The organism is Cupriavidus sp. H39 (assembly GCF_050271075.1).
Lineage (GTDB): Bacteria > Pseudomonadota > Gammaproteobacteria > Burkholderiales > Burkholderiaceae > Cupriavidus > Cupriavidus necator_B.
This window is the reverse complement of the sequence record NZ_CP189845.1, coordinates 1-57,671: the sequence shown is the minus strand read 5'-3', so window position 1 is coordinate 57,671 and position 57,671 is coordinate 1. Positions and strand designations below refer to the sequence as shown.

40 protein-coding genes and 3 pseudogenes (1 of these 43 running past the window's edge) are annotated in these 57,671 nt (G+C 62.8%); 22 read left to right on the top strand and 21 right to left on the bottom strand.

Annotated elements, in window-relative coordinates:
• Together ACOCMH_RS00215 and ACOCMH_RS00210 are read right to left on the bottom strand one after the other, a co-directional pair.
• On the bottom strand, positions 1–620 hold the 5' portion of the coding sequence (locus ACOCMH_RS00215) for an NAD(P)H-dependent flavin oxidoreductase (RefSeq protein ID WP_427306011.1). The gene continues 355 nt to the left of window position 1, outside the view; the window shows 620 of its 975 coding nt (coding positions 1–620); the start codon lies at positions 618–620; its stop codon lies off the left edge, out of view.
• Positions 621–707: 87 nt separating this feature from the next.
• Complete coding sequence (locus ACOCMH_RS00210) at positions 708–1,415, bottom strand: Bug family tripartite tricarboxylate transporter substrate binding protein (RefSeq protein WP_427306010.1); 708 nt, start codon at positions 1,413–1,415, stop codon at positions 708–710.
• Here ACOCMH_RS00210 and ACOCMH_RS00205 point away from each other — a divergent pair.
• From ACOCMH_RS00205 to ACOCMH_RS00195, 3 genes are all read left to right on the top strand, one after another.
• Positions 1,393–2,313: a LysR family transcriptional regulator gene (locus tag ACOCMH_RS00205; protein ID WP_427306009.1), complete on the top strand. Its 921-nt coding sequence runs from the start codon at positions 1,393–1,395 to the stop codon at positions 2,311–2,313. The genes ACOCMH_RS00210 and ACOCMH_RS00205 overlap by 23 nt on opposite strands.
• Positions 2,314–3,510: 1,197 nt before the next feature.
• On the top strand, positions 3,511–3,999 hold the full coding sequence (locus ACOCMH_RS00200; protein ID WP_427306007.1) for a MarR family winged helix-turn-helix transcriptional regulator: 489 nt from the start codon (positions 3,511–3,513) through the stop codon (positions 3,997–3,999).
• Positions 3,996–5,579, top strand: coding sequence for an MFS transporter (locus ACOCMH_RS00195; protein WP_427306006.1), 1,584 nt, complete (start codon positions 3,996–3,998; stop codon positions 5,577–5,579). The genes ACOCMH_RS00200 and ACOCMH_RS00195 overlap by 4 nt, the downstream gene beginning before the upstream one ends.
• A gap of 450 nt (positions 5,580–6,029) precedes the next feature.
• Here ACOCMH_RS00195 and ACOCMH_RS00190 read toward each other — a convergent pair whose 3' ends face one another.
• The 8 genes from ACOCMH_RS00190 to ACOCMH_RS00155 form a co-directional block, all read right to left on the bottom strand.
• Entirely contained in the window at positions 6,030–6,494 is a 465-nt protein-coding gene (locus tag ACOCMH_RS00190; RefSeq protein WP_427306005.1) for a PaaI family thioesterase, read from the bottom strand.
• Between the two features lie 83 nt (positions 6,495–6,577).
• The gene (locus tag ACOCMH_RS00185) at positions 6,578–7,573 is read right to left on the bottom strand and encodes a Bug family tripartite tricarboxylate transporter substrate binding protein (protein ID WP_427306004.1); all 996 of its coding nucleotides are present in this window, start codon (positions 7,571–7,573) and stop codon (positions 6,578–6,580) included.
• A gap of 158 nt (positions 7,574–7,731) precedes the next feature.
• Entirely contained in the window at positions 7,732–8,496 is a 765-nt protein-coding gene (locus ACOCMH_RS00180) for an SDR family NAD(P)-dependent oxidoreductase (protein ID WP_427306059.1), read from the bottom strand.
• Between the two features lie 150 nt (positions 8,497–8,646).
• Positions 8,647–9,813, bottom strand: coding sequence for an acyl-CoA dehydrogenase family protein (locus tag ACOCMH_RS00175; RefSeq protein ID WP_427306003.1), 1,167 nt, complete (start codon positions 9,811–9,813; stop codon positions 8,647–8,649).
• A gap of 167 nt (positions 9,814–9,980) precedes the next feature.
• On the bottom strand, positions 9,981–11,081 hold the full coding sequence (locus tag ACOCMH_RS00170; protein WP_427306002.1) for a CaiB/BaiF CoA transferase family protein: 1,101 nt from the start codon (positions 11,079–11,081) through the stop codon (positions 9,981–9,983).
• 100 nt (positions 11,082–11,181) lie between these two features.
• Positions 11,182–12,312 carry an acyl-CoA dehydrogenase family protein gene (locus ACOCMH_RS00165; protein WP_427306001.1) on the bottom strand — a complete coding sequence of 377 codons (1,131 nt, stop codon included), beginning with the start codon at positions 12,310–12,312 and terminating at the stop codon, positions 11,182–11,184.
• Between the two features lie 51 nt (positions 12,313–12,363).
• On the bottom strand, positions 12,364–13,941 hold the full coding sequence (locus ACOCMH_RS00160) for an AMP-binding protein (protein WP_427305999.1): 1,578 nt from the start codon (positions 13,939–13,941) through the stop codon (positions 12,364–12,366).
• A gap of 69 nt (positions 13,942–14,010) precedes the next feature.
• Positions 14,011–14,841 (bottom strand): IclR family transcriptional regulator, encoded by an 831-nt coding sequence (locus ACOCMH_RS00155; protein ID WP_427305998.1) that lies wholly within the window; start codon positions 14,839–14,841, stop codon positions 14,011–14,013.
• 87 nt (positions 14,842–14,928) lie between these two features.
• Here ACOCMH_RS00155 and ACOCMH_RS00150 point away from each other — a divergent pair, with 87 nt between their 5' ends.
• The 5 genes from ACOCMH_RS00150 (at position 14,929) to ACOCMH_RS00130 (ending at position 21,068) form a co-directional block, all read left to right on the top strand.
• A complete protein-coding gene (locus ACOCMH_RS00150) occupies positions 14,929–16,140 on the top strand; it encodes an acetyl-CoA C-acetyltransferase (RefSeq protein ID WP_427305997.1) in 1,212 nt (403 codons plus the stop codon).
• Between the two features lie 65 nt (positions 16,141–16,205).
• A complete protein-coding gene (locus ACOCMH_RS00145; protein WP_427305996.1) occupies positions 16,206–18,350 on the top strand; it encodes a 3-hydroxyacyl-CoA dehydrogenase NAD-binding domain-containing protein in 2,145 nt (714 codons plus the stop codon).
• 28 nt (positions 18,351–18,378) lie between these two features.
• On the top strand, positions 18,379–19,356 hold the full coding sequence (locus ACOCMH_RS00140; RefSeq protein WP_427305995.1) for a Bug family tripartite tricarboxylate transporter substrate binding protein: 978 nt from the start codon (positions 18,379–18,381) through the stop codon (positions 19,354–19,356).
• A 537-nt stretch (positions 19,357–19,893) separates the two neighbouring features.
• On the top strand, positions 19,894–20,430 hold the full coding sequence (locus ACOCMH_RS00135) for a hypothetical protein (RefSeq protein ID WP_427305994.1): 537 nt from the start codon (positions 19,894–19,896) through the stop codon (positions 20,428–20,430).
• Positions 20,430–21,068: a UPF0149 family protein gene (locus tag ACOCMH_RS00130; protein ID WP_427305993.1), complete on the top strand. Its 639-nt coding sequence runs from the start codon at positions 20,430–20,432 to the stop codon at positions 21,066–21,068. Before ACOCMH_RS00135 ends, ACOCMH_RS00130 begins: the two co-directional genes overlap by 1 nt.
• 462 nt (positions 21,069–21,530) lie before the next feature.
• Here ACOCMH_RS00130 and ACOCMH_RS00125 read toward each other — a convergent pair whose 3' ends face one another.
• The 4 genes from ACOCMH_RS00125 to ACOCMH_RS00110 form a co-directional block, all read right to left on the bottom strand.
• Positions 21,531–22,265 carry a response regulator transcription factor gene (locus ACOCMH_RS00125; RefSeq protein WP_427305992.1) on the bottom strand — a complete coding sequence of 245 codons (735 nt, stop codon included), beginning with the start codon at positions 22,263–22,265 and terminating at the stop codon, positions 21,531–21,533.
• Between the two features lie 546 nt (positions 22,266–22,811).
• Positions 22,812–23,606: a Crp/Fnr family transcriptional regulator gene (locus ACOCMH_RS00120; protein WP_427305991.1), complete on the bottom strand. Its 795-nt coding sequence runs from the start codon at positions 23,604–23,606 to the stop codon at positions 22,812–22,814.
• Between the two features lie 73 nt (positions 23,607–23,679).
• Positions 23,680–24,672 carry a Bug family tripartite tricarboxylate transporter substrate binding protein gene (locus tag ACOCMH_RS00115; RefSeq protein ID WP_427305990.1) on the bottom strand — a complete coding sequence of 331 codons (993 nt, stop codon included), beginning with the start codon at positions 24,670–24,672 and terminating at the stop codon, positions 23,680–23,682.
• 27 nt (positions 24,673–24,699) lie between these two features.
• The gene (locus ACOCMH_RS00110; protein WP_427305989.1) at positions 24,700–25,461 is read right to left on the bottom strand and encodes an alpha/beta fold hydrolase; all 762 of its coding nucleotides are present in this window, start codon (positions 25,459–25,461) and stop codon (positions 24,700–24,702) included.
• Positions 25,462–25,728: 267 nt separating this feature from the next.
• Here ACOCMH_RS00110 and acnA point away from each other — a divergent pair, with 267 nt between their 5' ends.
• The 4 genes and pseudogenes from acnA (at position 25,729) to ACOCMH_RS00090 (ending at position 32,395) form a co-directional block, all read left to right on the top strand.
• Positions 25,729–28,416: an aconitate hydratase AcnA gene (gene acnA, locus ACOCMH_RS00105; RefSeq protein WP_427305988.1), complete on the top strand. Its 2,688-nt coding sequence runs from the start codon at positions 25,729–25,731 to the stop codon at positions 28,414–28,416.
• A 304-nt stretch (positions 28,417–28,720) separates the two neighbouring features.
• Entirely contained in the window at positions 28,721–29,779 is a 1,059-nt protein-coding gene (locus ACOCMH_RS00100) for a porin (RefSeq protein WP_427305987.1), read from the top strand.
• Positions 29,780–30,000: 221 nt separating this feature from the next.
• Positions 30,001–30,274: pseudogene (locus tag ACOCMH_RS00095) on the top strand (transposase); the annotation flags it as partial.
• Positions 30,275–30,436: 162 nt separating this feature from the next.
• On the top strand, positions 30,437–32,395 hold the full coding sequence (locus ACOCMH_RS00090; RefSeq protein WP_427305986.1) for a phosphatase PAP2 family protein: 1,959 nt from the start codon (positions 30,437–30,439) through the stop codon (positions 32,393–32,395).
• 776 nt (positions 32,396–33,171) lie between these two features.
• Here the strand turns inward: ACOCMH_RS00090 and ACOCMH_RS00085 are convergent.
• The 3 genes and pseudogenes from ACOCMH_RS00085 to ACOCMH_RS00075 all read right to left on the bottom strand — a co-directional run.
• A complete protein-coding gene (locus tag ACOCMH_RS00085; RefSeq protein WP_427305985.1) occupies positions 33,172–33,459 on the bottom strand; it encodes a GNAT family N-acetyltransferase in 288 nt (95 codons plus the stop codon).
• A 1,178-nt stretch (positions 33,460–34,637) separates the two neighbouring features.
• Complete coding sequence (locus tag ACOCMH_RS00080) at positions 34,638–35,504, bottom strand: LysR substrate-binding domain-containing protein (protein ID WP_427305984.1); 867 nt, start codon at positions 35,502–35,504, stop codon at positions 34,638–34,640.
• An 802-nt stretch (positions 35,505–36,306) separates the two neighbouring features.
• Positions 36,307–36,466 (bottom strand): annotated as a pseudogene (locus tag ACOCMH_RS00075) (CoA transferase); the annotation flags it as partial.
• A 229-nt stretch (positions 36,467–36,695) separates the two neighbouring features.
• Between ACOCMH_RS00075 and ACOCMH_RS00070 the strand changes: the two are divergent.
• A complete protein-coding gene (locus ACOCMH_RS00070) occupies positions 36,696–37,679 on the top strand; it encodes a Bug family tripartite tricarboxylate transporter substrate binding protein (RefSeq protein WP_427305983.1) in 984 nt (327 codons plus the stop codon).
• Positions 37,680–37,726: 47 nt separating this feature from the next.
• Here ACOCMH_RS00070 and ACOCMH_RS00065 read toward each other — a convergent pair whose 3' ends face one another.
• The 3 genes from ACOCMH_RS00065 to ACOCMH_RS00055 form a co-directional block, all read right to left on the bottom strand.
• Positions 37,727–38,245, bottom strand: a complete 519-nt coding sequence (locus tag ACOCMH_RS00065; RefSeq protein ID WP_427306058.1) for a tripartite tricarboxylate transporter substrate-binding protein — start codon at positions 38,243–38,245, stop codon at positions 37,727–37,729.
• A 603-nt stretch (positions 38,246–38,848) separates the two neighbouring features.
• A complete protein-coding gene (locus ACOCMH_RS00060; RefSeq protein ID WP_427305982.1) occupies positions 38,849–39,673 on the bottom strand; it encodes an HpcH/HpaI aldolase/citrate lyase family protein in 825 nt (274 codons plus the stop codon).
• A gap of 12 nt (positions 39,674–39,685) precedes the next feature.
• Positions 39,686–40,858: a CaiB/BaiF CoA transferase family protein gene (locus ACOCMH_RS00055; protein WP_427305981.1), complete on the bottom strand. Its 1,173-nt coding sequence runs from the start codon at positions 40,856–40,858 to the stop codon at positions 39,686–39,688.
• Positions 40,859–40,982: 124 nt separating this feature from the next.
• On the opposite strand from ACOCMH_RS00055, the gene ACOCMH_RS00050 reads away from it, so the two are divergent.
• From ACOCMH_RS00050 to ACOCMH_RS00010, 9 genes are all read left to right on the top strand, one after another.
• On the top strand, positions 40,983–41,939 hold the full coding sequence (locus ACOCMH_RS00050) for a LysR substrate-binding domain-containing protein (protein WP_427305980.1): 957 nt from the start codon (positions 40,983–40,985) through the stop codon (positions 41,937–41,939).
• Between the two features lie 258 nt (positions 41,940–42,197).
• Positions 42,198–47,177 carry an Ig-like domain-containing protein gene (locus tag ACOCMH_RS00045; protein WP_427305979.1) on the top strand — a complete coding sequence of 1,660 codons (4,980 nt, stop codon included), beginning with the start codon at positions 42,198–42,200 and terminating at the stop codon, positions 47,175–47,177.
• A 241-nt stretch (positions 47,178–47,418) separates the two neighbouring features.
• Positions 47,419–48,768 (top strand): TolC family protein, encoded by a 1,350-nt coding sequence (locus ACOCMH_RS00040; protein WP_427306057.1) that lies wholly within the window; start codon positions 47,419–47,421, stop codon positions 48,766–48,768.
• On the top strand, positions 48,752–50,983 hold the full coding sequence (locus tag ACOCMH_RS00035) for a type I secretion system permease/ATPase (protein ID WP_427305978.1): 2,232 nt from the start codon (positions 48,752–48,754) through the stop codon (positions 50,981–50,983). Before ACOCMH_RS00040 ends, ACOCMH_RS00035 begins: the two co-directional genes overlap by 17 nt.
• Before the next feature lie 14 nt (positions 50,984–50,997).
• On the top strand, positions 50,998–52,182 hold the full coding sequence (locus ACOCMH_RS00030; RefSeq protein WP_427306056.1) for an HlyD family efflux transporter periplasmic adaptor subunit: 1,185 nt from the start codon (positions 50,998–51,000) through the stop codon (positions 52,180–52,182).
• 379 nt (positions 52,183–52,561) lie between these two features.
• Positions 52,562–55,495 (top strand): HD domain-containing phosphohydrolase, encoded by a 2,934-nt coding sequence (locus tag ACOCMH_RS00025; RefSeq protein ID WP_427305977.1) that lies wholly within the window; start codon positions 52,562–52,564, stop codon positions 55,493–55,495.
• Positions 55,496–55,746: 251 nt separating this feature from the next.
• Entirely contained in the window at positions 55,747–55,890 is a 144-nt protein-coding gene (locus ACOCMH_RS00020) for a hypothetical protein (RefSeq protein ID WP_427305976.1), read from the top strand.
• 47 nt (positions 55,891–55,937) lie between these two features.
• Entirely contained in the window at positions 55,938–56,312 is a 375-nt protein-coding gene (locus tag ACOCMH_RS00015; protein ID WP_427305975.1) for a transposase, read from the top strand.
• Between the two features lie 245 nt (positions 56,313–56,557).
• Positions 56,558–56,815, top strand: a complete 258-nt coding sequence (locus ACOCMH_RS00010; RefSeq protein WP_427305974.1) for a hypothetical protein — start codon at positions 56,558–56,560, stop codon at positions 56,813–56,815.
• Between the two features lie 758 nt (positions 56,816–57,573).
• On the opposite strand, the pseudogene ACOCMH_RS00005 reads toward ACOCMH_RS00010, so the two are convergent.
• Positions 57,574–57,671 (bottom strand): annotated as a pseudogene (locus tag ACOCMH_RS00005) (DDE-type integrase/transposase/recombinase); the annotation flags it as partial.

Below are 57,671 nucleotides of genomic sequence, written 5' to 3'. Positions count from 1 at the left end.
GATTCCTTCGTGGCCAAAAAGCGCGTTCCCATGTTAATGCCCTCGGCACCTAGCGCCAGCGCCGCGGCCATGCCCGCACCGGTAGCGATACCGCCCGAGGCGACGACTGGTATGTCGAGGACCTTGACCGCAGCGGGTATCAGTACCAGCCCCGGAACATCGTCTTCGCCAGGATGACCCGCGCACTCGAACCCGTCGATCGAGACCGCATCCACCCCAATCTTCTGGGCCGAAAGCGCATGTCGTACTGATGTGCATTTGTGAATGACCTTGACGCCGGCCTGGTGCAGCCGACTCAGGTATTCCTTGGGGTTGTTGCCCGCGGTTTCCACGATCCCGATGCCACATTCGATGATGACGTCGATGAATTCGTCATACGGCGGTTTGTTCTGTGCTGGCAGGAACGTCAGGTTCACCGCGAACGGCGCGCACGTAAGTGTCTGGGTTTTGTGAATTTCCTTGCGCAGTTCTTCGGGCGAGGGCTGTGTCAGCGCAGTGAGCACCCCGAGTCCGCCGGCGTCGGATACGGCTGCGACCAGCGGGCTTCGGGCCACCCACTGCATTCCACCCTGAATGATGGGATAGCGGATGCCGAGCAGATCTGTGATGCGTGTCTTCATGATGCGGTCGATTTTTGTCGCTTTACGAAAGCGTGACTTGCCTGCGCCCGCAACTGGACGGGCGATCTGTTTCGATGCCGCGAAGGGCTATTCGGCCGAGAGGTTGTTGTCCTTGATCACCTTGCCCCAACGCGTAAAGTCGGACAGCAGTAACTCCTGCGTCTTGACCGAGGTGAGAAAGGCTGGAAGAACGCCGATTCTCTCGAAGCGTTCGTTTATTTCGTCGCTGGCCAAAATCTGTTGCGATTCTTTACTGACCCGGTCGATGATGTTCTGAGGCGTGTTTTTCGGGGCCACCAGGCCGCCCCAAGAGGATGCCTCGTAGCCACCAAATCCCTGCTCGGCCATGGTGGGAACATCGGGCAGCACCTTTGCACGCTTGGCCGTGCCCACGGCCACCGCCTTCAGGCGGCCGCCCTTGATCTGCGGCAAAGCGGTGACCATGTCTGCATATATCACCGGCACCACGCCACCCAGTGTGTCATTCATCGCAGGCGCGCTGCCCTTGTAGGCCACGTGCTGCATGTTGGTGAAGCCCTTGGACTTCATCAGTTCCATGCTCAGATGACCTGAACTACCAGTTCCCGAGCTGGTGTACATCAAAGGCTGCGCGCTTGCCTTGGATTTGGCAAACAGCGATTTCAGATCGGTCACGTCCGGCAACGAAGATTTGTTGATCGCGATCACGTTGGGCAGGTCGTATATCTTGGTGATCGCCGCAAAACTGGTCGCGGGATTGAACGTAGCCGTCTTGAAGAAATGCGGCGCCAGAATGGATCTACAAGCGCTCACCATCTTTGTGGAAATCGTTGATAGAGGAAATCTCAGCCAGGCGGCTCGCGCCCTGAGCATGTCGCGCGCCAATGTCAGCTATCACATCGCCCAGCTGGAAAAAGCACTGGATGCCGAATTGTTGCGTCGCACACCCCAGGGTGTGGAGCTCACCAACATGGGCCAGCAGGTCTATGAGCATGCCAGGAACATCGTGCATGAATCGGCGCTGATGCGCGATGCCGTGAGCGCGAGCGAAAGCGACGATAGGCTGGCAGGCAAAATTGGCTTGAGCGCGCCTACCGGCTTCGGGGAGTTGGTCATGGGGCCCTGGCTCATTGAGTTCAAGAAGAAGCACCCTGGCATCATTCTGGACGTGCGTCTGGAGAACTTCATCGACAACCTCGTTAAGGACGGGGTGGACGTTGCAATCCGCGTCACTCCGGAGCCTCCGCCCATGGTGGTGGCTAGGGATTTGGGGCCGGTCCGTTACACATTGTGTGCTTGCTCGCAATGGGCTTCCCAGCATCGTTTGCCGCAGACTCTGGCAGAGCTCAGGCGCACCCCTATCATCACTTCAGGTGGGATAAATGGTCGTGTGCGCATGACGGCGGCTAAAAACGACCACGAGGAGGAGATTGACTTTGTTCCAACCCTCATGTCGCGCAGCTATCCCTTTGTGCTGGATTGCATCCTGAGCGGCCTCGGCGTGGGCTTAGTGCCCGAATACGTGGCCCGGTCGCGTGCCCAGGCAGGTGAGATGGTACAGGTGCTTCCCGAATATCAGTTCAGCATCAATCGGAACCACATCTACCTGATGTACATGCCCAACCGTTATCAGTCGCGTGCCACTATCGTCTTCATCGATTTCTTGATGGACAAGATGGGACTGCTACGGATGGTAAGGAGATCTGGCGTTTGATTCCGCAATAGTCCGCGTTCATCTGAGGGGGACAGTCCCGCTGAATTAGTCAAACAAGACGAAATAGCGAGGGTTTTGGTTCTAACCTACCCGGCGGACCTTCCCGAGTCCGCTGCCGAGGCTGGCGATCTGCCGCCCGCGCATACTCGCTTGATTTCCTGAATGACATCATCCCTGGCGTTCCGGGGTTTCGAGCGTGAGGCGACTCGATCCGGGAGCGGTTCGATAGTTTCGACGGTGGCATTCCGACATGGCGGCTGGAGGCGCGAGTATCCTTCCGCGTCGATATGGCCGACCAGCCTTTCCCAACGAGTTCGAAGAGCTGCTGCGCAAGCGCCCCTGCCAGGGTCTGTTTTCTACGACGCCATCGACGGACGCGTCGAAGCGAGACGTCGGCTAAGCGTGTCGCCGCGCAGATACGCGAGATTTCGAAGCGACCTACGGCAAGCCCGACGTTGCCACGGAGATCGGCCTCGACTCTTGCGAAGGCGTGGCAGACACGCCCTTGACGCTGGTCGGCCGCGGAGCCCTGTGCTGTTGACGCAGCCGGTACGCTTCCGCACGGACTTGATCGCGCGCCGACACACTCGGCACGAGCCGGTCCGGCCTGTCCAAGACACTGGCGCAGCTTGGGAGGCGAGGCAGGCACGCTGCTGTTCGAGCGCACGCCGTGCGGGCTGTACGCTTGGCGCGCCCCGGCAGCGTTCGGCTGGGCGCAGGCGCAGTTGATAGCGCTGTTCCCGGCGAAGGCAATGCTACCGCTAACGTTGCTGAGTGCACCGTCCGCGCCATTTTCGGTGAAGCCGGGGCCCTATGGGCCTGACCACCCGCATTATTTAATGCCTGGCCGGCGGCGCTCTCCATCGCGCGGTCTGAGCTCATTGAGCGCCTGCCGTGTTGGCGTCCATCCACAAACTGTACGTCGCCGTTGCCGCCCAGCGTGACGCCGTTGGCATTGATCAGTGTTGCCGAGCGCTGGTCTTGCCGGGCAAGTGTCGGCTATCTGTCGGCTCCATTGGTAAGTGCCCCATCTGCCGACATAGCCACCAGACGTGCCGTCCTGCAGCGCGACGCCGGAGCTATCCAAATCACCGCCAACGGTGACGGGTCTGACGCAATTAGCTCCATTTGATATAATTACATTTGAAATTTTATTGCCCATCATTGATCCGCCGCAGGCGGTTTGAGACTCCTGCCATGTCGTTCGAACAACGTATCCACCGTTTCTGCGCCAGCCACCCCGAGGCCCCGCGCGACCTGATCCTAGCCTCGCGGCTGCTGCTGCGCACCGCGCGCCTGCTGCGCGGCCATATCGACCAGGCCCTGGCAGCCTTTGAACTGGATATGAGTCAGTATCTGGTGTTGAGCATGCTGGCCGCCGACGAGGGCGATCCCAGCATCCCGTCCGAGTTGGGCGCCACGCTCGACGCCACCCGCACGCAGATGACGCGGCTGCTGGACGGTCTGGAAGCGCGCGGACTGCTGCGCCGGCGGGCGTCGGCCAGCGACCGGCGCAGCCTGGAGCTGACCCTGACCCCTGCCGGCCGCCGGCTGCTTGAACGCGCTGCGCCGGCAGTGCATGCCGCCTACGGCGAGACCTGGGCGCCGCTCGGCGCAGGCGGTCTGGCCAGCGCCACGCGTGCGCTGACCCAATTGCACCAGACCCTGGAGGGGCTCCAGTCATGAATCCCGGCTCACCCTGGCAGCCTCTGTGGCGATTGCGCGTCAGCATGCGGTGGCTGCGCTGGCTGAGCCACCGGCAGCGCCAGACCCTCCTGATGATGCTGCTGGCACTGGCCACCGGCGTGGAGTTCCTCGAGAACATCATGTTCGTGTTCGCCTCCAGCCATATCGTCGGCGGCCTCGACGCCGACCCGCGCAGCTTCGCGCTGGTGCAGGCGGCCTACGCCGTGGGTAGCATGCTGATGATCCTAAAGCAGCAATGGCTGTCGCGCCGGTTCGGCTACCGCCACTACCTGACGGGGGCGCTGCTGCTGTTCATGGCCGGCACGGTCGTGGCCGCAACCAGCCATGCGCTGCCGCAGATGGTGATGGCGCGCTTTATCCAGGGTGTGGGCGGCGGCGCACTGTTCACCAGCTGCCGCATCCTGGTCAACATGCTGTTCGGCCCGACGGCGCGCCCACGCGCCACCCGCATTTTCATGATCGGCATCTTCTTGGCTTCGGCGCTGGGCCCGGCCTTCGCCGCCGAGTTGATCGACCATGGCGTATGGCAGGACGTGTTCTACGGCGTGCTGCCGTTCGCCGCACTGGCCACGCTGGGTGCCTGGCTGCTGTTGCCGGATGCGGAGCCGCGCACCGATACCGGCAGCCCCGCGCTCGGGCCGCTGCTGCTGTTCGGCGCCGCCATCGTGACCTTGCAGGCGGCGCTGACCGAGGCGCGCTTCGACGTCTTTTCGCACCCACTGCGGCTCGCACTGGTGGCCGCCGCGGGCCTGGCGCTGCTGGCCGTGTTCCTGTTGCACCAGTGGCACCACAGCGAACCCGTGCTGCGCCTGCGCGCCCTGCGCCACCCCGTGTACCTAACTGGCCTGGCGATGTACTTCGTGTACTACATGATCAGCAATTTGAGCGGCTACCTGTTCCCGATTTATGCCGAGCAGGCGCTCAAGATCCCGCTGGCCACCACCGGCTGGCTCAATACCTTTGCCGCGCTGGTCAGCCTTGCCGGCATCTTCGTCTACCTGCATGTGGCGCCGCACTTGACGCGCAAGAAGCCGCTGATGGTCGCCGGCCTGGTGCTGATGGCCGCCACGGCATGGTGGTTCTCGCAGATGCCGCCCGACGCCGGTCCGCCGGCGCTGGCATGGGGGCTGGTCGGCAAGGGCCTGTTCGGCGTGCTGGTGATCATCCCCATTGCCGGGCTGACGTTCCTGGCGCTGGATCCCGATGAATTCGGCCATGGCTACCGCAGCAAGAACCTAATGCGGCAAGTCGCCAGCTCATTTGCCTCGGCGCTGGGTGCGGTGCTGCTCCAGAACCGCCAGTTCGCGGTGCAAGACAGCCTGCTGCACGCCGTGGGTCAGCGCCCTGCCGAGACCGAACACTGGATGGCTGCCATGCAGGCGGCATTGGCCGCGCGCGGCTTCGATGCGGCCCAGGCCCATCTGGGCGCGCTTGCGCAACTGAACGGGATGATCGAGCAGCAGGCCAAGCTAATTGCTTGCGAGGATATCTATCGGTTGATTGCGGTGCTGGCGCTGGGCGCGGCAGCGTACATGCTGCTGCAACGGAGGCTAGCTTAGGATAGTCTCATTAGACTGAACCACATCAAGTTCAGTTAGGCTCCAATTTTCGTGAGAATGGCCGAACTCGCGCATGGTCTGCGCATCGATGAGCCCAACTTCGGCGAGTGATCCAATGCCGACAGACTGTGGAAATCTCGCGGCAGAAGAAGCCGGCCCGCCCAGCAAGAGTCCGGCTGACAGTTGGCGGGTCAGCCTGACCGATCCGCTGGCAAGCAGATACAGGGATTTCGTCCATTCCCCGACTTGTGCAAAGCAGGAGCCGGCTTCCATCACGAGAATTTCAGTGGTCTTGATGAGACTGTCCCTGACCTTTCCCAGGTCCAGCCTGAAAACAGCTCGGACTGCGTGATCGTCAGGCGCACCAGTGCCTTGTTCTTGCTGCGGAATGGACTAACAACGGAAGGCTCCACCTTTGTCGCAAAGCCAAAAGCAACGAAACAGTCTGGGCTAAACCCGCGGCGCCAGCACGGAAAATATCGCCGTCGCTCGCAGCAGATAACGTTCACCGCAGAACATCCGGCAGGTGCCATAACGCAGGCGCGAGCCGAGCTTGTCGAATTCCACGTGCGCTTCCACCCAGTCACCAAGCCGTGCCGAATCCAGATAGTCCAGGCTCAGGTTCACTGTAACGGCGCTCTTCGTGCGCCCGGTCTCCAGCGACATCATCATGCCAATCGCCATATCCGCGAGCGTCGCGAGCATGCCGCCGTGGGGAATGCCGAGGTTATTCAGATGATTTTCACCGATGCGCAGCGCCAGGATTCGGCGCTCCGCGTCAATGTAGAGTTGCCCGAAGTCAGCCATGTAGCCGCCGAGCTTTTCCAAGGCGACAAAGCCCTCCGGCACGCCTGCATGCGTCCCCGGCGTACCAGCGCGGAGCATTTCAGTAATAGAGATCTTTCCTTCGGTCATGGTGTCTTCCAGAATAGCGCGATGCCCCGCCAGGCTGCTCTCGGTGCCACGCGGCGGCTGCCGCACGCGGCCCGGTTTGCAGATTAGTCAAGGCTGAGATTGGAATGGCGGACGATTTGGCCCCAAAGCCGCTGCTCGCTGTTGACGAACGCAGCGAACTTTGGCTGCGGTTGGCCGCCGGGGATGCTGCCCATGTCTTTGATCTTGGCCACGACTTCCGGATCGTGCATGGCCTTGATCAGGCTGTCCTGCAGCTTGGTGACGATGGCCGGAGGAGTCTTGGCCGAGACAAAAAATCCGGCCCAGCCCGTCACCACGAAGTCACTGATTCCTGCCTGCAACATGGTCGGCACATCGGGAAGACTGGACAAGCGTTCGGCACTGGTGACCGCCAGCGCACGCAACTTGCCAGCGCGGATATGCGGCAGCGCTTGCGTCAGGTTGTCGAACATGAAGGTGGTCTCGCCGGCAACGAGCGAGGTGGTAGCCGGGACCGAGCCGCGGTAGGGCACGTGAATGGCATCTGTGCCAGTGCGCATGCCAAACATTTCGCCGCTCAGGTGCGTTGTCTGGCCGATTCCGGCGGAGGCGAAGCTGAGCTGTCCCGGCCGGCTCTTGAGTTGCGCAATCAGATCCGCCACCGTCCTGATCGAAGACTGCGCGTTGACCACCAGCACGTTCGGGAACACGATCAGATCGGTAAGCGGAATGAAATCCGTCGGGCGATAAGGCAGTTGCCTGTAGGCGCTGTAGTTGATGGCGTGGGAACCAGTGTTGCCTGCAACCAAGGTGTAGCCGTCGGCCGGCGCCCGGAGCAAAGCCTGGGCACCAATGATGCCGCCGCTACCCGGGCGGTTGTCAACGATGACTGGCTGACCCAGCAAGCCGGCAAGCTTCTGTGCCACCAGGCGGGTTGGAATGTCGATGGTCCCGCCTGGGGCGCCCGGAACGATAATGGTGACAGGCCGCTCCGGCCAGGCTGGCTCGGCCAGCGCCGCGTTGGCGGGAAAGGATGGGGCCGCCAGCAGCAATGCCAGCATTGCCCTGATCAAAGCGAAACCGAACAGCTTGGAATGCATGGTCTTCTCCTCCACTTCATCGTGTTGTTGTCAAGCCACTGGCCGGCCGGATCGATCCGCCTCTTGCAAGATCACGAAGCGCATCACATCCCGGAAGGCACATCTGTTACCTCCCGGGAAGCGCTTCAGGCGCCTTGACAGAAGCTACCGCCGTGCCCTCAACGCGGCGTCATGCGAATGGCACCGTCGAGACGGATGGTCTCGCCGTTGAGCATGGGATTCTCAAGAATATGCAAGGCGGTCGAAGCAAACTCGTCGGGTCTGCCAAGGCGTCCGGGGTGTGGAACGGACGCGCTGAGGGCCGCGCGCACCTGCTCCGGCAGGCGATCCAGGATGGGGGTATCGAAGACGCCCGGCGCAATGGTGCATACGCGGATCATGCGCTGCGCCAAATCGCGAGCCGCCACCAGCGTCATGCCAACCACGCCGGCCTTGGCCGATGCATATGGAATCTGGCCAATCTGACCTTCGTAGGCAGCCACCGAGGCGGTCAGCACGCAGGCACCGCGCTCCCCGTCGACAAGCTCGTTCTTTGCCATGCGCGCAGCAGCGAGTCGCAGCGAGTTGAAGGTGCCAATCAAGTTGATCCGCACGATCGACTCGTATTTCTCCAGCGATCCGGGGCTGCCATCCTTTTCGACCAGCCGAACGGTACCGCCCAGGCCCGCACAATGGACCAGCGCGCGCAGTGTGCCGAGCGATTCGGCAGTGTCATATACGCGGTCCATCTGCTCGGGTTCGCAGACGTTCGCCTGCACGAATCGCGCCTTGTCGCCAAGTACCTGCATGGCTGCCGCGCCCCGCTCCGCCGACAGATCCGCGATTACCACCGCGACCCCGCGCTCAAGCAGGCGGCGCGCAGTGGCCAGCCCCAGGCCGGAGGCGCCCCCGGTAACCACGGCAGACATGTTTTCGAGCTTCATATCGGTTGTCCTATCCTTCTTGATGGAATCAATCCCCGATCGATTGTCGCGATCGGTGTCAACGCCGCGAAAAATCGCGGCGCCGGTCATGCGCTAGAGGCTCGCACATCGAACGCGAGCCGTGGCGGCCATAGGTGGTCCAGCGGGAAGTCAGTATGATTTCGGCAGACCCAGCACGCGTTCGGCGATGAAGCACATGATGAGTTGCGGGCTGACTGGCGCGATTCGCGGAATATACGACTCGCGCAGCAATCGCTCGACGCGGTACTCGCGCGAATAGCCCATGCCGCCCAGCGTCAGGATGGCGGTCTGGCAAGCGTTGTGTCCCGCTTCTGCGGCCAGGTACTTGGCGGTGTTGGCCTCGGCGCCGCAGGGCTCGCCAGCGTCGTAGAGGGCGGCGGCCTTGAGCATCATCAGGTTGGCCGCTTCGAGTTGCATCCATGCCTGCGCCAACGGATGCTGCACCCCCTGGTTCATGCCGATGGGACGGCCGAACACGACGCGCTCCTTGGCATATTGCGTGGCGATGGCCAGCGCGGCGCGACCCAGGCCGACAGCTTCGGACGCGATCAGGATACGCTCCGGGTTAAGCCCGTGCAGGATGTATTCAAAGCCGCGCCCTTCCTCCCCAATGCGGTCTTCCTCCGGAATGAACAGGTCGTCGATGAACAGCATGTTGGTGTCGACAGCAGCGCGGCCCATCTTGTCGATCTCGCGGATCTCGATCTTGCTGCGGTCTACCTTGGTATAGAACAGCGAAAGGCCTTCCGTCGGCTTCTTCACCGATTCCAGCGTCTGCGTGCGCGCCAGCAGCAACATTCGGTCCGCCACCTGCGCGGTGGAGATCCACATCTTGCGGCCGCTCACCGAATAACCCCCCGGCACCTTTTTGGCGAAGGTCTTGAGCCTGGTCGTATCGAGCCCCGCATCCGGCTCGGTTACGCCAAAGCAGGCTTTCTCCTGCCCCGCGATCAGCGGCGGCAGGAAGCGGCCTTTCTGTTCCTCGGTGCCGAACACCACCACCGGATTCAGGCCGAACACGTTCATATGCACTGCCGATGCTCCGGTCATAGCCGCGCCCGACTGCGAGATGGTCTGCGTCACCAGGGCGGCTTCCAGAATGCCCAGGCCGGCGCCGCCGAACGCTTCCGGCATCGCCACGCCCAGCCACCCGCCCTCGCACAGCGCCTTGTAGAACTCATGCGGATAGGTGCCAGACCTGTCGAGCTGGTCCCAGTAGTCCATGTCGAATCGCGCGCAGACCGCCTGCACGGCCTCCACGATGGATTTTTGCTCTTCGGAAAATTGGAAGTCCATTTAAGATCCTTGCTGAGATTGAGGTTTGACATCTGAACGATGCCGAGCTCGCCCCTAATGCGCGCATAGTGCGCTTCACCGTGTTCGAGCAGCAGTTCAAGCATGCCCAAGGCTTCAAACTTGAGTTGTTCCCCACAGTCGCTCGCGCCAGAATTGTCGGACCGGCTTCAGTTGCGCCAGAGCTGGTCATGTCCCGGGGTATTGAGTGCGTTCTCAATTTCCTCGGTATGCTGCCCTCGCCTTGGTATCGGACCAGGTGTCCTGGTCCTTCCGTGGAACCGTGGGGCTGGGCTTGCTTGAAGCTGGCCATCGCCCTCAAAGAAGATGCCCCGCGCTACGTTGTGCGGATGTCTGGCTGCTTCCTCCGGACTGAGGACGGGGGCGACGCAGACATCGGTGCTTTCCAGCAACGCACACCATTCGGCTCGGTTCTTGCTGGCAAAGATCCCGGTCAGATGCCCGTGCAATGCCAGCCACTGCTGGCGGTCCCATTGCGCGCTGTAGCGCGGATCGCCGGCAAGGTCGAGATGCTCCAGGAGCAATGCGTAGAACTGGGGCTCTATCGAGCCAACCGTGATGTAGCCACCGTCAGCGCAGCGATAGGTTGAGTAAAAATGCGAGCTGTCATGAATGTTGCCCCCCCGCTCACCGCCGATGAAACCCTTGCGACTTGCGCTCAGGATCAACTGGAGCATATGGGCTGACCCGTCAACGATTGCCGCGTCCACTACGGTGCCCTTCCCAGTTCTGCGCGCATTTAGGACGCCGGACAGGATGCCCACCGCAAGATAGAGCGCGCCACCGCCGACGTCACCGATGACAGTGAAGGGGGATGAAGGCGGTTCCGCTGCCCTGCCGGCGTAGTACAGCGCACCGGATAGCGAGATGTAGTTGTTATCGTGCCCAGCAGCCTGGGCCAGGGGACCGGTCTGGCCCCAGCCGGTCATGCGGCCGAAGACCAGCCGTGGATTGCGCGCCATGCACGCATCCGGGCCAAGGCCTAGGCGCTCCATGATCCCCGGTCGCATACCCTCGATCAGCACATCGGCACCCTCGATCAGCCGCAAGACAATGTCGCGGCCCTCCGGGGTCTTCAGGTCTGCGACGATCGAGCGCTTGCCACGGTTCAACAGCTGGCCATCAGGTGCCGACTGGCCTTGCGGGCGTTCGACCGCAATGACGTCTGCGCCGAGATCGGCAAGGTGCATGGCACAGAACGGCCCTGGCCCGATACCGCAGATCTCCACAACTTTTATTCCCGACAGCATTCTTTGCCCCCTCCAACAAGCATCGGCATGACGCGCCCCTCTGCCGTTTGCGATGACGGCCGCCGCCGATCCCGGGTGACCGACCGCCGGTTCTTCCAGATTACAGGCTACGGCCGATGATCTCCTTCATGATCTCCGACGTGCCGCCATAGATCCGCTGCACGCGACTGTCCACGAAGGCACGCGCGATCCCATACTCGCGCATGAAACCGTAGCCACCGTGCAACTGCAGCAGTTCGTCGACCGCCTGCCCCTGCGCCTCGGAGGCATACAGCTTGGCCATGGCCGCCATATCGGTCGACAGCTTCTTCTCGAAATGCAGTGCGATGCAGTGATCGACAAAAATGCGGCAGGCCACCGTCTTCGCCTTGATTTCCGCCAGCTTGAAGCGCGTGTTCTGCAGGTCAAACACCGGCTGCCCAAAGGCTTTGCGGCTCTTGGTATAAGCAATGGTGTCTTCCAGCATGGTCTCCATCACGATCGGGCTGCGCACTGCGATCATGAGTCGCTCCTGCGCCAGCTGGTGCATCAGGTAGCTGAAGCCCTTGCCTTCTTCGCCCAACAGGTTGACGGCCGGCACGCGAACTTCGTCGAAGAAAAGCTCAGCCGTGTCCTGCGCCTTCAGGCCGATCTTCTCCAGCAGCGGGCCCTTGGTAAAACCAGGCGTGCCGCCTTCCACCACGATGAGGCTGATACCACGCGTGCCAGCGGCGGGATCGGTCTTGCACGCCACAATCACCACGTCAGAATTGGAGCCGTTGGTGATGAATGTCTTTTGGCCGTTGATGACATAGCTGTCACCGTCGCGCCGCGCGGTGGTGCGCAGCGATTTCAGGTCGCTGCCGATACCAGGCTCAGTCATGGCGATGGCGCCGATCTTCTCGCCGCGCGCCATCGGCGGCAGCCAGCGTTCCTTCTGCGCCTCGGTGCCGTACGCGAGGATGTAGGGCGCGACGATGTCGGAATGCAGCGGAAAGCCCGGACCGGTGGCCAGCACGCGCATCAGTTCCTCGATAACGACGATGGAATGCCCGAAGTCGCCACCGCCGCCGCCGTACTGCTCGGGAATGGCGCAAAGCAGCAGGCCTTCGCGGCCGGCCTTGAGCCAGGTCTCGCGCGGGACGCAGCCGGCCTTTTCCCATTCGTGGTGGTTGGGCGCGATCTCGCGCTGGATGAATTTGCGAACCTGGTCGCGGAACTGTTCGTGATCTTCACGGAGGGCTGTGCGCATATCGGATGTCTCGTTTGAATGATGATTGACTGGACTGGCGGGACGTGCGGCTCAGTTGCCTGCTGTCTGGTCTGCCGCCGCGGCGGCGGCGTACTGACTGATGAGCAGCCGCTTGTAAAGCTTGCCGTTCTCCAGCCGCGGCAGCGTTGTGACGAAATCCACGCTGCGGGGGCATTTGACGTGCGAGATATGCTGGCGGCAAAACTCCATAAGCGCCTCGGCCAGCTCCGGGGTGCCCTGCTGCGTTGGCTGCAGCTCGATCACCGCCTTGACGGCTTCGCCGAACTCCGGATGTGGCACGCCGATGACGGCGACATCCGCTACGCCGGGGTATGTAGCGAGCAGGTTCTCGACCTCCAGCGGGTAGATATTGACACCCCCGGACAGGATCAGGTCAGTGCGGCGCCCGGACAGATAGAGATAGCCGTCTTCATCGACGTGGCCGATATCGCCAAAGGTCGCACAGCCCTGTGCATCGTAGGCGTCCGCGGTCTTCTTCGCATCGTTATGGTAGGCAAAGCGCGGCGTGCCCGAGAACCAGACGCGGCCCTGCTGCCCTGCTGGCATCTCCTGGCCCGCCTCATCCTTGATGTGGATCTTGCCCAGCACCGCGGGACCGACCGTGCCAGGCCTACTCAGCCACTGCTCACTGTCGACGGCAGTGAGGCCGATGCCTTCGGACCCGCCGTAGTACTCGTACCAGATCTTGCCCCACCAGTCGATCATGCGGAGCTTGACGTCCGGCGGACACGGCGCGGCGGCATGGATCGCCACCCGCATGCTCGACAGGTCTGCCTGCGCGCGCGTGGCATCGGGCAGCGCCAGCAGGCGGATCATCATTGTCGGCACCCACTGGCTGTGCGTGACGCGGTATTGTGTGATCAGCCGAAGGGCCTGTGCAGCGTCGAAGCGGCTCGACACGATGTTCTCACCACCCCAGTCGATATTGCGCATCACGCTGCGCATCGGCGCCGCGTGATAAAGCGGCGCCATGGTCAGGTAGACAGTGTCGCTGCCGAAGCCGAAGAATTCGCGCCAGACCACAGCGTCATAGGCGTCGCGGAAGCGGTCGGCGTACGCCACCAGCGGGCGCCGGATGCCCTTGGGCTTGCCGGTGGTGCCGGAGGAGTAGAGGAAGTCGCGTCCCACCTTGCGCTCGGGCAGCGGAGCGCCGCTGTCGTAGCCGGCAAGCGCTTGTGCGAAGGACAGGAAGCCCGGTGCGTCGCCGTCTAGCAAATACTTGTCGCCGGTCCAGCCGTCACCGGTTGCCGCAGCCAGTTCCGCGGTCCTTCGCGTGGCGACCAGCAGCCTTGCGCCGCAGTCGCGCAGGATGTAATCCACTTCCGACGGATTCAGGTGCGCGCTCACCGGCGTGTAGTAGAGCCCGGCACGCCGCGCGCCCCAGGCTAGCGCGAACATGGCCGGGTGGTTCTCCATCAGCAGGGCGATGCCCTCCCCCTCCTGCAGGCCAGCATCGATAAGCCATCGCGCGACCCGGTTGGCGCGCGCGTCAAGTTCCCCGTAGGTTAGGGCCAGTGCCGCGTCCCCGTCGATCAGTCGAACGGCGGCCTTGTCCGGCTGGACCTGCGCCCAGTGGGCGAGCCGGTCTACGGTCTGAAGTGTCTCCATTGTCTCTTCTCTCTTTTGTGTCCGGCACGCGTACAAGCCGCGGGCTCCGTTAGTTCAACCAGGCATCCGTCAGTTGTAAGTGGTGGCGGAAATGCCCATAGCAGCTTCGATGCTGCGCGCCATCGTGGCCAGGCGAGGACCCACGTCATCCACCAGCTGTCCCGGCTGCAACTCGAAGGTCGGCACGGTGCAGGCGAACACATAGATCTCTTCTGGCGTGTTGGCCCGAACCGGCACGGCGACTGTATCGAGCTGGCGCTGCAGGTCGCCCTGGCTGATGCAGAAGCCGCGTTCATCCAAATCCCGGCGCGCGTCCGACATGCGATCGGCCAGCCAGGCACCGTGTTCGGGATCGGTGGCGAGCATTGCGTCGATATAGCGCTGGCCCTGTTCTGGCGGCAGTGCCGAAAGGTAGGCCCGTCCCTTTGCCGTGCGCGACAGCGAAATATGACTGCCCATCGCGGGACGCACCGTCTCGCATTCCTTGGCTTGGGCCAGCTCGATGAAAACCAGGTCGAGCCCGGCGCCCAGCCCCAGCGAGACCTGTCCTCGGACGCGATCAGCCAGTGCTTGCATGGGTCCGAAGGCCAGTTGCCTGATGTGTACTCGAGCTAGCAGAGGCGATGCGAGGCGCGCCATTCCCGGCGCCGGCTGGAAGCGGCCGGTCAGCTCGTCATAGCGCAGCAGGCCAGCCTCGCACAGCGTGGCGGCGAGACGGAACAGCGTCGGTCTCGGCAACCCCGTGGCAGCCATGAGGTCGCGAGCATTTAACTCCGGCGTCTCGGGACTGAAGGCCTGGAGGATGCCGATGCCGCGCGCCAGCGCACCACTTGAGCCGCTTTCGGCACTTTCAGACTGTGAACCCTGATGTTGCTCTCGAATTTGAGTCTTTCGTTTCATTTTGACTCTCCTTTTTCTAAATTATGAGCAAAAAGTTTGACCGCCGCAAACATTTTCGAGACACTAATCTCAATTTTAGGAGACACGATGACCGACGCATTCATCTATGATGCCGTTCGCACCCCGCGCGGCAAGGGCAAGCCCGGCGCGGGCGCGCTGTATGAAATCAAGCCGATTGATCTTGTCGTCACATTGCTGGAAGCCTTGCGCAAGCGCCACAACCTTGACCCGGGGCGCGTGGACGATCTCATCATGGGCATTAGCTCGGCGGTCGGTGACCAGGGCTCCTGCCTGCCCCGCATCGCCGCGCTGTGCGCACCGGGCGGCTGGACCCAGGTGCCCGGCATGGCGCTGCAGCGCTTCTGCGGCGCGGGCCTGGAAGCGCTCAATATCGCCGCGGAAAAGATCCGCTCGGGCTGGCATGACCTGATCGTCGCCGGCGGCGTGGAGTCGATGTCGCGCTTGGGCCTCGGCGCCTCCGGCGGTGCCTGGATCTATGACCCGGCCACCAGCCTGAAGATCGCTTATGTGCCGCAGGGGTTCAGTGCCGATATGGTCGCCGCGATGCACGGCTTTTGCCGCGAACAGCTCGACGAGTACGCGCTGCGCTCGCAGGCGCTGGCAGCCGCGGCCCGGCGCGAGGGGCATTTCTCGCGCTCGCTGGTACCGGTGCGTGATGCCAGCGGGCTGGTGGTGCTGGATCACGACGAATACATTCGCGCAGAAACCACCTCGGCCTCGCTGGCATCGCTCAAGCCGGCCTTTGGCGGCTCAACTGGCGCGGCCAACGCGGTGGTGGCCCGCCAGCGGTATCCGGAGCTCGACCGCATCGATGCCGTGCACACCGCCGGCAATTCCTCGGGCATCGTCGATGGCGCCGGCCTGGTGCTGATCGGCAGCGAGCGCATCGGGCAGGAACTTGGCCTGCGCCCACGCGCGCGCATCCTGGGCACCGGCCTCGCCTCGGTGGAAGCCACGCTCATGCTGACCGGCCCGGTGCCGGCCACGCAGAAGGCGCTGACCAAGGCCGGCCTGCGCGCCGACCAGGTCGATCTGTTCGAGGTCAACGAAGCCTTTGCCGCGGTGCCGCTGCATTTTGCCAAGACGCTCGACGTGCCGCTGCAGAAGATTAACGTCAATGGCGGTTCCATCGCCATGGGCCATCCTATCGGTGCCACAGGCGCAATCATCGTCGGCACCCTGCTCGATGAACTGGAGCGCCGGCAGCAGCGCTACGGCGTGGCCACGCTGTGCGTGGCCGGCGGCATGGGCGTGGCCACGGTCATCGAACGCCTCTGAGCCCTCTTGAGACATCCAGAACAACGCGCGCAGCCTATTCAGCCTGCCCTGCCGGAGACCCCGAGATGCAAGCCCCGATCCAGTACCAAAAATCCGCCGACGGCATCGTCACCCTTACCTTTGACGCGCCGGAACAAAGTGTCAACACCATGTCCGACGCCATGCGGCAGTGCTTTGCCGACATGGTGACCCGCCTCGAAGCCGAGAAAGCCGACATCGCCGGCGTCATTCTGACGTCCGCCAAGGAGACCTTCTTCGCCGGCGGCGACCTGAACCGCCTCTACAAGATGCAGCCCGCCGACGCGCAGCGGCTGTTCGAAGCCACTGAGCTTGGCAAGAACACCCTGCGCCGGCTCGAAACGCTGGGCAAGCCCGTGGTGGCCGCGCTCAATGGCACCGCGCTGGGCGGTGGCTTCGAGATCGCGCTGGCCTGCCACCATCGCATCGCGCTGGACAGGCCCAAGGTCCAGTTCGGCCTGCCCGAAGCCACGCTGGGCCTGATGCCCGGCGCCGGCGGCGTGGTGCGCATGACCCGCCTGGTCGGCCTGGCGGCAAGCCAGCCGTATCTGCAGGACAGCAAGCTCATGTCCCCTGCCGAAGCCGTCAAGAGCGGGCTGGTCCACGCGCTGGCCGACTCGAAGCAGGCGCTGCTTGACGCCGCGAGCGCCTGGATCATCGGCCACCCCGTGAGCACCCAGCCCTGGGACGTCAAGGGCTACGTGCCGCCGGGCGGCTGGAACGATGCGGACGACTCCAAGCGCTGGATCTCCACCGCCGCTGCCGCGGTACGAGCCAGGACCAAGGGCTGTTACCCGGCGCCGGAAGCGATCCTGTGCGCCTCGGTCGAAGGCATGCAGGTGGACTTCGACACCGCCAGCCGCATCGAATCGCGTTACTTCGTGCAGCTCGTCACCGGCAAGGTATCCAAGAACATCCTGCGCACCTTCTGGTTCCGTGCCAACGAGATCAAGTCGGGCGCGCAGCGCCCGCTGGGAGTGGCCAAGAGCAAGATCGGCACGCTGGCCGTACTCGGCGCGGGCATGATGGGCAAGGGCATCGCCTATGTGGCCGCCGTGCGCGGCGTCGACGTGTGGGTCAAGGACGCCACGCTGGCGCAGGCGGCCGGCGCGCGCGATGCCGCCGACAAGCTGCTCGCCAAGCGCGAAGAGAAGGGCGAGATCGATGCCGCACGCCGCCGCGAGATAGTGGGGCGCATCCACCCTGTGGAACGCTATGAGGACCTCGCCCACGTCGACCTGGTGATCGAAGCCGTGCCCGAAAGCCCTGCTCTGAAGTCCGAGATCACGAAATACGCCGAGCCGCTGCTGGCCGACCGCGCGTTCTGGGCATCCAACACGTCCACGCTGCCGATTACCGGCCTGGCCACGGCCTCGGGGCGCCCGGACCGCTTCATCGGCATGCATTTCTTCTCGCCGGTGCACCGCATGCAGCTGGTCGAAGTGATCAAGGGCGAGCGGACCTCGAAGGAAACGCTGGCGCAGGCACTGGACTTCGTCATGCAGATCGGCAAGACCCCGATTGTCGTTAATGACAACCGGGGCTTCTTTACCAGCCGCGTGTTCAGCACCTTCACACGCGAGGGCGTGGCGATGCTGGGCGAAGGGCAGGATCCCGCCGCGATCGAGGCGGCGGCGGCCTTTGCCGGCTTTCCCACCGGTCCGCTGGCGGTGCTCGACGAAGTCAGCCTGAGCCTGTCCTATAACAACCGGCTTGAGACGCTAGTCGCGCATGCGGCCGAAGGCCGCCCCCTGCCCGCGCATCCGGCTGATGCGGTCATGAAGCGCATGCTCGACGATTTCGGCCGCAAGGGCCGCGCCGCCGGCGGCGGCTTCTACGACTACTCGGACGCAGGCGGCAAAGTGTTCTGGAGCGGACTGGCGCAACACTTCGTCCGCCCGGACGAACAGATCCCGCAGCAGGACAAGCAGGACCGGCTGTTGTTCTCCATGGCGCTGGAATCGGTGCGCATCCTGCAGGAAGGCGTGCTCGACAGCGCGGGCGACGGCGACATCGGCTCGGTGCTCGGCATCGGCTTTCCACGCTGGACGGGTGGCGTGTTCCAGTTCCTCAACCAATACGGACTGGACAAGGCGGTGGCGCGCGCAAGGTACCTGGCCGAACACTATGGCGAGCGCTTCGCGCCGCCACAACTTCTGAAGGACAAGGCTGCACGCGGAGAACAGTTCTGACCAAACGGAACACCTGGAGGAGACAACTATGCAATCCATTAAAACGCTGCGCATCGTCCTCGTTGCCGCGACCTTCGCCGGCTCCGCCGGCAGCACGCTCGCTGCGGACTACCCGAGCCGGCCGATTCGTCTGGTGGTGCCCTACGCGGCCGGCGGCACCATCGACCTGATGGCCCGCATGCTGGGACCGAAGCTGCACGCCGCGCTGGGCCAGCCGGTGGTAGTGGAAAACCGCCCCGGCGGCGGCACCACGATCGGCGCAGCTTCGGTGGCGCGGGCCGAGCCCGACGGCTATACCCTGTTTCTCGGCTCCAATGCGGCCTTCACCATCAGCCCGCAAGTCATGTCGAACGTGCAATATGACCCCCTGCGCAGCTTCGCGGCCATCGGCACGCTGGCGTCGTTTCCGAACCTGATCCTAGTTTCGCCGCAATCGCCGTACCAGACGGTCGCTGATGTGGTGCAGGCCGCGCGCAAGTCGCCGGGCAAGATCAGCTACGCATCGTTCGGCGTCGGCAGCACCGCGCAGCTGTCGGGCGAGGCGATCAAGGTGGCTTCCGGCGCCGACGTCATCGAAGTGCCCTACAAGAGCGGCGCGCAGTGCGTGCAGGCGCTGCTGTCCGGCGAAGTGACATTTGCCTTCGACACTGCCATCGGCTCGGTGCAGCGTGTGAAGTCGGGCCAGGTGCGCGCGCTGGCGGTCACGTCGTCGAGCCGCCTGCCCGACCTGCCGCAGGTGCCCAGCATCACCGAAGCGGGCTATCCGTCGGCCGACGTGATTGCCTGGGTGGGCCTCTTCGCGCCGGCAGCCACGCCGCCCGCCACGCGCACTGTGCTGAGCAATGCTGTGCGCCAGTTGATGAGCGATCCGGAGGTCAAGCGCCAGTTCGCCAACCTCGGGGTGCAAGCCAGCTATCTGGAGGGTGAGACCACCATGCAGAAGATGCGCAACGAATACGTACGCTTCGGCAAGCTGGTGGAGCAGGCCAAGATCCGTGCGAATTGAGTGGGCCTGCAAGTGAACTAACCTCGAGTCTTGCGTGAAGGGACCGAGCGCTGGATTCTGTCTCGCACGGACACCCCATTGGCGCCGGTAACCCGGGGCGCGTCCAGGATGTAATGGAAGCCGCCGCTAGCGCATTCCGGTTGGATGGCCTCACGCGCATCGATCTCAACGCAATCGTGAAGGCAGGACCATTCATCTCCGAGGCCATGGGACGACCGAACGCATCGCGCGTCGGAAGCGCTCTGCTGGCCAAACGTGCCACCCTATGCGGCATCTCCCGCTGAGCCCATGAATCGGAATTGTCACGCTGGCACCGGACCGCCAGGCGCTTCTTCCAACCGTCCCGGAGATGCAGAAGGCAGCAATGTCTCTCATCTTCCCGATGGCTGCGTCGTCCTCTCTGCTTACCAATATAGGGACGTTGTTTTGCGCCAGCTTGCCTTTCCCTATGAGGTCTCCGTCGATCTGGAACGGCAAACGGCGTGGTGCAAAGACCGATCGGTGCCAAGAAAACTACGGCGCGGGCGACAGACGATCTTGCCATCGCTCACCCGCTTTGACTTGCATCTTCTGGAAAATTCCATTGTGCGTGTCCAGGTTCATGTTGGAAATGACCTGGCGAGTCCCTTGATTGGCACTAGCCAGGCATGTGGAAATCCACCTTTCGGGATGGCCGATACCGGAAGTTCGTCGCCGCAGAACAGGAAGCCGCTGACACACTCCCTCGCCCGAAGCGTCTATATGCAGCCAGGTCGAAACTGGACGCGACAGGAGTTTGCGTCGTTGCTGCGCCTGTCCGCTAGTGACGTGTCACGTCTGCTGTTCGCTGAAGGAGAATGCATGCGGGATATAGTCCGCTCAACCCGCCTCTGCAGGTTCTTGGTGGATATTCCAATTCTTCCGAAAATAGACAGTCGTCTGTCCGCCGCGTACGGCTTCAACCATCTGTATCTTCTTGAAGAGGCCATCTATGAGTCCTTCGGTGTCACGCTGGCAACGCTGACATCGTTGGTCGGGCATACCAACACCTTCAGCCCGTGGTATATCCAATCCAGTAGCAATCGTATTCAGTGATGGCACGCAAACAAGAGCCTGTTTTTATGTACCCGATATCCAGCCGACCACTCGCGTTTGACGAGCTCGCTCATCTTGCCGCCGCTCTTGACACCATCGGCTCGATGAATATCGAAATGCTCGACGGCTACTTTACAGCATTGATTTGTGGGCCCGACATCGTGCGGCGGAGCGAGTACTTGCTTGAGGTGTTCGGTGCGGAGCCTTCCCACCACATGGAGGAGCAGTTCTCAGACATCCCTTGCCTGCTGAAGCGTCACTGGAATGCGATCGCAGCGGAACTGCACTGTACTCTGACGGAGCAGCACGCATATATGCCGATCTTGATCGAGCGAGATGATGGTGGCGCGCCCGGCAACGACTGGGCACACGGGTTCATGCGTGGCGTTCAAATGCGCCCGGGAAGCTGGAATCACCTTATCCATGATGAGGATCACTGTGGCTCGATGATGCCGATCATGATCCTGCATTACGAAGACGATTCCGAGCCGCAGCTGCGACCACCACCGATCCCCTCCGAAAAACGCGATGCGTTGTTGGAGGCGATGATCTCTGGAATTGCCCATATCTATCATTTCTTCGAGCCGTACCGGACAGCACGGGAATGCAAAGCCGCCCGGGGCAACTTTGCCACCTGACAGTTGATCAGCCGGAAGGTGCGCGGCAGCTCGATGCTGGCTCCTCGATCGGATCGCCGACGCGCCCTTCACATGGGACAAACGTTCTAGGCCATGACAGGTCAAACGAGTACAACATCTTTTAATAATAATCGGGCTGCAGATATGGGTGCAGCAGCGTGACTACCACATCGGCCATCTCGTCGGGCGAGCCTTTACCTGGCGATGGTTTCCAACGCTCGCTATGGCTGCGAAGGCGGCGCCATAACGATTACGACCGAGTTCGGTCAGCCGCGCCACCACGGTGTGCTCCTCGTCGCCCAGACGTTTGATCAGCAGGTGACGTCCGTAGGCTTATGCGATGATCTGCCCGTGGCTGAGCAGGCTGCGCAGTGGCAGCTGCAATTTGGCGGCGTAATGTTTGATGGGTATGTTCGACGAGTAGACCATTGACGGTCAGATCGTCGGCGCCAAATGATGGCCTCACTTGCCTAAGAATTCCGACGGCTCGCTTGAGATATATTCCAGCCGATAACCTTGGCTGTAAACAACACGCAATAACACCCCGCCGTCTGGACAGAGATTCAGCCGCCGCCGCAGCCTGTAGATGTGGGTGTCCAGGCTTCTCGAATTCTGCGCTTCTGTCGATTGTCCCCAAACTAGCGAGAGGACGGTATCGCGGGGCACAATACTTCCGATATTCCTAGCAAGGATCAGGAAAATTTCGAATTCCTTCGGCGTCAAGTTTATACGTTCACCAGATCTTTTGTAAACTGCACGCTCAGTGCTCCGAACCACATAACTTCCGACTTTTAACGACTCCAATTGCGAGTCCAACACTTGCTTGGCTCGACGCAACTGCGCTCTAATCCTGGCGAGAAGTTCTACTTCTTTGATCGGCTTGACCATGTAGTCATCTACGCCTGCTTCAAACGCCTCAACGAGATCACGCTCGTGCACTGCATTTGTCAACATAATGACGGGAAGACGGGAATAGCTGTGGCGGATCCAAGCCAATACCCTTAGTCCGTCGATATCAGGTAGACGTCTGTCCAGCAGGACGATATCAGGCAGAATTCGCTGAATGGCTCGCATGACTCGATCACCGGTCGAAAATATTCCGACGTCAAAGCCAAACCCATTCAGCACCAACTCTAAGTATTTCGCCTGAGCTTCATCGTCCTCCACCAGGTAGATCAGATTTCTTGCCCCGCCCATTTCTTTATCTCATAAACGTGTCGTGGCTAGACACTTCATCCTTCTTGTGAATTTCTTCGCTTGCTTTTATTTAATCATTTGCAAGCTTCCGCTCCAGCCGTCTATGGGAAGACGTCGGACGGCCCATGCGTGTAGAGATCTCCTGATCCCAGAGAGTCATTCCTAGAACAGTGTGCTTTCTTCGGACTATAAATTGCGCCGTGTACAGCACGCACCCATTTTTTTTGATTCCATCATGACACAGCGTTTGGCGCCAAATTCTGAACCTTTGTGAAGGTGATTCGGCTTGGGTCCTGCAACCAATTCAATCCCTGAAGCTCAGCGTTCTCGAACCACGCTCAACCGCTTCTCACACACCACATCAATTTCCTCTCCTCTTTCCGTGGGTCCCCGTGGACAGCTCTCCGACTCTTACGGCAGCGACCCGTATTGATACCGGGCGGCGACCGTGGCCGTGGTCGTGGTCGTGGTTGGTGCCGTGGAACCGTCCGACTGCCTGACGAAGTCGCACTTCACGCGCACATGATCCCGTCAATACAAATCGCCTCATTCCCCGGATGCAGCTGCCTTAAGCCGCTCCATGTCCAAGATCAGCACACGGGAGTACGACACCTGGATGATGGATTCTGCTTCAATTCGTTTCAGTTCCTGGTTCACTTTCGGGCGGGACCAGCCCACCAGGTCCGCAAACTCCGCCTGGCTCATCCGGAGCGTGAGCGAGACCCCTTCAGAGTGCGGCGAGCCGTAGTCCGCCGCAAGGTTCAGCAGGACTTTGGCGCACCGCTGCCGCAACGTCACCAGCAGCAGATCAGCGTGGTCTGACAGGGAGCGGCGAGCCCGTAAACAGAGTACCTGCATGAAGGCACGCAGCAGGATGACGTCCGACGACAGCGCCATCTCGACCAGAGACTTGTTGAGAACGCAGATCGTCAGATCAGTGTGGGCAATGAGGTCGTTGGTTGCCACGCCCCCATCCAGAAATGGCACCAGATTGAACAGCTGTCCCGAACCCAGGTAGCCGGTGATCATGCGCTTGCCGCTGCTGGCGTGAATTCCCACTTGCAGGGCCCCGGATACCACGATGCCAAGATGTCTGACAGGGGCGCCGCGCCGCATCACGACTTCGCCACGCTTCAGATGCCGGACGACGCCGCCCTTCGCGAACGCTTGCAGAGTCGCAGCCTGGCAGCCTGTCGCCCAGTCCGCCTGGCGAAGTACGGTGCTGACCAGCAGGCTGGAGTCCGGGGCACAGGTGTCTGGCATCACGCTTGCCTGAAGCAACTGTGCCTGTCGTGCACGGGCGTGGCGCTCGGGAGTCCCCGCGCAAATGATTGCGGTCATCTGTCCGATCTCTGGTGTGTTATCGATGTCGGGCGAGACGTGTCGCCCGGTCCATCCCCATCGCTGTGCGCGACTATTCCGCTTCGATGCCGGCCGCCTTGACCCATCCGGCCCAGCGGGAGCGATCTGCCACCATGTGCGCGCGCAGGGCCGCCGGTGTCATCGCCTGAGGGGTCATGCCCTGCCGCTCCAGGGCGGTGCGCACGTTGGGGTCATCGATAGCCTCGGAGACAAGCGCACTCATCCGCCTGACCACGTCCTCCGGCGTGCCAGCCGGCGCGGCAAGACCGAGCCAACCCTGTACCTCGAGCCCTTGCATGCTCTCTGCCACAGTCGGAACACCCGCGAGCTGCCGCATGCGCTGCGATGACGTCACGGCAATCGCAGCCAGCTGCGCGTTTTGCAGCGCTGGAGCGGCAGACAGGGAATCCAAGAAGGCGAACTGGATCTGTCCACCGAGCATGTCGGTAACGATCTGTGTGATGTTCCGGTAAGGCGCTCCGGTGTAGTCGAGCCCTGCTCGTACACGCAGCAGTTCAGGAGGAACGCGCGATGAGGAGCTGTAGTAGCCGTACGTCATCTTGCCCGGATGGGCCTTCGCGTAGCGGATCAGCTCCGGCACTGACATGAACGGGCCATTCTTCGGCACGATCAGGATCGTGCCGAATGTGCCGAACATGCCGACCGGCGCAAAGTCCTTCACCGGATCGTAGGGCAGGCGGCGGTACAGGCTGACATTGGCCGCGTGCGTGGAATTGGAGGCGATCAGGAAGGTATAGCCGTCGGCCGGCGCGTTCTTGGCAGCCTCGGTGCCGACGATGCCGCCTGCGCCAGGACGATTCTCCACCACCACGGTGGCGTTCGGCGGCAGACGCTTCTGCAGGAAGCTGGCGAAAGTTCGCGCGACGAAGTCTGCCGCGCCGCCCGCCGCCGAAGGAACCAACAGGCGAATCGGGCGATTCGGCCATGGGCTTGCTTGCGCCAGCGCCGTACCTGGTGCGATTCCAGCCGCCATCGCCGTGGCAGCAAGAGCAAGGCGTAGTGCCGATCGTCTCGCTTTGTTCATTATGTTCTCCTCCTATGTCTATATGGATCAACCGCCGGTCTTGGTCAGTTGCACCAGCGCGTCCAGGGCTGCCCGGTACTCCTGCGGATTGTCGATCATCGGGGTATGTCCGCCGTCGATCAAGATCAGCGCGGTGTCCGGGATGCCATCGGCGAGTTCCTGCGCAAAGCTGATGTGGCGACGCCGGTCGTGTCGCCCGTGCGCGATCACGGCAGGGCACGCGATCTCTCCGAGCAGCGGTCGCACATCGATCCGACGCAGCGTGATAACCGCTTCAAGAAACGCATCACGGTTGATCCGCGCCATATAGTCACGCATCTCTTGCCACAACGCCGGTGGCGGCGGGCGCAGGAAGCAGCTCAGCAGGAATGCATCGCTGATCTCTTCCGTCCAGGCCGTGCGCACCCGGTCCGGCAGGCTCGCATCGCCATGTCCGCCTGTGTGGGCACCGGTATTGGACAGCAGCAGGCCGTTCACCTTTTTGCCGGCCTTGAGCGCGGTCAGCAGCGTGATCATGCCTCCCAGGGAATGGCCCGCCAACAGCGTCGGACCTGCGCGCTTCCGCAACGCATGCGCAAGGCGTGTCGCCAGATTTTCGACATTCCAGGGGCCGGGCCAACTAGCCCAGTCGACGCCATAGACCAGTAAGGCGTCATGCTGGGTGTTGGCGAAAATTGCCGGGGAGCATCCACCGCCAGGCAATCCCAGCAGCACCGCTCCTGCATGTCCCAGCACGTGGTCCGGGAGCAGATCCTTCGGTAGTTCAGAGTGTTTGGCGTCCTGTTGCATATCGCCATCGTATGCGCTCTCCTGTCACATCGCTAAACGCATAATTTCTATTGAATGATGCATTTTCCGCATCGTCCGCTGCCTAAGGTCATCTCTGCCATGTGCGATTGCCCTGATGGATCACGTAATCCGTTGCGGCGGGCCAGCAGTCTTTAAACAGGTTCGTCGGTTCATCAAAACTGTTCCAAATTGCCTTGAGACACATACTGAACGTCCTTATCGTGTCGGCTCGATAACGGCGCCGGCAGGCGACGAAGGAAAGACAACGTGTCCGTCAGAGAGGCTGCGCTCAAGGCGCTTGATTCGATCGAAGCTACGGTGCCCGCGCAACCGGGGCTGCATTTCTACAGCATCGCTGCCACGACTTCGGGCGGTGCCGATGCTATTGCGCGCCTTCCATTCTGCCTGCGGGCATTGGCCGAGAATGTGCTACGCCATATCGGCACCAATGATGTCGAGGAGGCAGACCTGCGTCACCTGCTGGCCTGGCGGCCGGAGTTGGAAGATGTGATTGCGGTGCCGTTCCATCCTGCCCGGGTGCTTATGCAGGATTACACGGGAATTCCCGCCCTCGTAGACCTGGCAGCATTACGCGATGCCATAGTTGCCCAGGGTCAGGCCGCTACGCGGATCAATCCCAGGATTCCGGTTGATCTCGTCATCGATCATTCGCTCATCGTGGACCAGGCAGGTCACGCCGGAGCGCTGACCTACAACCTGGGCCGTGAGTTCGAGCGCAATACGGAGCGATACCGCCTGGCAAAATGGGCCACCGCGACACTGAGCAAGGTGCGTGTCGTGCCGCCTGGCAACGGCATCGTGCATCAGATCAACCTCGAACGCATTGCCAGCATTGTCTGTACGCAGGAGGAAGGCGCCCATGTCGTCGTCTTTCCTGACACCATGGTTGGCACGGACAGCCACAGCACCATGGTCAATGGAATCGGGGTGCTTGGCTGGGGTGTGGGTGGCATCGAGGCCGAGGCGGCGATGCTCGGATTGCCGATAACCGTGCCCCTGCGGCGAATTGTAGGCGTGCGTCTCAGCGGCAGTCTGCGCGCCGGTGTGACAGCCACCGACCTCGTGCTGACGCTCACCCAGCAATTGCGGGCATTCAATGTCGTCGATGCACTGGTCGAATTCTTCGGCCCGGCGCTCGATACGCTTGCCGTCACGGATCGCGCCACGATTGCCAACATGGCGCCTGAGTATGGTTCCACGGCAGCATTCTTCCCGATTGATGCAGCTACGTTGCGATACCTGACGGCTAGTGGCCGAGACGCGGCGCACGTAGCGCTCGTTGAGGCGTATGCCAAGGCGCAGGGTCTTTGGCGTGCGCATGACGCCCGGGATCCCGAGTACAGCAGCATGCTCGATTTTGATTTGTCGGACGTCGCCCCCTGCGTAGCCGGGCCGAAACGCCCGCAGGATCGCGTTGAACTGGACGCAATCTGCGACAGCTTCCGCGCGGCCTTTTCATCAGGCGCTCCTGCACGGGACAGGCTATCCGACGGCGCTGTAATCATCGCGGCCATCACCAGTTGCACGAACACTTCCAATCCTGCCGTCATGATTGCTGCCGGACTGCTGGCCCGCAACGCCCGCGCGCGTGGTCTGAAGCCACGGCCGTGGATCAAGACATCACTGACACCGGGCTCGCGTGTGGTGGGTGCGTACCTGGAAGCAAGCGGTCTGCAGGCTGACCTGGACGCATTGGGTTTTCAAGTTGCGGGCTACGGCTGTGCGACCTGCGGCGGAAATTCCGGCCAACTTGATGAGGCTGTTGAAAATCAGATTCACCGCGAAGACATCATTGCAACGGCCGTGTTATCCGGCAACCGTAATTTCGAGGCTCGCATCCATCCGATGGCCCGGGCCAACTATCTGATGTCTCCGCCACTGGTGATCGCCTATGCGCTCGCCGGCAATATTCAGATTGATCTGACGCGCGACCCCCTGTGCGACGGCAGCGATGGCCGACCAGTCTATCTCCGTGAAATCTGGCCGGACGACGCAGCGGTACAGGCCGTGCTGGAAAACGTCCTGACCCCCACTCTGTTCGAGACACAGTACAGGAATATTCTCGACGGCAGTCCCGAGTGGCGCGCGCTCGATGCGCCGTCCGGCGTGGTGTTTCCGTGGGATGCGAGTAGCACGTATATCCGCAGGCCGCCTTTCCTTGATCATTTTGACACGAGTCCCGTGGCGCAGACGGGCGATATCGTGGACGCGCGCATTCTGTTGATGCTTGGCGACAGCACGACCACCGATCACATCTCGCCAGTTGGCAGCATCCCGGCCGAGAGTCCGGCGGGCCTGTACTTGCGCGAACGCGGCGTAAAGCCCGTCGATTTCAATGCCTATGGTTCCCGGCGCGCCAACCACGAAGTCATGGTGCGCGGCACCTTCGCCAACATCCGGCTCAGCAACGAGTTGGTGCCCGGCGTGCTCGGAGGCCAGACGAAGTGCTTTCCTGAAGGCGAGGTCATGCCGATCTATGACGCAGCCATGCGGTATGCGGCGCGCGGCGTTTCCTTGGTGATCGTCGCCGGCCGCGAATACGGCACCGGCTCGTCGCGAGACTGGGCTGCCAAGGGCACGAGCCTGCTCGGCGTGCGTGTGGTGATTGCCGAGAGCTTCGAGCGCATTCATCGCTCCAACCTGATCATGATGGGTGTACTGCCGCTCGAGTTTCCTTCGGATGTCACTCGCAAGACACTTGGCCTCGCCGGCACGGAGACGCTCCGCATCGAATCGCTCGACCAGCAAGCGCGCCCGGGTGGCGCTGTTCGGGCGACCCTGCGCCGTGCTGACGGATCTTCCGAAGCGCTGGAACTTAATTGCCGGATCGACACGGCAAACGAGCTCAAGGTCTGGCGTGCGGGCGGAATGATGCGCTTGGTGCTGGGCCAGCTTTCCGAGGCGTCGACGGCCATCCCCAGGTCCCGTCATTGAAGCGGAAAATTGGCGCCCGCGAACTACTTGCGCGACGACCGGTTACATAGCCACCGCGTGCGGCCCGAGTATAGGGCGCCCTGCGAAATGAACTAACGAAGCAAGCTGATTTGGCACGCCGATCGGCGTGGCCTGTTGTTTCGTGGCCAATGCGTACGTGTCATTAAGATCTGCTCAGAAACCGATGCTGCGATCTCGAGTAGGGTCGTTTCTTAGCAGCTGTATTGACAGAGATATAGAAATACGAGATCTGCCAGTTCGTAATTTTTGGCCGAATAAGCCAAGACAAAATAGGGAGGAGAAAGTGAGGTTGATCGGTAAAACCCTGGTTGCCGCCGCAGTCGGAACGGTGTTCGCAGCGAGCGCAGAGGCACAGAGCAGTATCACGTTGTACGGCATCGCCGACGCAGGGTTCGAGTACGTCAGCCATGCCGGTATGGACGGCTCAGGATCCGCCTATCGCGTTTCGTCCGGCAGCATCTCCGGTTCGCGCTGGGGCCTGCGGGGCAAAGAGAACCTGGGCGGCGGTCTGGGTGCCACCTTTGTGCTCGAAAGCGGCTTCAGCATTGACACGGGCGCCATGGCACAAGGCGGACGGCTGTTTGGCAGGCAGGCCTTTGTCGGCATCTATGGCAACTGGGGCCAGATCACCCTGGGCCGCCAGAACAACACCCTTTTCGATTTGTTCGCTGGTCTCGATCCACTGCGTTATGCAACCTACTCGTTGATTTCGCAGGATGCTCAGTTCGCGGGCCGTCCCGACAACGCCGTGAAGTACACGGGCAATTTTGGTGCGTTGACCGTAACGGGCCTGTACAGCGCAGGCTACGATTCGACCGTCGCCAATGGCGGTGAATTTCCCGGCGCCCCGCGGGTGGGCCAGGAGATGAGCGCAGGTGCATCCTATACGCTCGGAAACGTCGGTATGGCGATCGCCTATGACCAGCGCCGCGGCACCTCGGTAGCGAACGCGGACGCTGTCGAGCGGCGCTATGTGGCAAGCCTGATCTACACCACCGGTCCGTTCTCTGCCATTGCCGGGTATCGGTATCTGCAGGGCGGCCTGACGCCGACGACTGGTATCCGGTCCAACCTGTATTGGGTGGGAGGCGGATACGCGTTGACCCCTGCCCTGAGGCTTAACCTTGGCGCGTACTACACGGATCGACGCAACTCGCCGAACGATTCGATGAGCTATGTGTTTCAAACGATGTACGGGTTGTCGAAGCGGACCGATCTCTACGTTAGCGCTTCGTACATCAATAACAAGGGCAAGTCGAACCTCGGCGTTATCACTTCGACGATGGTTGCCCCTGGTGTCAGCCAGACCGGAATCGTGGCTGGAGTCAGGCATATCTTCTGATGGCGGATCGCAACGTTGAGTGCGCGCCCGCGATTCCGGTGGGATCGCGGCTGTTCTGAACGCGGCGGCGAACGTCCGGGACGGCCATGCCAATAGTTCGCCGTCACCTATCGCCAAGGGTGCAGACGAAGGTGCTCGACCTTGGTTTGTGCGACCTGCGCGTTAGCGGTCGTGCCAGGTCAAACTGCAAGGCAAGGGGAACAGGCTGCGCGTCTGCCCGAAAGGTGCCCCTGATTCTCGATACTTGAGAGTGCATCACAGCAAGCCGGTGAAGGCCTAGCTCGCCCCGCACGTCGAGCAAGTCGAGGTGATCTACCCGCCCAGCTACAGCCCGGAACTCATTCTCGACGAGATAGCCAAGGCCAATATCAAGCAAGCCGTCACCCCGCGGGCACAGCTCGCACCAGGCTGCAACTCGTCAAAGCTGCATCGAGCCATCTGGGCAGTTTTCAGAAACAGCCCGAACGCATTCGACGCTACTTTCAGCAGTGTTAGGTGAAGTATGCCGGTCTGATACAAGTTCATGAGATGCCGGATCAATATTGACAATTTTTCAGAAAAGTTGATGCATTAGAACGTCGCGATTCATGAATTTGACTTTTTATTGACATAGCCTATATGCCTTTCCTGTCTTCTTAATTCATGGACTCTTTTCATATGCATTTTTCCAAGTCAGCGATGCCGTCTGGGATCGTGGTCGCATGTCTCGCACTTTTTCTCAGCGCCTGCGGTGGTGACAACGACAATAGCTCCAATATCATACCGCTGGCTGTCCCGGCACCGCCTCCCGATCCGGGTTATGTCGATAGCGCACCAGTATCTGCGTCAGTACCCGCTTTCGTCGACAACGTCGCGACGAATCAACGGGGCGATGCACGCTATGCCACTCTGGAGACCAATGCAGGCGTGCGTCTGCTGCAGGGCTTTCTAAATGTATGGGAGCCGCTCACCCGCATAGTTGATGCGGGTGTGACGGCGCCAGCGGTGGACGGCTACCCTGCCGTTGTACCGTCTTCGTGGACTGGCGTGCCCGACGACGGTACGGCGGGCGGAACCGTAGTCAACGCTGCGATCCATCAAGCCAACATCCAATACGTGGTTAATACTACCGCCAACAGAACTGCCGCTCAGGCGGAGGCCGCCTACTATGACGATCGTCGTGGTAAGAACTACAGCGTAACAGATGGCATGGGGCCGCTCACGGCGTCCTGGCGCGCCGCAGCTCAGCAGACGACGACCATTACTAGTATTCCCCCTGATGCCACCACGGTGCTCTACAACGATGGCGGTAACAATGGCGGCGTATCTGGCGAGGCGAACCCGACGTTCGGTGACGTGGTGGCGCTCATCAATAAAGCCAATAGCAATTCGTCAACGGAGCCCGCCAAGCGCTTCTACAAGTATGCGCGCCCATATCGCTGGAGCTCGAATGTGATCGTTGTACCAACCTTGGTGCCTGCGAAGAGCCAGACGCCGGGCACCGATGGGGGCTTCATTAGTGGCCATACTGCCGAAGCGATTCGCAACTCCCTTGTTATGGCATACCTGGTACCAGAGCGCTTTCAGGAGATGCTGAGCCGGGGCATGGAGCTTGGCGAGAACCGTATCATGTCCGGCATGCATTCTCCGCTAGACGTCATTGGTGGCCGTATGAACGCTATCGCCGGTGCTGCCGCAAATCTCTATGCGCCGAGCAATGCTGCGCTTAAGGCGTCGGCCTATGCCCAAGCCCATAACGCACTGATGGCAGCGACGGGGACGACGCCAGCCACGTTTGCGAACTTTGCGCGCTCCGGGACACCGGCCAATGACCGATTCAGCGACTACGCCGCCAATAAGACCAACTATCTGCGCCGCATGACATTCGGCTTCGCGCAGATCGGCTCGAAGTCGTTAGAGCCATCCGTGCCCAAAGGGGCTGAAGTGATCTTGGAGACGCGCTTCCCTTATCTGAGTGCCGATCAGCGTCGCGTGGTGTTGAAGACGACAGAATTGGAGTCCGGCTATCCGCTCATGGATGATGCCGAAGGTTGGGGCCGCTTGAACCTGTTTGCCGCTGGGGATGGCTATGGCGCGTTTAACGGCAACGTCGTGGTATCGATGGACGCGAGCAAGGGTGGTTTCAATGCAGAGGATACGTGGCGCAACGATATTGCTGGCACAGGCAAGTTCACACTGACCGGCAGCGGGAAAATCAAGCTCGGCGGTGCAAACACATACTCGGGTGGCACGCAGGTAGCTGGGGGCGTTCTCGAAGCCGCTTCCGCCAAGGCGTTCGGTACTGGCGATGTCTATCTGGGCGCTGGCTCAGTGGTGATCAACGCGCCGGAAAGCGTCGCCATGGCAGGCAAGTTCACGCAATTGGCCGGCACCACGCTCGATATGCGCGTCGGCCTGAATGGCCAGGGCCGCATGACGGTGGCCGGGCTGACAACGATTGCCGGTGGCACGCTGCGCATCGTCTTTGTCAATGGATATGCTCCGAAGGCTGGCGAAACCATTCCGGTCATCACTGGCAGCAGTGTTCGCGGACAGTTCACTACTATCGCCGTGGAGGGTTTCAAGGCAACGCCGATCTACACGCCTTACGGAGTGCAAATTCGCATTGATGCCTGATGGATCGTGCTGGCGATAGATAATGAATCCATCAAGGATTCTGTTTATCGCCAATTTCGGCATTGTCCCGTTGGCACGGCTTAGCTCGATTCAGGCTAGGCCGGCTCAGTCAAGTGGAAGGACTTCTGTCCAGCTCGGTGATATCGCGCCATCTGGCCGAAGCGGGCGGCGAAGTCTTCGCGGTACGGGGAAGCGCGCAGTGGATGCCGCTTCAGTGCGATCGGAGAATGGGCAGATCGATTGGCTGGATGTGACGCAACCATATTGGGAGCGCACGGCGGACCGCCGCCTACAACCTCGTGCAAATGCGCTCGCCGGGACAAATCGGTCCGCAGTTTCAGTAGTCGCGATAATCATGGCGGAAGTGGCCGACAAAAGCGAAAAAAATTTGCGGCAATAATACCGAACTCCCGGATTGGGAAACACCGCGAACCCGCCAGCCCTACCAGGGGAAGCCGCACCTCTTCCGTGGTGAGTACTTCAGCAGCCTGCTAAGCTTCTCTAGCTACTCACCAGTCCGTAATATTGGCGACGGATCGGCCCCCAGGGATGATCGAATCAGGCTACATTTCTTTTCTTCTGCAATCCTCGTAGTTTATGTTCGCCTTGTGGGCTTCAAGCCTAGTCAGAATCTCCAACAGCTCCGGCGAGAAATTCTTTGTCTTGCCACGCTGGCGCGCGTGTCCTCGACCTTCTTCTGATAGTGGGTGCCCGCCCTGCTGGCTCTAAACGTCTGGAGATTACTGGCGATTCTGGCCCGACCGCAAGCGTTGTGCCTAGAGAGTTAGTGTCCAGAACTCTTGTTGAAATGTCTGCCCAAACGCCTTTTTGTCCGGCGCCACTTTCGATGTACGGAACCCCAGTCGACTATAGAGCGCTCTTGCGGCTACGAGGCAGCTGTAGGTCTCCAGCTGTACCTCCTTCAACGAGTGCGTACGTGCATACTCTAGGGCCATCCTCATCATTGCATACCCCACGCCTCTGCCTCTATATTCAGGCAGGACTAGAACGAAATTGAGAAATGCCAGATCTCCAGGTCTTTCGGAGATTGCAATCGACGCCACCCGTGTACTCCTATCAATGCAACCCAGACACGATCAAATGCACTGGGTAGCTGGAGAAATGCATGCATCTTTTTGGAAATGCTGTCCTGAAAACTCCTGTCAAAACCGAACTTCGTGGCATAGACGTCTCCATGCGCGGCAACGATCCATTCGTAATCGTCCTGCTGTGCTGTTCGTACCTTCAACTCATGGGCCGTCACTTGTAAACTCCAATCCTTGTGTTGGCATTATTTCCCCCTTTCGAACCCTTGATACACCAACGCTTCTCCTTCCGCTCACTGAGACACATCACTTTGCTCTACTTGCAATTCGGACAGTGAACGCCTATATACCAATGCTAAACTAGAATGACCTTCACCGATTTCCGAAACACCCCGTCTTCCGCGTACCTCGAGCGATTGGAGAAGGGTGTGGAGCATAAGGTAAAAACCCCCGATGGTGATCATTTCACTGTACGCCAGTGCCGGAGAATACTCGACTGAGTTTTCAGTTTCCCCTCTCGTATGCCAGGCAATCTTGTACTGCATCGCGCGCGAAAAATATATAGAGTTTAAGCACTCGTTGATCGTAGCGACCCGTATGCCAGTCAGTATTTGAGGCGAAGTTGGAACTAGCGACAGGCACGCCATCCGGGCTGAGCGTCTTGCGCGTAACGCCAGAAGGAAATTCACGCGGCAACACACCCATCATGGCCTACGTTGGAGCGATCCAGGAATGGCGGCTTGCGGATGTCTGTAGTTTCCGCGTCCAACGAAAAGATCGCGCCTGACGGCGCATCGGTCGGCCAATGCGTCATGCAGTGCCCGCCCATCGCCTCATCACATCGTCACATCGTCCTACCCAGGCCGCCTGGCGAGAAGTCGGTCCAAGTCTGCTGTTTCGACGTCCTTAGTACCGATATGGCGCAGTACGTTCTCAGCCAGCACGCGCAAGCCATAATGGCACGCGGGCGAAGTCCAATCCGCCCTTGACGGGGGCGCCAAGGCCGTAATAACGCAGCCCCGGCGGGCCGAATGCCGAAACCTTGGCCAGATCGAGCGCCTTGAGTGCAACCTCTTTGGCGGAAACGTTGCTTTCCTTGTCCCGTCTTGACGGCACCGAATCGTGCTGCCCACGATATGGATCTTCGCAATGTAGCGCAAGGCTATTTGGAACAATCTTCGCTACTCGCACAAATTTTAAGTGGGCGCAGCGGCCGCAGCGTGCTCCATCAGCATCTTTGCCATGGTCGCTGCTGCTGGGCTCAATGACCGGCGGTTCAATGAAAGAATACCTAGTTCCCGGTGCACTTTGGGGCGTTTCAGTGGCACGAAGACAAGGCCGCGCGCGCTCGCCGGCACACCCAGCGATGGAAGTACGGTTACGCCCAGTCCCTGCTCCAGCATGGCAATCAGCGACAGCATGTTTGACACAAACAAATGGCTGCCTGCCAGTAACTCCATCTCCGGCACACCCTCGATTTGCTGATGCGCTACCGTTCCGATGATCGGCAGGGACGCAAGCTCATTCCAGCCAATCGAGCGCCGGCCGGCCAGTGCATGATCGGCTCGACAGACCAGACCAAAGCTGTCCTTGACCAGCGACTGGAACTGAAGGCGAGACTCCACGCCCACGCGACTGCAGATGCCAAAGTCCACTTCGCCAGCCAGGACCATTGCCTGGATATTGCGGGAATTATCGTCCAGAATGCGGATCTCGATCTTCGGATGGCGCTCGATATAACGGCGTACCAAGTCCGGCAGCCATTGCGTCGCAACCGTCGGCACCGACGCAATGGTAAGTACACCCTCCTCTCTGTCCGCGAGCCTCTGCATCGCACTGACCGCGCGGTCGAAGTGTTCGGCCAACTCCCGCGCGTAGGGCACACACCCTGCCCCAAACATGGTTAACTCTGCCCGCCCGGCTTCGAACAGCCTTCCGCCGATACGTTGCTCCAACTCTCGGATAGAACGCGACAGCGCAGGCTGTGACCGGAATGCCTCGGTAGCCGCAACACGGAACCCGCCGTGGTCGACTACCAGCAGGAAGTGCTTTAGTTGAGCCATAGTCACATTTGCAGTCATTTTGCCCCTTATTTTGGATAGCTTTTTTGCATCATTCAGAAAATATTATGCGTTTTGTAAGGCACCGTAAAGCAGCATCCGATTGGTGTCATGCAATGGAACAATGAGCATCCTGAAGCGCGGACGAGTTTGCGTCGCGCCGAACTTTTAGCGTCCTGGGGTCTGGAAAGCTTGGCGGCCGCCTTGCTGACGTACTGCAATAGCGCGCGGGGAGCGCTTTGCTGGCGGGCCACTCTCTCTGAGGCATGTTGGCGTTACTAGCTGCCCTAAAGGCGACGGAAAAGTGGACGGGTTGCTGTTGTCCAACACGGATGCGAATACAGGCGGACACGGCGATACGGGGTCATGTGTTTCGCGCATCTGCCGCGATAGCGCCGGGGCTTGCGATCAAAGCAACTCCACAGGAACGCATCACTGGCTTCTTCGGTCCAGGCCGTTCGTACTCGCTCCGGCAAACAATTTGGTCGCGAGGCCTTTCTGCAAGCGGTTGCCACGCTACGTCAGGTCGATGTGCGACCACGCCTAAAGGCAGGAACGCGTGCTGGAAGTGTGGTCTGTCTCTCTCTAGGCTGCACTGCAGAGCATCGAGCAAGAATAAAGCCACTCCAAGCGTTTCTTGGGCGAGGAGCTGTCGGTCGATTTGCAACGTTTTCGCGCAAATTATCTGTGGGCGTGACAGGGGGCCGCGTCTGTTCGCACTCCGCGATCGATACAGTGCCGCAGGCTAAGTCGGGATGCGTGGCGAATTCGAGTTCGGCCAGCACTTCTTGGCACCCCACCCCACCCACTCCCGCTCGTTTTGCAGCCCCAGCATCAAGGTCTTGCCATCAACAGCCGGGAACTGACCATAGAGGTAGATGGTGGTGGCGTGCACTCGCATAGGCACGTGGCGGAGGCTCGGCGCCTTCAAAGGCGTAGTACAGCGGGAAGCCCATCCAGTTCCCATCGATTCCAACATCGAATGACGCGATGCGCTTGGCGCGACGGAAGTGCTGCGCGAACTGGTGGGCGTGGGCATGCCGGCGGGTGGGTCGCTCAAACCGCCACCCTTGGCCGATCAATAAAACTTATGCCCGTAGTCGGCGATTGAATTTCACGCAAGCGCGGCAGTCGGCTAGAGTTGCGACCAGACCGGGCGTGCATTCATGCCCCACCGCAACCCCAGGAGACACCATGCAACGTACCCGCCGCGCCTTGGCAGCCGCCGCTGCCCTGGCCGCATGCCTGCCGCTGTTTAGCGTGAAGGCTCACGCCGCCGACGCCTATCCTTCCAAGCCCATCCAGATGATCGTGCCGCAGGCGCCCGGCGGCACCAACGATATCGTCGCGCGTCTGGTCGCTGCGACGCTGTCGCAACGGCTGGGCCAGCAAGTGGTAGTCGAAAACCGTCCGGGCGCCGGGGGTAATATTGGCACCCAGGCAGCGGCACGCGCTACGCCAGATGGCTATACGCTGTTGATGACAATCAGCAGCACGCAGGCCATCAACCCCTCGCTGTACCGGAAGGTTCCGTTCGACCCGATCAAGGATTTCGAGCCAATCTCGCCCGTGGCGAGCGTGCCAAATGTGCTTGTGGCCAATCCCGCCTTCCCCGCCAAGTCGCTGTCGGAGCTGATTGCCATGGCGAAGGCAAAGCCAGACTACTACCGCTTTGCGTCAGCCGGAAATGGCACGTTGAACCACCTGCTAGGTGAGATGCTCAACGGCATGGCGGGCATCAAGCTTGAGCATGTCCCATACAAGGGCGTTGCCCCCGCGTTGAATGATGTATTGGGCAACCAGGTACCGCTGGCCTTTGCCAGTCTTCCGTCAGTCCTGGCTCACATCAAGGCAGGCAAGGTGCGCGCGCTGGGTGTCAGTTCCGCCAAGCGCTCACCCTTTGCGCCGGACATTCCTGCGATCGGCGAAACCGTCCCAGGCTACAGCGGCGACCTGTGGGTCGGCCTCTTCGCCGTCAAGGGCACGCCGAAGGATGTGACGCAGAAGCTTGCGCAGACCATGCAGGCAATCCTCACGGACAAGACTCTTCGAGACAAACTGGCCGCTCAGGGAGCCGAGGTCTTGACGGGCTCGCCGCAGCAACTCAGCGCGACACTGGTATCCGACATGGACAAGTGGGCCCGCATAGTGAAGACTTCGGGCGCACAGGTCGACTGACCGCGCGATATAACCTTGCCGTTGTGGACGTATCGGGTGGTGGCCATCTAGGTGGGAAGACATTCGGTACGCTGCATTTTGCCACCCGCCAGAAGTCGAACGGCGGCGGGAAATAACATTTCCGATGCCGGGTTCCCGATGTCAGTTGTCGACGTCCCGCAGTCTTCGCCGCCGTCTTCCCCGATAAAGTGCGGGTGGCACGCGCCACTCTCTTCGCGCACCTCCTTACTGTTTTCAATACCCGCCGTCTGACCGACATTTGCCCAACGCTTGTACTCCTGTTGGATAAAGGCATGGAATGCGTCCGGACCATCGGCACGTGTCTCTCTACCGATCTGAGCGACAATGGTGCGAATCGTCTGATCGAGCTTGTCGACCACTCCGCCGGTTTTTTTTGCCGGAGCGAGACTGCCGTTCCAAGACCCCAGCACGAAGTCAGGAAAGCCAGCATCCTTCATCGTGGGCACATTGGGCAACTGCCGACTGCGTTTCGCCGATGTGCCAGCCAATGCCTTGAGCTTCCCGCTTTGGATATTGGGCAATGCCGAAAGTAGGCTGTCGAACATCAGCGTCACTTGCCAGCCCCATCAGGTCGATGATAGCTGGCGAACTGCCACGGTAAGGTACGTGCGTCAACTTCAGTCCGGTCACGGAATTGAACAGTTCACCGAGAGATGGATGGAAATGCCGGTTCTCGAAGATGCAAAGCTGAGAGGCTGATTCGACTTGCGCGCGTAGGCAACCAGTTCCCCAACCGGGCTGCAGGCAACCTAGGATCGACTACCGGTACGTCGGGCAAAGTCGTGAACATGCTGACCGGCTGGAAACCGTCAATCGACTTCTCAGATGTCCCTTGAACAGATCCAGATTGATTGCCTGAGTGTCCGCGGCACCTACCAGCAAGGTTCAACTTCGCCCTATCCACCTGATTGGCACCAATGGTGCCAGAGGCACCGGACATGTTCTCGATCACAAAAGATTGACCCAGCTTCTTACTGAGTTCAGCACCAATCAGGCGCGCCACCATGCCGGTGGCGCCTCCAGGCGCAAAGGATTACCGGTTTCTCTGGCTTGGCTGAGGAGGGTTGGGCTGCGGTGGCTGGCAATATCGAGCCGACGGCAATCAAGGCAGTGGCAATTAGGGCGTGGTAACGGAATGAAACGCGGCGTCATGAGGTACGAGACAGGATCCGGCGCGCTCGCTCCAGCACTGGACGGTCCACCATCTTGCCCTCCATAGCCACGGCCGCACCATTCGCTGCGGCGGCTGCGGCAGTGACACGCTCGGCCCAGCGCCGCTCCGCGACAGACGGCGCTAGGCCGTCGTGCACGCCACGGACCTGGCCTGGATGGATCAGCAGCTTGGCACCAAAGCCGAAGGCCCGTGCGCGGCGCGTTTCTGCGGCAAGTGCTGCGTCGTCGCCAATCGCGGTGCAAACGCCATCCACGGGTGCGAGCAATCCCGCTGCACGGGAATGAAACACCAGCCGGCTGCGGAAGTAGTTCAGCGCTTCGCACTCATCCTGTATGTCGAGGTCGAACATCAGGTCGATGCTGCCGAACAGCAGCCGTACCACGTTGCCGGCATTGGCCAGCTCGCGCAAACCGGCGAAGCCGGCGGCGTTCTCGACCAGCGGGAAACAGCGCACGCCTGGCAATGCCGCCACCAGCGCGTTGACGCCGGCCGCGTCGGCCTTCGGCAGGACGACATCTGAGACACCCTCCGAGCTGCACCAGGCCAGGTCATCCTCGTAGTACGCGGTATCGGCGCCATTGATGCGCACCAGCATGGCGACATTAGCCGCCGCGGCGTGTACGCATAGTTTCGCCCATGGAGCCACAAGCCCTTCGCGTGCCTGCTCTTTGTCGACGGGCGCAACCGCATCCTCGAAATCGACAATGACCGCATCGGCACCCGAGCCAATCGCCTTGGCGATGCGCTCCGGACGCGAGGCCGGAACAAACAGATAGCTGCGCGAATTGACGATCGACATGGTTGCCTCCTCTCAGATGGCGCCTGCCGATCGTAATGCGGCGATTTGTTCGTCGGACTGACCCAGCTCGGCCAAGATGGCATCAGTGCTGCCGCCCAACGACGGAATCGAGTCCATGCGCGCCTCTGTCATGCCCGGCGGCAGTAAGGCCGGCACGGGACCGACCGGCGTGTCGACCCGGCGCCAGCGCTGCCGCGCCGCCAGCTGCGGGTGGTCCCATACGTCGGCAATGGTGTTGACCCGCGCATTTGCGATCTTGGCAGCCTCGAGCCGGTCGACCACCTCCGCTGCTGTCAGAGCCGCGAAGCTCTTGACGATGCGCGCGCGCAGGGCAGCGCGGTTCTGATTGCGCAGGCTGTTGCTGGCAAAGTCGGGGTGGGCGGCAAGCTCCGGGTTCCCCAGCACTGCCTGGCAGAACACGACCCACTCGCGCTCGTTCTGCAGTCCCAGCATCACCGTCTTGCCGTCGCCGGTCGGAAACGGACCATAGGGGTAGATGGTGGCATGCGCCGCCCCCGCACGCGGCGGCGGCTCGGCGCCGTCGAAGGCGTAGTAGAGCGGAAAGCCCATCCACTCCACCATCGATTCCAGCATCGAGATGTCGATCCGCTTGCCGCGTCCCGTCTTGCCGCGTTCAAGTAGCGCGGCAAGGATATTGGTGTAGGCATACATGCCGGCCGCAATGTCGGCCACCGACGCGCCGGCCTTGACCCCATCTTCCGGCGTGCCGGTCACGGAGACAAAACCGGACTCGCTCTGAACCAGGAGGTCATAGGCCTTCTTGTCGCGGTACGGGCCGTCGCTGCCATAGCCCGAGATATCGCACACGATCAGTCGCGGGTATTTCTCGCTCAGGGTGTCGAAGTCCAGACCGAGGCGCGCGGCCGCGCCGGGTGCGAGGTTCTGCACCAGTACGTCCGCGCGATCCAGCAGGCCGGCCAGCACGGGCGCAGCCGCTGCGTGCTTGACGTCGAGCGTCAAGCTCTGCTTGGAGCGGTTAGTCCAGACGAAATGCGAAGACATACCGCGCACGCGCGTGTCGTAGGCACGGGCAAAGTCGCCAATGCCGGGCCGCTCAATCTTGATGATGCGCGCGCCGAGGTCCGCCAACTGACGGGTGCAGAACGGGGCTGCGATCGCCTGTTCAAGGGAAACGACGGTGATGCCTTCGAGCGGGTGAGCCATGGTGATATCCGGTTTTGCGCAATGTCCTGCCGCCAATCTACCGGGCCGGGCCGGGACTGGGAAATACCAATTACTGAGAGCGGCATAAGTAAAATAAATACCTTGGAAACCCCCGGAGCCTGTCATGGACCTGCGCGCCATGCGCTATTTCATTGCCATTGTCGACCAGGGCAGCCTGACACGGGCCGCCGAGGTTGTCTGCGTGGCTCAGCCGGCACTCAGTCAGCAACTAGCAGCACTGGAGAAAGAACTGGGCGTGCCGCTGGTCCACCGCGGCGCCAAGGGCGTGAAGCCGACGGAAGCCGGCCGCACCCTGTATCGCCACGCCCGCAATATCCTGCGGCAGGTGGAGATCGCCGGCGCCGAGGTCCGGGTAGCGGGCATGGATGTCACCGGTATGGTTGCCATCGGCCTGCCCACCACCGCAGCAGCAGCATTCGGCATGCCGCTGATCCGCGCAGTGCGGGACCGCTATCCACAGATCCGGCTCCAGCTCTTTGAGAGCATGAGCCGCTATATCTCGGAACTGCTGGACCACAATCGGCTCGATTTCGCCATCCTGTTCCGTGATGTACCGTCGCGCGCGGTGGACCTCGAGCGGCTTGCCAGTGAATCACTTTACCTCGTCGGGGCGCTTTCAGTTGCGCGCAGGCTTGGGAAGCCGCAGTCGAAGATCGGCGCAGAAGGCGCCACCGTCACAGTCAAGGCACTTTCCGACCTGCCACTGGTGCTGCCAAGCGGCTCGCAGGGCTTGCGCGAAGTGGTCGAACTGGCTTTCGCACAGGCGGGCGTGCCGCTCAATGTGGTGGCCGACCTGGACTCACTGCCCTTTCTGCTGGCAACCGCGCGCGAAGGCCTGGCTTGCACCATCCTGCCCGCGTCATCGCTGTCCGAGGCGGACAGCGATGTGCCGCGGCACCTGATCGTGCCGGAGTTGCGTCGCACGCTGTCCCTATGCTGGCCGCGCGCACTGCCGCGAACCAGCGCGGCCGAAGCCGTGGCGGAAGTGCTGCGCGAACTGGTGGCCGGGCGCATTGCGGCAGATGGGTCGCTCAAACCGCCACCCTTGGCCGATCAATAATGCTTATGCCCGTGGTCGGCGATTGAGTTTCACGCAAGCGCGGCAGTCGGCTAGAGTTTCGACCAGACCGGGCCTGTATTCATTCCTCACCGCAACTCCAGGAGACGCCATGCAACGCACGAATGGGAAGGGCGGGTTTTCGCCCGCAGCACCAGCGGATAGTTCCTTCCTTTGACAATCCTTCAGATTTTGCGGTTTACGCCTCCGTACACTAGTCATGCACTACGTACCGATCACTCAGGATGAAGGAGAGTCAGCATGGTTTCGTCAGGCGTTCTGCTCAACCACACGGATGTTCCTGTCACCCCCGGCACCCGCACCGTTGCCTCACCTGACGGCCCCGCCAACTTCCTGATCGCGGCGCAGCGCGACAGCGTCGCCAACTTCGCGCGCGAAGGCAACGACCTGCTGCTGACCATGCGGGATGGCAGCACGCTGCGCATCCAGGGCTTCTTCACCAACGGGGCGCAGTACAACAACCTGGTGTTCGTGCAGGAAGACGGCCAATGGCTGGCCGACTTCAGCCGGGCGCTGGGCGCGCAGGGCGACGGCGTGGCCGAGGAGGCCATGCTGTTCGAGCCGATCGGCGACAGCACTTCCACGGCATTGCTGCTGGGGCTGCTGGGCGCAGCGGCCGGTGCCGGCATCATCGCGGCCGCGGCCAGCGGTGGAGGTGGGGATGGCGGAGGCGGCGGCAGTAGTGGCGTCGGGGCAGGCGGGGGCGTTGCGCCAGCCGCGCCCAAGGTGGCGCCCACCAACGGCGCCGCGCTGTCCGGCACGGCCCCGGCCGGCAGCACGGTCGGCATCGACTTCACCGGCGACGGCAAGGCCGATGCCACCGTCAGCGCCGATGCCGCGGGCAACTGGACCTACACGCCGCCCCAGCGGCTGGCCGACGGCACCGTCGTCAGCGTGACCGCAACCGACGCCTCCGGCAACACCAGCCCGCCGGCCACGGTGACCGTCGATGGCGCGGCACCGGCAGCGCCCGTGATCAGCGCGGTCAGCAACGATGCCGGCACGGGGATCGTTGCCGGAGGCAGCACCAGCGACACCACGCCCACGCTTTCCGGCAGCGCCGAAGCGGGCAGCACCATCAGCATCTACAGCGGCACCACCCTGCTCGGCACCGCCATCGCCGACGCGAACGGCCGCTGGAGCTTCACGCCGCCGTCGAGCCTGGCCGACGGCAACCACGCGCTGACGGTCACCGCGACCGACGCGGTCGGCAATACCGGCCCGGCAAGCGCGCCGTTCCTGCTGACGGTCGATACCGCAGCGCCGGCGGCGCCCACGATCACGCCCAGCGACGGCAGCGTGATCGCCGGCACCGCCGAGCCGGGCAACACCATCCATATCGACCTGAACGGCGACGGCACGCCCGATGCCACCGTCACGGCCGACGACAGCGGCAACTGGACCTACACGCCGTCGCCGGCACTGGGCGACGGCGCCGTGGTCAGCGTCACCGCCGCCGACACCGCTGGCAACACCAGTACGCCGGCCACCGCCACCATCGATGCCAGCGCACCGGCCGCGCCGGTGATTGGCAGCGTCACGGACGACGCCACCCCGTCGACCGGCCCGCGCGCCGACGGCGACGGCACCAACGACGGCACCCCGACCCTCTCCGGCACCGCCGAAGCCGGCAGCACCATCAGTATCTACAACGGCGCCACGCTGATCGGCACCACCGTTGCAGATGCCGCCACCGGCGCCTGGACCTTCACGCCCACGTCACCATTGCCCGACGGCGCCGTGAGCCTGACCGTCACCGCTACCGACGCCGCGGGCAATACCAGCGCACCCAGCACCGCCTTCACGCTGACGCTGGACGCCACGCCGCCGGCAATACCGGCCATCACCGGCGCGACCGAAGACAACCCGGTCAGCAGCCCGCTGGCCTCTGGCGACAGCACCAACGACTCCACCCCGACGCTCGCGGGCACTGCCGATGCCGGCAGCACCATCAGCATCTACAACGGCGCCACGCTGATCGGCACCACCGTTGCCGATGCCACCACCGGCGCATGGAGCTTCACGCCGACCACGCCGTTGACCGATGGCCCCTATGCGCTGACCGCCACCGCGACCGATGCATCGGGGAATGTCAGCGCACCGACCGCTGCCTTCAACCTGACCGTCGACACCGCTGCACCCGCTGCCCCGGTCATCACACAGGCCAACGGCACCACCATCTCCGGCAGCGCCGACGCCGGCAGCACCATCGATATCGACCTTGACGGCAATGGCACGCCCGACGCCACCGTCACGGCCGATGCCACCACCGGCGCCTGGACTTACTCGCCCGGCACGCCGCTGCCCGACGGCACCGCGATCAGCGTCACCGCCACCGATGCCGCCGGCAACACCAGTGCGCCGGCAACCGCTACCGTCGATGCCCTCGCGCCGTCCGCGCCGGTCATCACAAGCGTCACCGACGACAACCCCGTCAGCACCCCGCTGAACTCCGGCGACAGCACCAACGACTCCACGCCGACGCTCGCCGGCACCGCCGAAGCCGGCAGCACCATCAGCGTCTACAACGGCACCACGCTGCTCGGCACCACGGTTGCCGACCCCACCACCGGCGCGTGGACCTTCACCCAGACCACGCCGCTGACCGATGGCCCCTACGCGCTGACCGCCACCGCGACCGATGCATCGGGGAATGTCAGCGCACCGACCGCTGCCTTCAACCTGACGGTCGACACGGCGCCACCCGCTGCCCCCAGCATCACCGTTGCCAGCGGCACCACGATCTCCGGCAGCGCCGACGCCGGCAGCACCATCGACATCGACCTCGATGGCAATGGCACGCCCGACGCCACCGTCACGGCCGATGCCACCACCGGCGTCTGGACTTACTCGCCCGGCACGCCGCTGCCCGACGGCACCGCGATCAGCGTCACCGCTACGGATGCCGCCGGCAATACCAGCGGCCCCGCGACGGTGACCATCGACGCCGCGCCGCCCGCGGTCCCGGTGATCACCAGCGTCACCGACGACAATCCGGTCGCCAGCCCGCTGAATTCCGGCGACAGCACCAACGACTCCACGCCGACGCTCGCCGGCACTGCCGATGCCGGCAGTACCATCAGCGTCTACAACGGCACCACGCTGCTCGGCACCACCGTTGCAGATGCCACCACGGGCGCGTGGAGCTTCACCCCGACCACGCCGCTGACCGATGGCCCCTACGCGCTGACCGCCACTGCTACCGATGCATCGGGGAACGTCAGCGCACCGACCGCTGCCTTCAACCTAACCGTCGACACCGCTGCACCCGCTGCCCCGGTCATTACACAGGCCAACGGCACCACCATCTCCGGCAGCGCCGACCCCGGCAGCACCATCGATATCGACCTTGACGGCAATGGCACGCCCGACGCCACCGTCACGGCCGATGCCACCACCGGCGCCTGGACTTACTCGCCCGGCACGCCGCTGCCCGACGGCACCGCGATCAGCGTCACCGCCACCGATGCCGCCGGCAACACCAGCACGCCGGCAACCGCTACCGTCGATGCCCTCGCGCCGGCCGCGCCGGCCATCACCAGCGTCACCGACGACAACCCCGTCGCCAGCCCGCTGGCCTCCGGCGACAGCACCAACGACTCCACGCCGACGCTCGCCGGCACCGCCGATGCCGGCAGCACCATCAGCGTCTACAACGGCACCACGCTGCTCGGCACCACGGTTGCCGACCCCACCACCGGCGCGTGGACCTTCACCCCGACCACGCCGCTGACCGATGGCCCCTACGCGCTGACCGCTACCGCGACCGACGCGGCGGGCAACGTCAGCACGCCGACCGCCGCCTTCAACCTGACGGTCGATACGGTCGCGCCGACCGCCACGGCGACGGTCACCGCGCTGACCGACGACACCGGTACCGCCGGCGACTGGATTACCGGCGACACGACCCCCGTCGTCAGCGGCACGCTCAGCGCGGCGCTGGCCTCCAACGAGACGCTGCAAGTCAGCATTGACGGCGGCGCCACCTGGACCGATGCCGTCGTCACGGGCACCACATGGCAATGGTTCGCGCCGGGCCAGCTCGCGGACGGCACCTACACCATCACCACCCACGTGACCGACAGCGCCGGCAACATCGGCGCGGTCACCACCCAGAGCTTCACAGTGGCGCAGCAGGTGGCGCCCGAGGCTGCCGTGAATGAAGCCGGCGGCTTGCTCGGCATTGCCGATGCCAACCTGCTGGGGCTGATCGACCTGAGCGCGCAGCAGTTCTTCACCGCCAGCGACTACAACGAGAACATCAATAGCGTGGTGATCGAGTATGGCGGGCTGCTGGGCGTTGGCATGCAGCGGCTCAACGCCAGCCTCGCGCTGGCGGCCGAGCTGGGGCTGACCTTCAATGTGGTGAACGACCCGGGCATCCTGGGCCTCATCGGCCCATCGTCGACACTGTCGATCTCCGCCATCGGCGGCGGGCCGATCGACAACCTGAGCCTGAACGAACTGCTCGGTTCGATCACGCTGGAAGGCGGCCTGCTGGGCGTCAGCCTGAGCCTGCTCGACGCCATGACGATCACCGCCACCGACACCACCGGCCTGACCACCACGTCGACCGGCAGCCAGCTGGTCAGCGCCGGCGTGCTGACCAACCTGCTCGGCGCCAGCCAGCCGTCGGCGATCATCGAAGGCGATGCCACCGGCAATACGCTCACGGGCAGCGCCGGCAATGACCGGCTCTATGGCTACGACGGCAACGACACCATCAATGCCGGCGACGGCAACGACCTGGTGCGAGGCGGCGCCGGCGACGACCTCCTCAATGGCGAGACCGGCAACGACGTGCTGATCGGCGGCGCCGGCAACGACACCATGAGCGGCGGTGCCGGCACCGATGTGTTTCTCTGGGAGGCGCGCGGCAACGACAACACCGGCGGCAACGGCACCGACACGATCACGGATTTCACCGTGGGCACCGCACCGGGGCAAGCCGGCAATGACGTGCTCGATGTATCCGCGCTGCTGGAGGGCTACGCCGCCGACGCCAACGGCCCCGCCCACTACCAGAACGGCGTGCCCACCATCGATGCCGGCGACAACATCGGCCAATACCTCAGCGCCGCGCAGTCGGGCGCCGACACCGTGATCACCATCGACCGCGACGGCGCCGGCACCAATTACAGCGCGCAAACGCTGGTGACGCTGACCAACGTAACCACCAACCTGGAGACCTTGCTGGCCAACCAACAGATCCTGGTCTGACCCTGCAGCCCCCGGCCCGGCGGCATGCGCGAGCAGCCGGGCCGGCCGTGGCACCGGCTTGCGTGCATGCATGCCGGTGCAATGTACACATCCGGACGGCATCGCCATCTTGTTCACAGTCAGACTGACCCTTGACGCCGGCGCCAGCGCCGGCCCAGGCCTCGGCCTCGGTTTGTTTCCCGGTTCCTCCGCCTCGCGCGCGGCAAGACCTTTCCTCGCCACACTGCTCGCGACCACGCTGATGGCCGGGCCGGCTGGCGCCGCGCCCGTGCCAGCGCTAGCCGGCGTGCCGGCGCTGGCCGCCACGGCCCCGCTGGCCCCCGCGCCGGCGCCGGGTGCCGCCGCAGCGGACGGTGTGCGGGCGGCCTTGCGCATCCCGCTGGCGGGCATGGCCTTGCACGAGGCCGTCGGGATCGCCATCTCGCGGCATCCGGATATCGGCCGCGCCAACGCGGTGGTGGCGCAGAGCGAGGCCGAGATCGCGGTGGCGCGCTCGGCCTGGTACCCCAAGCTGGAATATGGCGTACGCCCGGGCTATGGCGGCAGCTTCGGCAGCGGCGGCAACGACATGGGCGCGCGCGCATCGGTGGGCGTCAGCCAGCTGCTCTACGACTTCGGCCGCACCGCCAGCAAGATCTCCGCCGCGGACGCCTCGCTGGTACAGCGCCGCCATGAACTGTCCGACACGGTCGAGCAGATCGCCTACAACACTGCCTCGATCTATATCGAACTGGCCGCCAGCCAGGCGATGATGGCGGCCGCGCAGCGCCAGCTCGAGACCCTTGCCGTCACGCGCGACAAGATCGGCCAGCGCGTGCGCGCGGGGCTGTCGGTCAGCTCGGACGGCACCATGGCGGACGTGGCGATCCAGCGTGCCCGCACCGAGGTGCTGCGCGCCCGTACCCGCTTCGACGTGGCCGCGTCGCGCCTGGCCGAGCTGATCGGCGTGCGGCCCGAGCGCGTGGCCGAACTGGCGCGCACCGAAGACGAGGTCCGCGGCCTGGGCGACGAGGGCGACGACATCGAGCACACGCCCAAGGTGCTGGCCGCCGCGGCCGCGGCCGAGGCCGCGCATGCGCGCGTGACGCTGGCCGAGGCCGAGCGCTTTCCGTCGGTCAGCGTCGGCGTCAGCCGCTCGGTTTCGACCGGACGCGCCAATGCCAACGACGACACCTGGATCGGCGTGGCCATCGCCGGCGACTTTTCGCTGGGCGGGCTGAACCGGCACCGCATCGACGCCGCCCGCGCCGGCCAGCGTGCCGCGCAGCAGGCGCTGGACAATGAACGGCTGCTGGCCCGTACCACGCTGCATTCCGCCGCCACCGAGGCTTCCGGCGCCGCGGCGCGCACGCAAAGCTATGCGCGGATGATCGCGCTGCTGCGCGCTTCGCGCGACCTGTACTGGCAGGAATACATCCTCAACAAGCGGACCCTGACCGACGTGCTCAATCCCGAGCGCGAGATCTTCCTGGCCGAGCAGGAATGGATCGGCGCGGTCGCCGACGGCATGCTGGCGCGCATCAAGGCGCACGCCGCCACCGGCAGGTTCGTGGCCTTGCTGCGGGAGCACGACAGTGCAAGCCACCCTTGATACGCCGCCTGCCGGCACTACGCCCGCCGGCGCCACACCCCACCACGGCGGCGCACCAGAGCAGCCGGGGCAGCCGGCGCAGGCCTGGGCCGACGCGCTGCTGCTCACGGCCCGCCAACTCGGGCTGTCGCCCTCACCGGAACTGGTGCGCGGCGCCGCCGCGTGGGCCGACCGCGCCGACGCGGACCGCGCCGTGGTCGAGATGGCAGCCGCCGCCGGCCTGTCGGCCCAGTTTGCCGAGCTGCCCGCGGCCGCACTGTCGTCGCTGCTGCTGCCCGCGCTGGTGGCGCTCGACGGGGCCAAGGTGGGCCTGCTGACGAGCATCGCCGACGGCAAGGCGGTGCTGCAGCTGCCCACCGAGGCCGGCACCATCGAACGCACTCCCGCACTGGCGGCGCTGGCGCGGCAGGCCGACGGCGCCGTGCGCCTGCTGCTGGTGCGCGAACGGGTGGCGCCTCGCAGCGGCCGTCTTGATGCCTATCTGGCGGCGCGCCCGGAAGGCTGGCTCGGCAGCATCTTCACCGCCAACTGGCGCACGCTGGCGGAGCTGGGCGCCGGCTCGCTGTTCGGCAACCTGCTGGCAGTGGGCACCTCGCTGTTCGCGATGCAGGTGTGGGACCGCGTGGTGCCGGCGCGCTCGCTGCATACGCTGTGGGTGCTGGCCAGCGGCGTGGCGCTGGCGCTGGTGCTGGAGCTGCTGATCCGCACCGTGCGGGTTTCGATCGCCGATCATTTCGGCAAGCAGGTCGACCAGCGCCTGTCGGCGATGTTTTTCGCGCGCGTGCTGGATATCCGCAACGATGCGCGCCCACGTTCGCCCGGCACGCTGGTGGCGCAGCTGCGCGACCTGGAGCAGCTGCGTGAGCTGCTCACCTCCAGCACGCTCGGGGTGCTGATCGACCTGCCCTTCGTGGCCGGCTTCCTGGTCATTATCTGGCTGCTGGGCGGCTGGCTGGTGCTGGTGCCGCTGGCGGCCATCCCGCTGCTGGTGCTGCCCGGCCTGGTGGCGCAGATTCCGCTGGCGCGGCTGTCGACCCAGGGCATGAGCGAGGCCGCGCTGCGCAACGCGATCCTGATGGAATCGATCTACCGGGCCGAGGACATCAAGACGCTGCAGGCCGAGCCGCGCTTTCGCAAGCTGTGGGACCGGGTCAACGCGGTCAACGGCGAGATCGGCCTGAAGCAGCGCTTTATCGCCGGGCTGCTGCTGAACCTGTCGCAGACGGTGCAGCAACTGGCCTATGTCGGGGTACTGGTGGCCGGCGTGCATGGCATCCTGGACGGCGGCCTGTCGTTCGGCGCGGTGCTGGCCTGCTCGATCCTGACCAGCCGCACCATCGCGCCGCTGTCGCAGATCCCCGCGGTGCTGGGGCGCATCCAGAACGCGCGCGTCGGCAAGCAGGGGCTGGACGCGCTGCTGAGCCTGCCGCTGGACCACGACCCGGCGCGCGACGCGTACCACCGGCCCGCGCTGGTGGGGCGGTATCGCTTCGAGCAGGTGGTGTACGGCTTCGATCCGCAGGAAAAGCCGGTACTCAACATCCCGCAGCTGCAGATCGCGCCCGGCGAGCGCATTGCGGTGCTGGGCCGCGTCGGCGCCGGCAAGTCCACCCTGCTGCGCCTGCTGGGCGGGCTGGCGACGCCGGTGCAGGGCCGCATCCTGTTCAACGACACGCCGCTGCCGCTGATCGACCCCGCCGACGTGCGCCGCGATGTCGGCATGGTGATGCAGGAATCCAGCCTGTTCTACGGCACCTTGCGCGACAACCTGCTGGTGGCCGATCCGCTCGCCACCGATGAAGCGATGCTGCAGGCGCTGCGGCTGGCGTGCGCGGACCGGCTGCTGCTGAACCAGGTGCACGGGCTGGACCTGACCATCCGCGAGAACGGCGTGGGCCTGTCCGGCGGCCAGAAGCAGGCGCTGATCCTGGCGCGCACGCTGCTGCGCGCGCCCAACGTGCTGCTGCTGGACGAGCCTACCGCGTCGCTGGACGAGGCCACCGAACAGGCCGTGATCGCGCGGCTGCGGCCCTGGCTGGGCCAGCGCACGCTGGTGGTGGCTACGCACCGCTACGCGGTGCTGGCACTGGTCGACCGCATCATCGTCGTCGACAACGGGCGCATCGTGCGCGACGGCCCCAAGGATGCGGTGCTGGCCGCGCTGCGCGGCAAGGGCGCGCAGGCCGTGAGTGCGCTGGATGCGGCAGGAGGCTGAACATGGGCACGGGGATGGACACGAAAGCGGCCGCGGGCGCGGACTGGATTCGCATCGGCGCAGAGCCCACGGGCCCGCGCTACCTGCTGTGGGTGATCGTGGCGGCGCTGACGCTGTTCCTGCTATGGGCGGCGCTGGCCGGGCTGGATGAAGTGGCGATCGGCGAGGGCCGCGTGACGCCGGCGTCCAAGGGCCAGATCATCCAGAGCCTGGAAGGCGGCATCCTGGCCGAGCTGGCGGTGCGCGAGGGCGACGTGGTCGAGGCCGGGCAGCAGCTGGCCACGCTCGACCCGGTGCAGGCGCGCGCCTCGATGGAAGAGACGCTGGAGCGGATCGCGGCACTGCAGGCGCGCGCGGCACGGCTGCACGCGGAAATGAACGATGCCGCCAATGTTGCCTTCCCGGCCGAGCTGGCGGGCAATGCCGCGATGGTTGATCGCGAGCGCCAGCTCTTCACCGCCAACCGTCGTGCCTTCCGCGAGAATGTCGGCAACCTGCGCGAGCAGCTGCGGCTGGCCGAGAACGAGCTGCAGATCGCCATCCCGCTGCTGCGCACCGGTGCGACCAATGAAGTCGAGGTGCTGCGGCTGCGGCAGAAGGTGGCCGAATTCTCGACCAAACTGGCCGCCACGCAGAGCGAATACTACGTGGCGCTGAAGGCCGACTACGCCACCACCATGGCCGACCTGGGCCCGCTGCTGAAGGTGCGCGAAGGCCGTGCCGACCAGTTGCGCCGCACCGCCATCAACTCGCCGGCACGCGGCATCGTCAAGGACATCCGCGTCTCCACCATCGGCGGCGTGGTCAGCCCCGGCGGCGTGCTGATGGAAATCGTGCCGCTGGGCGACCAGTTGCTGATCGAGGCGCGGCTGAGCCCGCGCGATATCGCCTTCATCCACCCGGCGCAGCCGGCCACGGTCAAGATCACGGCGTTCGAGCCGTCGATCTACGGCACGCTGCCGGCGCGCGTCGACCGGATTTCGCCCGACACCATCGAAGACCAGGTCGACAAGCGCATTTACTACTACCGCGTCTACGTGCTGACCGATCACGCCTACCTGGAAACCAGCGACGGCAAGCGCCACCCGATCCTGCCCGGCATGGTCGCCACCACCGAGATCCGCACCGGCCGCCGCACCGTGCTCGATTACCTGCTCAAGCCGCTGCGCCGCGCCGCCGAGGCGTTGCGCGAGCGCTAGCGCCAGTTTCATGCCAATCCAATCTGATTGAACCTATATTCAGTTGATCTCCCTCCATGTCAGGATAGTTTTCGCCCCGTCACCCTTCGATGAAGGTCAATGGAAAGACGGAAGCAGTTGAAGAAGGAAGCGCAATCCGGCGGAATTCAAGGAATAGGTGGTTGAGCAGATGATGTCGCCCTTGAACCGATCAGCTGTCGATTTGGCAAGGAGACAGATGTCAGGATGGTGAGTGCGATCCTGATCGTGGACTTGCCGAGTCCCGAACGCATTTCGCGCGATGAACGGCAAGTACTGAGCGAATAAAGGCGGAGTCCGGCTGCGATCAAGCTCGGCTCAGCGTCAACTGAGCAAGCAGTACCCAGCAAGGGAAGGGCATATGCAAACAAGCAGGAGTTACCCGCTTCACCTTCACCTGTGGGTGCTATTCGGCTCCCTAGTTCTGGTGGTTGGCGCGCTGACGTGCGGCATCAACTTCCTGATGACCAAGTCGGCGCTGGAGGGTGCGGCGTCCGATGCCACGCATCGGATCAGCCGCGAAACGCTTGACGAGGTCAAAGAGCTGATCGCGCCAGCGCAGATGGCGGTCAAGCTAATCAGCCATAGTTCACTGGCCGAGGCGCAGTCGATCGACGAACGGCTGGCGCTGCTGGCACTCGTGCGCGCTGCGCTGGACACCTCGCCGGCGCTGCAGTCGCTGTACTTGGGCTATGCGAACGGCAGCTTCTTCTACGTCAGGCCGCTGCGCGGAGAGACGGATCGCACTGCCGTCAATGCTCCCAAGCAAGCTGTCTATCTCGTGCGCAACATTGAGCGGGCGAATGGCGTGGCGCGGGGGTGGGCTTACTTCTTGGATGCAGGACTTAACATCATCCAGACCGTCGACGCTTCGGATTTCGCCACGAGATTCGATCCACGGCAGCGGCCTTGGTACAAGGAAGCCATGGCGGAGGGCGAGTTGATCCGCACCGAGCCCTACATCTTCTTCTCTGACCAGCAAGCGGGATCGACGCTGGCCCTGGTCACCGGCACGCGCCGCGCCGTAGTCGGTGGGGACTTCCGGCTTGATGCACTGGGGCAGATGCTTGCGCGCAAGAAAACCGTCGCGCGTTCGGTGCTGGCGTTGCTGGACGGACAAGGCCAGGTTATTGCAATCGACCGCAACCCTCCGGAATCCGGATCGGCGCCAGATGTCATCCACTCGGGCCTGCTTGTGGCACCGGCGGACTATGGCTTACCTGTCCTCACGCATTTGGCCGCCGGCCTGCGGACTCTGGGCGGATCGGCCAGCAGACACGAAGTGATCTCCGCTGGGGGCGAGGCTTGGTACACCACAGTCGACAGGCTGACGCCGACAGGTGGCAAGCCGCTGTTCCTGGTCTCCGCAGTCCCGCAGGTTGAATTGCTGAAGGGCGCGCGGCAGCAGGCGTTGCTGAGCATCGGGGCCACGGGCCTGATTGTGCTGCTGTCCTTGCCGCTGATCTGGCTGGTCGCGCACCGTATCGCCCAACCGTTGCACGTGCTGGCCGATAGCGTTGAGGCCATCCGCCGGTTCGACTTCCTGCATCCTGTCGCCGTTCGCTCGCACATCGGCGAGGTAAGGACGCTTGGCGACGCAACGGAACAGATGCGGCAGACCATCCAGCGTTTCCTGAACATCGTGCAAGCTGTTTCGGCGGAAAGCCCGCTCGATCAACTCTTGCCGGTGCTGTTGCGTAAGATGATCAACGCCGCTAGTGGCAGCGCAGGCGTGCTGTACTTGGCGGACGGCGATAAGTTGAAAGCGGCCGTGGCGTTCGACCGCAATGGGTCGGATGTCGCTCCGACGCTGCCGCAGGTAGACGTGTCGCAGGCCTTGCCGCTAGTCCGCTCCTCCGCCAGCGACCTCGCGCCGCGGGCAGGCGTGCTGACTCCGGATGACCTCCTGGGGTCGCAACTTGTTTCCCTGGCAGCCGGTTCCCCATGCCACGCGGCGGCGATCCCGCTGGCCACGCGCCAGCGTGAGCTTCAGGGCGTGATCCTGGTGCTGCGTGATACGTCGATGGAGAGCGCCCAACTTAGCTTTGTCGACACGCTCGCCAACCTGTGCGCGGGTGCGCTCGCAGTGCGCGCCCTGACGAGCGCACAAAGCGAGCTGTTCGATGCGTTCATAAGGCTGCTGGCCGGCACCATCGATGCCAAGAGCCCGCACACTGGCGGGCACTGCAAGCGCGTTCCGGAAATCGCCAAGATGCTGGCCAGCGCCGCATGCAATGCCATCGACGGTCCCTACAAGTCATTCCAGATGACCAGCGCGCAATGGGAATCGCTGCACGTGGCCGCCTGGCTCCATGATTGCGGCAAGGCTACTACGCCTGAATACATCATTGACAAGGCGACCAAGCTTGAGACGCTCTACAATCGCATCCACGAAGTGCGCATGCGCTTCGAAGTCCTGAAGCGCGACGCCGAAATCGTCTACCTGCGTGCGCTCGCCGCCGGCGAGGACGGCGAGACCGCTCGGCGCCGGCGCGACGTCGATTTAGAGGCGCTGGATGAGGATTTCGCGTTTGTTGCCACATGCAACCAGGGCGGCGAGTCCATGGACGCGCCGCAGAATGAGCGGCTGCAGCGCATCGCCTCCCGCAGGTGGACGCGCACGCTGGACGACCGCCTCGGTCTCTCGCAAGAGGAGCTGGCGCGCATGGTGCATATCCCGGTCGCGCCGCTGCCCGTAGAGGAGCCACTGCTGGCCAACAAGCCAGAACACGTGATCGAGCGCACAGCCCGAGACATCATCCCTGAGGACAACCCATGGGGCTTCAAGCTGAAGGCGCCCGCGCATCTATATGACCGTGGCGAGTTGCACAATCTTCTGGTGGCGCGGGGAACGCTGTCGGAAGAAGAGCGTTTCAAGATCGAAGACCACATAGTGCAGACACAGATCATGCTCTCGCGCCTGCCGTTCCCGAAGCACCTGCGCGAGGTGCCGGAAATCGCGGGCAGCCACCACGAGAAGATGGACGGCACAGGGTACCCGCGGCGCCTGCGCCGTGAAGACATGAGCCCTCTGGCCCGGATGCTAGCCATCGCTGATGTTTTCGAAGCGCTCACGGCCGCCGACCGGCCGTACAGGAAGGCGAAGAAACTGTCCGAAGCCGTCCGGATCATGGCGATGGCCACCGCGCAGCATCATCTCGATCCGGAACTCTTCGAACTCTTCCTGACTTCCGGTGTGTATCGCCGCTATGCCGAGCGCTTCATGCGTCCGGAGCAAATTGATGATGTAGATATTGCCCAATACGTGGGCAGGGGTTCGTCGGATAATGCTTGAGATGACCACGACATCCGCAAGTTCCCGATACTCTTTGCGCCAGCCGATTCTCGTCAGGCAACACGGTCTGGTATTCGGGGGCCAGGCGGTCCTTGCTCGGCAGGCCCTCCACCGAGTAGCGCGCCTCCTAGCAGAGCGACGGCTTTGCAGGCTACGCACAAAAATTGTTTCAAAGCAGTACTGCCTTACTGGACTCCATAAAAAGAAGCCCACAGACCAAACCACCGCCCTCGCTCAATCGGACATTTCATGTGGTAGCCAAGTACTGCCGAGAGATCATCGACAGGGTTCGATTCGACGAGGCGAACCGTCTGCGCGATGACCGGATGGCTCGCAAGGTGGTCAAATCCTCCCGCTGGCTGCTTCTGCGCAACCGGGAGAACGGAAAACGATAGCCGACCCGATCCGGCTCAAAGAACTTCTGGCGGCCAACAATGGACTGATGGCGGTCTACGTGCCCAGGAGGCGATCTCAAGACCCTGTGGGACTACCCGACCGCGGCTACGCCAGGCGGTTGTGGGAGGACAAGTACGACCGCGCCATGAGCAGCGGGATCGAGCCGCTGCTCCAGTTCTCCCGACGGCTCAAGCCCTCCCTGGCGCCCTCGGGTACCATTCTGGTCGAATGCATCAACAACCGGATCAAGGTGTTCAAGCGCATGGCCTATGGCTTCCGCGCTGACCACTGCTTATTCCTTAAGATTGGTGCCGCCTTCCTGGTAGTTCGACGCCGAACCAAAAAAAAAGCCAGACGACACGCATCGTCTGGCGAACTCAGAGATGCGATACGCACGGGGATACGTATAGGCATCTGCTAGCAAAGGTAGCAGCTTCTTAACGCCGGAAATCTGACGAATTTTGAACTTACTGATACACGACGTACCTCCGGTGAAGTAGGAGTAGCTAAATCCAGTTCGGGCGCGAGGGCGAGGGGATTTTCTCAAACGGAAATCGGCGACTTCACGGTTTCATCAGCTCGAATGGCGGGAGCTGGAATGCGGATTCAACCGGTCGATGCCAACGCTATCTCGAGGTCACCGAGTACCCGGACGGCAGGATCGAGTTGTGGGCCGACGGCGCGTCCCTGCCCACTCCCTCCTATGACCGGCTCGGCGCGACCGTCGACAACAAGCGGCTGGGACACGTGCTGGCCATCACGGCGCAGGTACAGGCGGAGCGCGACAGTCGCCAGCAGGCCGGGCCATCGCGCACGCTGCAAGGTGAACCCGCCCGGCCCCATCGCGCGCCGCCGAACGTCAAGCGGCGCGATCTGGAGCGGGCCATTGCTGCGGCCCCGTTCCAGCAGAATGGGACCTTTTGACCCTGCCCACCGTGAAACGGCTGCCCCACTCTGCGCTGACCTCAGTCACGTCCAACCAGCACCCCTGCCCTACTCCCATTCGCGCAAAATCCAACCCTGCACAAAAAGCACGTTCCGACTGACTACGTCGCAGGAGACGCGCAAGTCCGGAATGTTCTCGGGTGGCGGCGGCGCCTCTGTGACGATCGACAAGCAACGGTCAACCAGTTCGATCTGAAAAATTCCACCATCTTCAACGCCGCATCACTCATTTTGATTACCCTGTTATGGATCATCGTTATGCTTTGTAGATAGGATCGGCGCCGAAAGGATCAGTCCTAGCTCAATCTCGCTCTATACACCTTCAATTACGACACCCTGGCCTCGCAAGCTTGACCATACCGATCAAGTGAAACAAGTAACTTTTTTACTTCTTATGTAAGCGATGTATTTTTTATATATTTTTATCAGATCCCGGATCAGACCGGCTACTTTTTTGATTACGGGTGACGTCTCCGTAATTTCGATCACAAGACGTTCCGCGAACATTCTGCTTTCAGCATCGCACGGGCAGTAATCCGGATTTCTGAACTTTTTCGAATCTTGTCGAGTGGCCAGCTCTTCATCCTAAAGCCGTCCGGTGGCAAACTACCTCCGTCTCGGGAACAATGGGGACAGCGAGCCTTTATCACAGCGGCAAATCAATCGTGTTCAGCGCTGGTCGCCATGCTTGATCGGCTCCACCGACACTGCGTTACTACGGCACAACGAATCCTTAGAACCGCCCGGTACAGATACTTCCACTGGCCGCGTACCAGGATGTAGGTCTCGTGCCCGCCAGCTTTTCCCCACCGGGCGCTTGGCGTGGCGAAAGATG

Excerpts from the sequence above, each read along its gene's own strand:
- ACOCMH_RS00205 (WP_427306009.1), top strand. The coding sequence starts at position 1,393 with ATGGATCTACAAGCGCTCACCATCTTTGTGGAAATCGTTGATAGAGGA.
- ACOCMH_RS00210 (WP_427306010.1), bottom strand. The coding sequence starts at position 1,415 with ATGGTGAGCGCTTGTAGATCCATTCTGGCGCCGCATTTCTTCAAGACG.
- ACOCMH_RS00200 (WP_427306007.1), top strand. The coding sequence starts at position 3,511 with ATGTCGTTCGAACAACGTATCCACCGTTTCTGCGCCAGCCACCCCGAG.
- ACOCMH_RS00195 (WP_427306006.1), top strand. The coding sequence starts at position 3,996 with ATGAATCCCGGCTCACCCTGGCAGCCTCTGTGGCGATTGCGCGTCAGC.
- ACOCMH_RS00190 (WP_427306005.1), bottom strand. The coding sequence starts at position 6,494 with ATGACCGAAGGAAAGATCTCTATTACTGAAATGCTCCGCGCTGGTACG.
- ACOCMH_RS00185 (WP_427306004.1), bottom strand. The coding sequence starts at position 7,573 with ATGCATTCCAAGCTGTTCGGTTTCGCTTTGATCAGGGCAATGCTGGCA.
- ACOCMH_RS00180 (WP_427306059.1), bottom strand. The coding sequence starts at position 8,496 with ATGAAGCTCGAAAACATGTCTGCCGTGGTTACCGGGGGCGCCTCCGGC.
- ACOCMH_RS00175 (WP_427306003.1), bottom strand. The coding sequence starts at position 9,813 with ATGGACTTCCAATTTTCCGAAGAGCAAAAATCCATCGTGGAGGCCGTG.
- ACOCMH_RS00170 (WP_427306002.1), bottom strand. The coding sequence starts at position 11,081 with ATGCTGTCGGGAATAAAAGTTGTGGAGATCTGCGGTATCGGGCCAGGG.
- ACOCMH_RS00165 (WP_427306001.1), bottom strand. The coding sequence starts at position 12,312 with ATGCGCACAGCCCTCCGTGAAGATCACGAACAGTTCCGCGACCAGGTT.
- ACOCMH_RS00160 (WP_427305999.1), bottom strand. The coding sequence starts at position 13,941 with ATGGAGACACTTCAGACCGTAGACCGGCTCGCCCACTGGGCGCAGGTC.
- ACOCMH_RS00155 (WP_427305998.1), bottom strand. The coding sequence starts at position 14,841 with ATGAAACGAAAGACTCAAATTCGAGAGCAACATCAGGGTTCACAGTCT.
- ACOCMH_RS00150 (WP_427305997.1), top strand. The coding sequence starts at position 14,929 with ATGACCGACGCATTCATCTATGATGCCGTTCGCACCCCGCGCGGCAAG.
- ACOCMH_RS00145 (WP_427305996.1), top strand. The coding sequence starts at position 16,206 with ATGCAAGCCCCGATCCAGTACCAAAAATCCGCCGACGGCATCGTCACC.
- ACOCMH_RS00140 (WP_427305995.1), top strand. The coding sequence starts at position 18,379 with ATGCAATCCATTAAAACGCTGCGCATCGTCCTCGTTGCCGCGACCTTC.
- ACOCMH_RS00130 (WP_427305993.1), top strand. The coding sequence starts at position 20,430 with ATGGCACGCAAACAAGAGCCTGTTTTTATGTACCCGATATCCAGCCGA.
- ACOCMH_RS00125 (WP_427305992.1), bottom strand. The coding sequence starts at position 22,265 with ATGGGCGGGGCAAGAAATCTGATCTACCTGGTGGAGGACGATGAAGCT.
- ACOCMH_RS00120 (WP_427305991.1), bottom strand. The coding sequence starts at position 23,606 with ATGACCGCAATCATTTGCGCGGGGACTCCCGAGCGCCACGCCCGTGCA.
- ACOCMH_RS00115 (WP_427305990.1), bottom strand. The coding sequence starts at position 24,672 with ATGAACAAAGCGAGACGATCGGCACTACGCCTTGCTCTTGCTGCCACG.
- ACOCMH_RS00110 (WP_427305989.1), bottom strand. The coding sequence starts at position 25,461 with ATGCAACAGGACGCCAAACACTCTGAACTACCGAAGGATCTGCTCCCG.
- ACOCMH_RS00090 (WP_427305986.1), top strand. The coding sequence starts at position 30,437 with ATGCATTTTTCCAAGTCAGCGATGCCGTCTGGGATCGTGGTCGCATGT.
- ACOCMH_RS00080 (WP_427305984.1), bottom strand. The coding sequence starts at position 35,504 with ATGGCTCAACTAAAGCACTTCCTGCTGGTAGTCGACCACGGCGGGTTC.
- ACOCMH_RS00070 (WP_427305983.1), top strand. The coding sequence starts at position 36,696 with ATGCAACGTACCCGCCGCGCCTTGGCAGCCGCCGCTGCCCTGGCCGCA.
- ACOCMH_RS00065 (WP_427306058.1), bottom strand. The coding sequence starts at position 38,245 with ATGTTCGACAGCCTACTTTCGGCATTGCCCAATATCCAAAGCGGGAAG.
- ACOCMH_RS00060 (WP_427305982.1), bottom strand. The coding sequence starts at position 39,673 with ATGTCGATCGTCAATTCGCGCAGCTATCTGTTTGTTCCGGCCTCGCGT.
- ACOCMH_RS00055 (WP_427305981.1), bottom strand. The coding sequence starts at position 40,858 with ATGGCTCACCCGCTCGAAGGCATCACCGTCGTTTCCCTTGAACAGGCG.
- ACOCMH_RS00050 (WP_427305980.1), top strand. The coding sequence starts at position 40,983 with ATGGACCTGCGCGCCATGCGCTATTTCATTGCCATTGTCGACCAGGGC.
- ACOCMH_RS00045 (WP_427305979.1), top strand. The coding sequence starts at position 42,198 with ATGGTTTCGTCAGGCGTTCTGCTCAACCACACGGATGTTCCTGTCACC.
- ACOCMH_RS00040 (WP_427306057.1), top strand. The coding sequence starts at position 47,419 with ATGGCCGGGCCGGCTGGCGCCGCGCCCGTGCCAGCGCTAGCCGGCGTG.
- ACOCMH_RS00030 (WP_427306056.1), top strand. The coding sequence starts at position 50,998 with ATGGACACGAAAGCGGCCGCGGGCGCGGACTGGATTCGCATCGGCGCA.
- ACOCMH_RS00025 (WP_427305977.1), top strand. The coding sequence starts at position 52,562 with ATGCAAACAAGCAGGAGTTACCCGCTTCACCTTCACCTGTGGGTGCTA.
- ACOCMH_RS00015 (WP_427305975.1), top strand. The coding sequence starts at position 55,938 with ATGGCGGTCTACGTGCCCAGGAGGCGATCTCAAGACCCTGTGGGACTA.